The organism is Azospirillum himalayense, assembly GCF_042657465.1.
Classification (GTDB): Bacteria; Pseudomonadota; Alphaproteobacteria; order Azospirillales; family Azospirillaceae; genus Azospirillum; species Azospirillum himalayense.
In genome coordinates, this window is sequence record NZ_JBHSLC010000107.1 from 57,268 (window position 1) to 113,412 (window position 56,145).

General features: G+C 69.0%; 52 protein-coding genes (2 of these 52 cut by a window edge). 31 read left to right on the forward strand and 21 right to left on the reverse strand.

Features of this window, described 5'->3' with window-relative positions; genetic code table 11:
* The 3 genes from ACFPMG_RS28340 to ACFPMG_RS28350 all read right to left on the reverse strand — a co-directional run.
* On the reverse strand, nucleotides 1–240 hold the 5' end (the start) of the coding sequence (locus ACFPMG_RS28340; RefSeq protein ID WP_376998583.1) for a LysR family transcriptional regulator. The gene continues 651 nt to the left of window position 1, outside the view; 240 of the gene's 891 nt are visible here — the first part of the coding sequence; its start codon is at nucleotides 238–240; the stop codon falls past the left edge of the window.
* A 212-nt stretch (nucleotides 241–452) separates the two neighbouring features.
* Entirely contained in the window at nucleotides 453–1,127 is a 675-nt protein-coding gene (locus ACFPMG_RS28345; protein WP_376998531.1) for a hypothetical protein, read from the reverse strand.
* Between the two features lie 147 nt (nucleotides 1,128–1,274).
* Nucleotides 1,275–1,757 (reverse strand): Lrp/AsnC family transcriptional regulator, encoded by a 483-nt coding sequence (locus tag ACFPMG_RS28350; RefSeq protein ID WP_040137032.1) that lies wholly within the window; start codon nucleotides 1,755–1,757, stop codon nucleotides 1,275–1,277.
* Between the two features lie 153 nt (nucleotides 1,758–1,910).
* Here ACFPMG_RS28350 and ACFPMG_RS28355 point away from each other — a divergent pair, with 153 nt between their 5' ends.
* The 4 genes from ACFPMG_RS28355 (at nucleotide 1,911) to ACFPMG_RS28370 (ending at nucleotide 7,330) form a co-directional block, all read left to right on the forward strand.
* On the forward strand, nucleotides 1,911–4,325 hold the full coding sequence (locus tag ACFPMG_RS28355) for a transketolase (RefSeq protein WP_376998532.1): 2,415 nt from the start codon (nucleotides 1,911–1,913) through the stop codon (nucleotides 4,323–4,325).
* 522 nt (nucleotides 4,326–4,847) lie between these two features.
* Nucleotides 4,848–5,552 (forward strand): calcium-binding protein, encoded by a 705-nt coding sequence (locus tag ACFPMG_RS28360; protein WP_376998533.1) that lies wholly within the window; start codon nucleotides 4,848–4,850, stop codon nucleotides 5,550–5,552.
* Between the two features lie 120 nt (nucleotides 5,553–5,672).
* Nucleotides 5,673–6,758 carry a site-2 protease family protein gene (locus ACFPMG_RS28365; RefSeq protein ID WP_376998534.1) on the forward strand — a complete coding sequence of 362 codons (1,086 nt, stop codon included), beginning with the start codon at nucleotides 5,673–5,675 and terminating at the stop codon, nucleotides 6,756–6,758.
* Nucleotides 6,759–6,862: 104 nt separating this feature from the next.
* Nucleotides 6,863–7,330, forward strand: a complete 468-nt coding sequence (locus ACFPMG_RS28370) for a DsrE family protein (RefSeq protein WP_376998535.1) — start codon at nucleotides 6,863–6,865, stop codon at nucleotides 7,328–7,330.
* A 9-nt stretch (nucleotides 7,331–7,339) separates the two neighbouring features.
* Here ACFPMG_RS28370 and ACFPMG_RS28375 read toward each other — a convergent pair whose 3' ends face one another.
* From ACFPMG_RS28375 to ACFPMG_RS28390, 4 genes are all read right to left on the reverse strand, one after another.
* Nucleotides 7,340–8,152: an aminotransferase class IV gene (locus tag ACFPMG_RS28375; RefSeq protein WP_376998536.1), complete on the reverse strand. Its 813-nt coding sequence runs from the start codon at nucleotides 8,150–8,152 to the stop codon at nucleotides 7,340–7,342.
* Nucleotides 8,149–9,510 carry an aminodeoxychorismate synthase component I gene (pabB, locus tag ACFPMG_RS28380; RefSeq protein WP_376998537.1) on the reverse strand — a complete coding sequence of 454 codons (1,362 nt, stop codon included), beginning with the start codon at nucleotides 9,508–9,510 and terminating at the stop codon, nucleotides 8,149–8,151. Before pabB ends, ACFPMG_RS28375 begins: the two co-directional genes overlap by 4 nt.
* Nucleotides 9,511–9,539: 29 nt before the next feature.
* Nucleotides 9,540–10,325 (reverse strand): SDR family oxidoreductase, encoded by a 786-nt coding sequence (locus ACFPMG_RS28385; protein WP_376998538.1) that lies wholly within the window; start codon nucleotides 10,323–10,325, stop codon nucleotides 9,540–9,542.
* A gap of 75 nt (nucleotides 10,326–10,400) precedes the next feature.
* Complete coding sequence (locus ACFPMG_RS28390) at nucleotides 10,401–10,991, reverse strand: hypothetical protein (protein ID WP_376998539.1); 591 nt, start codon at nucleotides 10,989–10,991, stop codon at nucleotides 10,401–10,403.
* Nucleotides 10,992–11,257: 266 nt separating this feature from the next.
* On the opposite strand from ACFPMG_RS28390, the gene trxC reads away from it, so the two are divergent.
* A complete protein-coding gene (trxC, locus tag ACFPMG_RS28395) occupies nucleotides 11,258–11,707 on the forward strand; it encodes a thioredoxin TrxC (protein WP_376998540.1) in 450 nt (149 codons plus the stop codon).
* A 3-nt stretch (nucleotides 11,708–11,710) separates the two neighbouring features.
* On the opposite strand, the gene ACFPMG_RS28400 is transcribed toward trxC, so the two are convergent.
* From ACFPMG_RS28400 to ACFPMG_RS28415, 4 genes are all read right to left on the reverse strand, one after another.
* Nucleotides 11,711–12,322, reverse strand: coding sequence for a response regulator transcription factor (locus ACFPMG_RS28400; protein WP_376998541.1), 612 nt, complete (start codon nucleotides 12,320–12,322; stop codon nucleotides 11,711–11,713).
* A complete protein-coding gene (locus tag ACFPMG_RS28405) occupies nucleotides 12,312–14,165 on the reverse strand; it encodes a sensor histidine kinase (protein ID WP_376998542.1) in 1,854 nt (617 codons plus the stop codon). Before ACFPMG_RS28405 ends, ACFPMG_RS28400 begins: the two co-directional genes overlap by 11 nt.
* A gap of 107 nt (nucleotides 14,166–14,272) precedes the next feature.
* Entirely contained in the window at nucleotides 14,273–15,568 is a 1,296-nt protein-coding gene (locus tag ACFPMG_RS28410) for an NAD(P)/FAD-dependent oxidoreductase (RefSeq protein ID WP_376998543.1), read from the reverse strand.
* Nucleotides 15,569–15,655: 87 nt separating this feature from the next.
* The gene (locus ACFPMG_RS28415) at nucleotides 15,656–15,859 is read right to left on the reverse strand and encodes a YgaP family membrane protein (protein ID WP_376998544.1); all 204 of its coding nucleotides are present in this window, start codon (nucleotides 15,857–15,859) and stop codon (nucleotides 15,656–15,658) included.
* 144 nt (nucleotides 15,860–16,003) lie between these two features.
* Between ACFPMG_RS28415 and ACFPMG_RS28420 the strand changes: the two genes are divergently transcribed.
* Genes ACFPMG_RS28420 through ACFPMG_RS28430 form a run of 3 tightly spaced genes read left to right on the forward strand, consistent with a single transcriptional unit; the run spans nucleotide 16,004 to nucleotide 20,665 of the window.
* Nucleotides 16,004–17,056, forward strand: coding sequence for an efflux RND transporter periplasmic adaptor subunit (locus ACFPMG_RS28420; protein ID WP_376998545.1), 1,053 nt, complete (start codon nucleotides 16,004–16,006; stop codon nucleotides 17,054–17,056).
* A gap of 10 nt (nucleotides 17,057–17,066) precedes the next feature.
* A complete protein-coding gene (locus ACFPMG_RS28425; RefSeq protein ID WP_376998546.1) occupies nucleotides 17,067–20,288 on the forward strand; it encodes an efflux RND transporter permease subunit in 3,222 nt (1,073 codons plus the stop codon).
* Nucleotides 20,289–20,290: 2 nt separating this feature from the next.
* On the forward strand, nucleotides 20,291–20,665 hold the full coding sequence (locus ACFPMG_RS28430) for a rhodanese-like domain-containing protein (RefSeq protein ID WP_376998547.1): 375 nt from the start codon (nucleotides 20,291–20,293) through the stop codon (nucleotides 20,663–20,665).
* A gap of 10 nt (nucleotides 20,666–20,675) precedes the next feature.
* Here ACFPMG_RS28430 and ACFPMG_RS28435 read toward each other — a convergent pair whose 3' ends face one another.
* Nucleotides 20,676–21,038, reverse strand: a complete 363-nt coding sequence (locus ACFPMG_RS28435) for an ArsR/SmtB family transcription factor (protein WP_376998548.1) — start codon at nucleotides 21,036–21,038, stop codon at nucleotides 20,676–20,678.
* Nucleotides 21,039–21,224: 186 nt separating this feature from the next.
* On the opposite strand from ACFPMG_RS28435, the gene ACFPMG_RS28440 reads away from it, so the two are divergent.
* From ACFPMG_RS28440 to ACFPMG_RS28460, 5 genes are all read left to right on the forward strand, one after another.
* Nucleotides 21,225–21,596, forward strand: a complete 372-nt coding sequence (locus tag ACFPMG_RS28440) for a hypothetical protein (protein ID WP_376998549.1) — start codon at nucleotides 21,225–21,227, stop codon at nucleotides 21,594–21,596.
* 92 nt (nucleotides 21,597–21,688) lie between these two features.
* On the forward strand, nucleotides 21,689–22,207 hold the full coding sequence (locus ACFPMG_RS28445; RefSeq protein WP_376998550.1) for a sigma-70 family RNA polymerase sigma factor: 519 nt from the start codon (nucleotides 21,689–21,691) through the stop codon (nucleotides 22,205–22,207).
* A 3-nt stretch (nucleotides 22,208–22,210) separates the two neighbouring features.
* Nucleotides 22,211–23,029, forward strand: a complete 819-nt coding sequence (locus ACFPMG_RS28450; protein WP_376998551.1) for an anti-sigma factor family protein — start codon at nucleotides 22,211–22,213, stop codon at nucleotides 23,027–23,029.
* A 59-nt stretch (nucleotides 23,030–23,088) separates the two neighbouring features.
* Nucleotides 23,089–23,424 (forward strand): hypothetical protein, encoded by a 336-nt coding sequence (locus ACFPMG_RS28455; RefSeq protein WP_145704733.1) that lies wholly within the window; start codon nucleotides 23,089–23,091, stop codon nucleotides 23,422–23,424.
* 140 nt (nucleotides 23,425–23,564) lie between these two features.
* The gene (locus tag ACFPMG_RS28460) at nucleotides 23,565–23,996 is read left to right on the forward strand and encodes a hypothetical protein (RefSeq protein WP_376998552.1); all 432 of its coding nucleotides are present in this window, start codon (nucleotides 23,565–23,567) and stop codon (nucleotides 23,994–23,996) included.
* A gap of 15 nt (nucleotides 23,997–24,011) precedes the next feature.
* On the opposite strand, the gene ACFPMG_RS28465 is transcribed toward ACFPMG_RS28460, so the two are convergent.
* Nucleotides 24,012–24,320, reverse strand: a complete 309-nt coding sequence (locus ACFPMG_RS28465; RefSeq protein ID WP_376998553.1) for a hypothetical protein — start codon at nucleotides 24,318–24,320, stop codon at nucleotides 24,012–24,014.
* 218 nt (nucleotides 24,321–24,538) lie between these two features.
* Between ACFPMG_RS28465 and ACFPMG_RS28470 the strand changes: the two genes are divergently transcribed.
* Complete coding sequence (locus ACFPMG_RS28470) at nucleotides 24,539–25,246, forward strand: extensin-like domain-containing protein (RefSeq protein ID WP_376998554.1); 708 nt, start codon at nucleotides 24,539–24,541, stop codon at nucleotides 25,244–25,246.
* 16 nt (nucleotides 25,247–25,262) lie between these two features.
* Here the strand turns inward: ACFPMG_RS28470 and ACFPMG_RS28475 are convergent, their stop codons facing one another.
* Nucleotides 25,263–26,303, reverse strand: a complete 1,041-nt coding sequence (locus ACFPMG_RS28475; protein ID WP_376998555.1) for an MBL fold metallo-hydrolase — start codon at nucleotides 26,301–26,303, stop codon at nucleotides 25,263–25,265.
* Between the two features lie 208 nt (nucleotides 26,304–26,511).
* On the opposite strand from ACFPMG_RS28475, the gene ACFPMG_RS28480 reads away from it, so the two are divergent.
* Entirely contained in the window at nucleotides 26,512–26,700 is a 189-nt protein-coding gene (locus tag ACFPMG_RS28480; RefSeq protein ID WP_376998556.1) for a hypothetical protein, read from the forward strand.
* A gap of 47 nt (nucleotides 26,701–26,747) precedes the next feature.
* Here the strand turns inward: ACFPMG_RS28480 and putA are convergent, their stop codons facing one another.
* Together putA and proC are read right to left on the reverse strand one after the other, a co-directional pair.
* Entirely contained in the window at nucleotides 26,748–30,488 is a 3,741-nt protein-coding gene (putA, locus tag ACFPMG_RS28485) for a trifunctional transcriptional regulator/proline dehydrogenase/L-glutamate gamma-semialdehyde dehydrogenase (RefSeq protein ID WP_376998557.1), read from the reverse strand.
* 82 nt (nucleotides 30,489–30,570) lie between these two features.
* Complete coding sequence (gene proC, locus ACFPMG_RS28490) at nucleotides 30,571–31,440, reverse strand: pyrroline-5-carboxylate reductase (protein ID WP_376998558.1); 870 nt, start codon at nucleotides 31,438–31,440, stop codon at nucleotides 30,571–30,573.
* 168 nt (nucleotides 31,441–31,608) lie between these two features.
* On the opposite strand from proC, the gene ACFPMG_RS28495 reads away from it, so the two are divergent.
* Nucleotides 31,609–32,070: an Lrp/AsnC ligand binding domain-containing protein gene (locus ACFPMG_RS28495; protein ID WP_014242014.1), complete on the forward strand. Its 462-nt coding sequence runs from the start codon at nucleotides 31,609–31,611 to the stop codon at nucleotides 32,068–32,070.
* Nucleotides 32,071–32,093: 23 nt separating this feature from the next.
* Here ACFPMG_RS28495 and ACFPMG_RS28500 read toward each other — a convergent pair whose 3' ends face one another.
* A complete protein-coding gene (locus ACFPMG_RS28500; RefSeq protein ID WP_014242013.1) occupies nucleotides 32,094–32,240 on the reverse strand; it encodes a hypothetical protein in 147 nt (48 codons plus the stop codon).
* Nucleotides 32,241–32,669: 429 nt separating this feature from the next.
* Between ACFPMG_RS28500 and ACFPMG_RS28505 the strand changes: the two genes are divergently transcribed.
* The 12 genes from ACFPMG_RS28505 to ACFPMG_RS28560 all read left to right on the forward strand — a co-directional run bounded on the left by ACFPMG_RS28505 (nucleotide 32,670) and on the right by ACFPMG_RS28560 (nucleotide 49,691).
* On the forward strand, nucleotides 32,670–34,850 hold the full coding sequence (locus tag ACFPMG_RS28505) for a carbohydrate-binding domain-containing protein (protein WP_376998559.1): 2,181 nt from the start codon (nucleotides 32,670–32,672) through the stop codon (nucleotides 34,848–34,850).
* Nucleotides 34,851–35,707: 857 nt separating this feature from the next.
* Nucleotides 35,708–36,589, forward strand: a complete 882-nt coding sequence (locus ACFPMG_RS28510) for a glycosyltransferase (protein WP_376998560.1) — start codon at nucleotides 35,708–35,710, stop codon at nucleotides 36,587–36,589.
* Between the two features lie 36 nt (nucleotides 36,590–36,625).
* A complete protein-coding gene (locus ACFPMG_RS28515; protein ID WP_376998561.1) occupies nucleotides 36,626–37,666 on the forward strand; it encodes a polysaccharide deacetylase family protein in 1,041 nt (346 codons plus the stop codon).
* Between the two features lie 276 nt (nucleotides 37,667–37,942).
* Complete coding sequence (locus tag ACFPMG_RS28520; protein ID WP_376998562.1) at nucleotides 37,943–38,146, forward strand: hypothetical protein; 204 nt, start codon at nucleotides 37,943–37,945, stop codon at nucleotides 38,144–38,146.
* Nucleotides 38,147–38,165: 19 nt separating this feature from the next.
* Nucleotides 38,166–39,389 (forward strand): right-handed parallel beta-helix repeat-containing protein, encoded by a 1,224-nt coding sequence (locus ACFPMG_RS28525; RefSeq protein WP_376998563.1) that lies wholly within the window; start codon nucleotides 38,166–38,168, stop codon nucleotides 39,387–39,389.
* A 72-nt stretch (nucleotides 39,390–39,461) separates the two neighbouring features.
* Nucleotides 39,462–40,640 (forward strand): GNAT family N-acetyltransferase, encoded by a 1,179-nt coding sequence (locus tag ACFPMG_RS28530; RefSeq protein ID WP_376998564.1) that lies wholly within the window; start codon nucleotides 39,462–39,464, stop codon nucleotides 40,638–40,640.
* A gap of 404 nt (nucleotides 40,641–41,044) precedes the next feature.
* On the forward strand, nucleotides 41,045–42,439 hold the full coding sequence (locus ACFPMG_RS28535; RefSeq protein ID WP_376998565.1) for a nucleotide sugar dehydrogenase: 1,395 nt from the start codon (nucleotides 41,045–41,047) through the stop codon (nucleotides 42,437–42,439).
* Nucleotides 42,440–42,482: 43 nt separating this feature from the next.
* Nucleotides 42,483–44,735, forward strand: coding sequence for a GumC family protein (locus tag ACFPMG_RS28540; protein WP_376998566.1), 2,253 nt, complete (start codon nucleotides 42,483–42,485; stop codon nucleotides 44,733–44,735).
* A gap of 168 nt (nucleotides 44,736–44,903) precedes the next feature.
* Nucleotides 44,904–46,334, forward strand: coding sequence for an O-antigen ligase family protein (locus ACFPMG_RS28545; protein WP_376998567.1), 1,431 nt, complete (start codon nucleotides 44,904–44,906; stop codon nucleotides 46,332–46,334).
* On the forward strand, nucleotides 46,331–47,764 hold the full coding sequence (locus ACFPMG_RS28550) for a lipopolysaccharide biosynthesis protein (protein ID WP_376998568.1): 1,434 nt from the start codon (nucleotides 46,331–46,333) through the stop codon (nucleotides 47,762–47,764). The genes ACFPMG_RS28545 and ACFPMG_RS28550 overlap by 4 nt, the downstream gene beginning before the upstream one ends.
* A 35-nt stretch (nucleotides 47,765–47,799) precedes the next feature.
* Complete coding sequence (locus ACFPMG_RS28555; RefSeq protein WP_376998569.1) at nucleotides 47,800–48,723, forward strand: glycosyltransferase family 2 protein; 924 nt, start codon at nucleotides 47,800–47,802, stop codon at nucleotides 48,721–48,723.
* Entirely contained in the window at nucleotides 48,720–49,691 is a 972-nt protein-coding gene (locus ACFPMG_RS28560) for a glycosyltransferase family 2 protein (protein WP_376998570.1), read from the forward strand. Before ACFPMG_RS28555 ends, ACFPMG_RS28560 begins: the two co-directional genes overlap by 4 nt.
* 109 nt (nucleotides 49,692–49,800) lie before the next feature.
* Here ACFPMG_RS28560 and ACFPMG_RS28565 read toward each other — a convergent pair whose 3' ends face one another.
* A complete protein-coding gene (locus tag ACFPMG_RS28565; RefSeq protein ID WP_376998571.1) occupies nucleotides 49,801–50,691 on the reverse strand; it encodes an AEC family transporter in 891 nt (296 codons plus the stop codon).
* Between the two features lie 2 nt (nucleotides 50,692–50,693).
* Entirely contained in the window at nucleotides 50,694–51,482 is a 789-nt protein-coding gene (gene otnI / locus ACFPMG_RS28570; protein ID WP_376998572.1) for a 2-oxo-tetronate isomerase, read from the reverse strand.
* A 213-nt stretch (nucleotides 51,483–51,695) separates the two neighbouring features.
* Between otnI and ACFPMG_RS28575 the strand changes: the two genes are divergently transcribed.
* Nucleotides 51,696–52,724: an AbrB family transcriptional regulator gene (locus ACFPMG_RS28575; protein ID WP_376998573.1), complete on the forward strand. Its 1,029-nt coding sequence runs from the start codon at nucleotides 51,696–51,698 to the stop codon at nucleotides 52,722–52,724.
* A 9-nt stretch (nucleotides 52,725–52,733) separates the two neighbouring features.
* Here ACFPMG_RS28575 and ACFPMG_RS28580 read toward each other — a convergent pair whose 3' ends face one another.
* Both ACFPMG_RS28580 and ACFPMG_RS28585 read right to left on the reverse strand, forming a co-directional pair.
* Entirely contained in the window at nucleotides 52,734–53,540 is an 807-nt protein-coding gene (locus ACFPMG_RS28580) for a hypothetical protein (protein WP_376998574.1), read from the reverse strand.
* A 64-nt stretch (nucleotides 53,541–53,604) separates the two neighbouring features.
* Entirely contained in the window at nucleotides 53,605–54,213 is a 609-nt protein-coding gene (locus ACFPMG_RS28585; protein ID WP_376998575.1) for a flavodoxin family protein, read from the reverse strand.
* A 159-nt stretch (nucleotides 54,214–54,372) separates the two neighbouring features.
* Here ACFPMG_RS28585 and ACFPMG_RS28590 point away from each other — a divergent pair, with 159 nt between their 5' ends.
* Nucleotides 54,373–55,146, forward strand: a complete 774-nt coding sequence (locus ACFPMG_RS28590) for a M48 family metallopeptidase (protein ID WP_014241992.1) — start codon at nucleotides 54,373–54,375, stop codon at nucleotides 55,144–55,146.
* A gap of 167 nt (nucleotides 55,147–55,313) precedes the next feature.
* Nucleotides 55,314–56,145: the 5' portion of an AAA family ATPase gene (locus ACFPMG_RS28595; RefSeq protein ID WP_094303587.1), read on the forward strand. 203 nt of this gene lie beyond the right edge of the window; the window shows 832 of its 1,035 coding nt (coding positions 1–832); it begins with the start codon at nucleotides 55,314–55,316; its stop codon lies beyond the right edge, outside the window.

Genomic DNA, 56,145 nt, shown 5'->3' on the forward strand with positions numbered 1-56,145 from the left:
CGCCTGGGTCATCGACAGCTTCGCGAAGATGTCGCGCGCCGCGTGATTCAGCAACTCGCCCTGCTCGGTCAGGATCAGGCCGCGGGCGTGCCGGTGGAACAATGGAACCCCAAGGCTGTCCTCCAGCGCGCTGATCTGCCGGCTGACCGCCGATTGGCTGAGGTTGAGGGCCTCGCCCGCGTGGGTGAAGCTGCCGGCCTCGGCCACAGCGTGGAACACCCGCAACTTGTCCCAGTCCATCATCCCGTCCTGCTTCCCGATGCCTTTGCCTGTCGGTCGGGGTCCGTCAGCGGAAGAGATCGCCGCGCGCCCCTGTTCCAACACTCTTTATGGCAAAACGCGGCCCAGGTCTTCCATTGCGAACGTCATCCGCGGTCCGGACGACGGGATGCCGAACGCGTTGGCAGCGGGAATACGGCGGGCAGGCGCCGGTTGTCACAGCGGGGCACCGCTCACATGGACGCGATGTCCCTTTTCGCCGTGTCCGTCAGGAGCTGATCGAAGCTCTCGGACTTGAAGCCCAGAGCGCTGAGCTTGTCCCCCGCCCCGCGTTCCGAGTCGGTCCGCGCCATCTTGTTCAAGGCGAATTCCGCCGTCAGCTTCACGGTGGTCGCGCCTTCGTCCGCTTGCCGCATCAGCGAGCTGCGTTCCCACATCGCGACTCGCAGTTGGTTCTTGAGGGCCACGGCCTGATCCATGCGTGACGCCGAATCTGGAATTTTATCGATGGCGGACATCCGTGCCTCAATGCTTTCCGAAAGCGTTCTGATCTTTTTCTGCCTTTCGGTTTCCTGTCCGACGCCCGCTTCGACGGCGCTCTTCCAGAAGGTCTGGCTGCGCGATTCCTTCAGTTTCCCCGAAAGCGCATCGTTCATTTCGTCGGCCGACATCTGGCCGGACGAAACGAAGAGACCCAATGCGCTTCGGTCGTCAGCCGACAACTTGCCGAACAACGAAAGCGCGTCGCCCTTCAAGGCCGAAGCCAGCGGGCTCAAAGCCACATGGTCGGCCTTCCCGCTGCCGTTGCTGGCCTCGTCCTCCTTGGTCCGGCTCACCGGCGGCTTGGAGGGCATCGTCGGATGTGCCGGCGCTGAAGGGATCGCGCCGCTCAAGGAAATGTTCGACATCCTGCACCCATCAAGCCGCAGCCTTGAAATCGAAGGAAATGATAGGATCACTCATGAAATTGATCAACATCATAGAATATAGTTAGAAACCTAATCAATAGTCTTGGCATGAATGCTTAGATCTCTATGCATTCATGACTGTCCTGGTCACTCCGCCAGATGGCCCAGCGGCAGCGCCGTGCGGTAGCGCACCTGCTTCAATGCGAAGCTGGAGCGGATGTTGGCGACCCCGGAAATCCGTGTCAGATGCTCCTTCAGAAAGCGTTCGTAGCTGGCGAGGTCGGGGACAACCACGCGCAGCAGGTAATCGGCGTCCCCGGTCATCAGATAGCATTCCATCACCTCCGGCAGCGCCATCACGGCGGCCTCGAAGGCGTCGATCCGCTCCTCCACCTGCCGTTCCAGGCTGACGCTGACGAAGACGTTCACCGGCAGATCGACCGCGGCGGGGTCGACCAGGGCGACGTGACGGGTGATGACGCCCGCCTCTTCCAGCGCCTTGACCCGGCGCAGGCAGGGGGACGGCGACAGGCCGACGCGCTCCGCCAGGTCGTTGTTGGGCATCCGCCCGTCCTGCTGGAGCAGGGCCAGGATCTTCCGGTCAATGCGGTCAAGTTTGATTTTTGGCATTTCATGCTGCCATCAGTTGCTTCGCGCAATCTGATGCTAAACCGGTAGCGTTTCCGGCACCACTTTGCAAACTCCTGCCGCGGCACAAATGATAGGCTTCACCGATCATCGACCGCCATTCCATCAAAAATGGAAGATTGAAGGGGAACAGACATGGACGCGACCGTTCCGAACCACGCCGACCTCGCCTGCCTGCGCGAGCTGGAGCGCAAGGTTCTCTGGCTCGCGTCCTGGACGATCCACAACGCCAACCACGTCCGCCCCAACCAGGACGGGCTGAAGATCGGCGGGCATCAGGCGTCCTCGGCCTCGCTGGCGACGATCATGACGGCGCTCTATTTCCAGGCTCTGCGCCCGGAGGACCGGGTGGCGGTGAAGCCGCACGCCAGCCCGATCTTCCACGCCATCCAGTATCTGCTGGGCAACCAGACGCGTGAGAAGCTGGAGAATTTCCGCGGTTTCAAGGGCGCCCAGTCCTACCCGTCGCGGACCAAGGACGTGGACGACGTGGACTTCTCCACCGGCTCGGTCGGGCTGGGGGTGGCGCAGACGCTCTTCGCCTCGCTGGTGCAGGACTATGTGAAGGCCAAGGGCTGGGCGAAGGACCGGCCGGAAGGGCGCATGGTGTCGCTGGTCGGCGACGCTGAGATGGACGAGGGCAACATCTTCGAAGCCCTTCAGGAAGGTTGGAAGCACGGGCTGCGCAACACTTGGTGGATCGTCGACTACAACCGACAGAGCCTCGACGCGGTGATCCGCGAGGGGCTGTGGGAACGGCTGGAGAACATCTTCCGCGCCTTCGGCTGGGACGTGGTGATCCTGAAATACGGCGCCCTGATGCAGGCGGCCTTCCAGGAGGAGGGCGGCCAGCGCCTGCGCGACTGGATCGACCGGTGCCCGAACCAGCTCTATTCCGCGCTGACCTACCAGGGCGGGGCGGCGTGGCGGAAGCGGCTGCTCGACGACCTGGGCGATCAGGGGCCGGTGACCCGGTTGATCGAGCGCCGCAGCGACGAGGAACTGGCCCTTCTGATGGGCAATCTCGGCGGCCACGACCTGCCCTCGCTGCTCGACGCCTTCGCCCAGGCGCGCACGCACGACCGGCCGGTCTGCTTCATCGCCTACACGATCAAGGGAGCCGGGCTGCCGCTGGCCGGGCACAAGGACAACCATTCCGGCCTGATGACCCCGGCGCAGATGGAGGCGTTCCGCGCCGCCAACGCCGTCCGTCCGGGCCACGAGTGGGACCGCTTCGAAGGCTTGAACCTGCCGGCGGCGGAGCTGGACGCCTTCCTGGCGCGCGTGCCCTTCGCGGCCAAGGGGCGCCGCCGCCATGGGGCTGCGGCGGTGCCGGTGCCGGCGGCGCTGATGGCACCGGCGCAGAAGGCGCTGTCCACACAGGCGGCCTTCGGCCTGATCCTGAACGAGCTGGGGCGCGAGCGGACGGAACTGGCGGAGCGCATCGTGACGACCGCGCCGGACGTGACGGTGTCCACCAACCTCGGCGCCTGGGTGAACCGCCGCGGCCTGTTCGCCAAGAGCGCCCTGGCCGACCTGTTCAAGAAGGAGCGCATCCCCTCCACCTACACGTGGGACTTCTCCCCCGACGGTCAGCATTTCGAGCTGGGCATCGCCGAATCCAACCTGTTCATCCTGCTGTCGGCGCTGGGCCTGTCGCATTCCCTGTTCGGGGAGCGGCTGCTGCCCATCGGCACCGTCTACGACCCCTTCGTCATGCGGGCGGCGGACCAGATGAACTACGCCTGCTATCAGGACGCCCGGTTCCTGCTGGTGGCGACGCCGTCCGGCGTGACGCTGGCCCCGGAGGGCGGGGCGCACCAGTCCATCGCAACGCCGCTGGTCGGTATGGCCCAGGATGGGCTGGCCTGCTTCGAACCGGCCTTCGCCGACGAGCTGGCCGTTACCATGCGCTGGGCCTTCGACTACATGCAGCGGGAGGGCGAGGGCGAGGGCGAGCCGGACGAGCGCAACTGGCTGCGCGACGAGACCGGCGGCTCGGTCTATCTGCGCCTGTCCTCGCGCGTGCTGGAGCAGCCGGTCCGGACCATGGACGCGGAACTGGAGAGCGGCGTCGTTCAGGGCGCCTACTGGCTGCGCCGTCCCGGCCCGAACGCCCAGGTGGTGGTCGCCTACAGCGGCGTGGTGGCGCCGGAGGCCATCGAGGCGGTGGGCATGCTCGGCGAGGACCGCCGCGACGTCGGGCTGCTGGCCGTCACCTCCGCCGACCGGCTGCACGCCGGCTGGAGCGCCGCGCAGCGGGCGCGCGAGCGCGGCAAGCCCCACGCGCGCTCCCACGTCGAACGGCTGCTGGAGGGCGTGCCGCCCCATTGCGCGCTGGTGACGGTTCAGGACGGGCATCCGGCGGGGCTGGGCTGGCTCGGCTCGGTCCACGGCCACCGCACGCGGGCGCTGGGGGTCGAGCATTTCGGGCAGACCGGCACCATCGCCGACCTCTACCGCCATCACGGCATCGACGCCCAGGCCATCGTCCGCGCCGCGGAAGCCCTCTCCCCCGGCCGCCCGGTCCGCTATTTGAAGGCGGTGTAGCCTCGGATCGAGCGCCGGCGGCGCCCGTGCCGTGAAAACCGTCGAGCGTAACGCCTGATGCGCCGGGCTTTACGCTCGACGATATGGAAGGCCGCGGCACGAGCCGGAGGCTTGCACGATGACCTGAGCGCTCTTCGCGACCCACCGCGCCGGCGGCCTCGCGGTTGGCCTCGCGGTTGGCCTCGCTGTTGGCTGTGCGATTCCCAGGCGTTCGCTGCGGGATCTCCGCCGCGAACGGATTCGTCCGGTGCGCAATAACAATCCCCAATCATCAGAAACAAAGACGCCAGATAGACGCGTCAAATTGACGCTTTCCATTAGTTAGATAACTAATCGCACCTCATGCAAGACATATCAACGGCTTCCGTCGTTGACGTATAGCTAATTTGCATTCCACCGAATGCATTTGATATCTAACTTATACAGGAGTAATCAGTTTCAAAATTCAGTCAATTGACTTCAATTCACGCCGGTGGCGAAAAATATATGCCGTATACGGCCAATGATTTGGAGAAACTTGCGATGACGACTTGGTACGGAACGTCCGGAAACGATATTTATGACGCTCCTTCGGGCCCGAACATGCTGTTCGGACAAGGGGGGAATGACGACATCCTCGGAAACACCGACGCCGACTATATTGATGGTGGCGACGGCAACGACACGCTGTACGGCAGCTTCGGAAACGACAGCCTGTACGGCGGCAATGGGGCCGACACTCTGTACGGCAACGACAACAACGACCTGCTGAGCGGCGAGGCGGGGAACGATTTCCTCTACGGCGGGAACAACAACGACACGCTGTACGGCGGGGCCGGCAACGATACGCTGTTCGGGGATTACGGGTCAGATGTCGGCCTGGACGTTCTGGCGGGTGGGGCCGGCAACGATGTCCTCTACGGCGGCTACGACAGCGACAACTACCTCTACACCTGCAATTCCGACGGCATCGATCTCATTTCGGATTCGCACGGGGATTACGACCGGCTTCGCATGAACGGCCCCACGGCGCCCAACCAGCTCGAATATTACCGGGCCAGCACCTTCGGCGGCGATTCCAACGACCTTCTGTTCTTCACCAAGGCCGACGCCGCCGATGGCACCATCAGCGAGTACATCATCATCGATGACTTCTGGAACGGCAGCGCCGCCGGCGCCGGCCGGATCGAGTATTTGAACCTCAGCGGCACGGATTACTGGTTCAACGACGTCGTCTGGGGTCTGTAAGGTCCTCGGAGGGCTGGGTCGGCCCCAGCCCTCCTTCCAACAGGCCCATGACGTCGCACGCCGCGCGACACCACATAAGGAGTCTGTCGAACAACGGTCACAGCGCGAGGCGAGGTCGGGATGAGCTGGTCGATCCCCATCGGCACCGTAAAGGGCACGGTGATCCGCATCCACGTCACCTTCTTCCTGTTCCTGTTGTGGATCGGCGCCGCATACCACGCGCAGGGCGGCTGGCCGGCGGCGCTGGAGGGGGTGGTCTTCCTCGCGCTGCTGTTCCTCTGCGTGTTGCTGCACGAGTTCGGCCACGTCTTCGCCGCCCGGCGCTACGGCGTCCGCACGCCGGACATCACCCTGCTGCCCATCGGCGGGGTGGCCCGTCTGGAGCGGTTGCCGGAGAAGCCGTCGCAGGAGCTGGTGGTGGCGCTGGCCGGACCGGCGGTCAATCTTGTGATCGCGGCGCTGCTCTATGCGGCGCTCGGCGGCTTCGTGCCGGCGGAAGCGGCGGAGGTGCGGAACGCCGGGATCGACGTGCTGTCGCGGCTGGCCGTGGTCAACCTGTTCCTGGCGCTGTTCAACCTGATCCCGGCCTTCCCCATGGACGGCGGGCGCGTGCTGCGGGCGGTGCTGGCGAGCCGCATGGGCTATGTCCGCGGCACCCAGGTGGCGGCCTCCGTCGGGCAGGCGGTGGCCATCGGTCTGGGGCTGCTCGGGCTGTTCGGCAACCCGATGCTGCTGTTCATCGCGCTGTTCGTCTATCTGGGCGCCTCGTCGGAGGCCCACGCGGTGCAGATGCGCGAGATCACCCACGGCGTGGTCGTGTCCGACGCCATGGTCACCCGCTTCGAGACGCTGCCGCCCTCCGGCGTGCTGGAGGACGCCGTGCAATGCCTGATCCGCACGACCCAGCACGAGTTTCCCGTGGTGGACGGGGCCGGCACGCTGCGCGGCGTGCTGACCCGCGACGACCTGATCCGCGCCCTGCGCGACCGCGGTCCGGACACGCCGGTGCTGGAGGTGATGCGCCCCGACATTCCGGTGATCCACCGGCACGGCAAGCTGGAGGAAGCGCTGCGGCTGATGCAGGAGAAGAGCCTGCCCGCGGTCGGCGTCGATGACGGGAACGGGCGGCTGGTCGGGCTGGTGACGCCGGAAAATGTGGGGGAGATGATGATGGTCCAGGCCGCCCGGCACGCCCTTCGCCGCTGACCACCTCCCCCTTCCGTTGCGCGGCCTCTCCCTTCGGGAACAAGCGGGGGCCGGGGTCATTGTGCTAGGACAGCGGATGCCCCCACACCGGAAGGGAGGATGACATGGCGATGCGCTCCACGCGCCGGGCGGCGCTGGCTCTGGCCGGGTTCGCCGGGATGACCGCGGCCATGGCGGGGCGGAAGGCCGCGGCGGACCAGCCCGGCGTTCACCGCGTCGCCATCCAGGTCAGCAGCAACGACCCGGCGCTGATGAACATGGCGCTGAACAACGTCAAGAACATTATCGAATACTACAAGAACATCGGCGAACCGGTGGAGGTCGAGCTGGTCACCTTCGGCCCCGGCCTGCACATGCTGCGCGCCGACCGTTCGCCGGTGAAGGATCGGCTGGCGTCGCTGAAAGGCAGCCTGCCGACCCTGACCTACTCCGCCTGCGAGAACACCCGCAACGGCATGATCCGCGTCGAACAGGGCGATGTCCCCATGGTGCCGGAAGCCAAGCTGGTGCCCTCCGGCGTCGTCCGACTGATGCAGCTTCAGGAGGAGGGCTGGTCCTACCTTCGCCCGTAACCGGGCGCCCTACTCCGCCGCGATGTCATTCAGCAGGGCGGCCGTCACCGGCCCCACGGTCCCGGCGCCGATGGCCTGCCCGTCGACGCGCAGCAGGGGGCGTACGCCAAGGCTGTTGGTCAGGAAGGCTTCCCCGCCCCCCAGCAGATCGGCAACGGAAAGCGGCGCCTCACTGGCATCGCCCCGCTCCAGGATCAGGGCGCGGCGGATGCCCGGCAGCGCGCCCTCGGCGACCGGCGGGGTCAGCGGGCGCCCATCGCGAACGATGAACAGATTCGCCACGCTGGACTCGGCCAGACGGCCCGCGCTGTTGAGCAGGAGCGCCTCCCCCGCGCCGCGCGTCGCCGCCTCCTGCCGGGCGAGGATGGAGTCCAGGTAGTTCAGCGACTTCACGCGCGACAGCGGCGAATGCTCGTTGCGCCGGGTGATGCGGGCGATGACCGCCTCCACCGGGCCGGCGGGCGGCGGAGCGGGCCCCAGCGTCATCAGCAGAGTCGGCACGGCGTCCGCTGGCGGCAGCACGCCGCGCGCTCCGGCGCCCCGCGTCAGCGTGATCCGCAACACGCCCGTCGCCCGGCCCTGCGCCGCGATCAGCGCTTTGATGGCGTCGGCCAGCACTGCAGCGCCGTGGGGAAGCGGCAGGCCGAGCAGCGCCGCGCTGTCCGCCAACCGTGTGAGATGCCGGTCGAGATGGCGGGCGGTGCCGCCGGCCACGCGGATCGTCTCGAACAGCCCGTCGCCCAGCGTGAAGCCACGGTCCGCCGGGTCGATGCGGGCCTCGTCCGCCGGCAGCAAGCGCCCGTTCAGCCAGACCACGTTCATCCCTGAGCCTCCCCCAGCGCGCGGAGCTGGGCGCGGATCTTGACCATCATCTCCTCATGCTCGTCCGCCGGGTCGGAATCGGCGACGATGCCGCCGCCGGCCTGGGCGATCACCGTATCCGATGTGATCGACAGGGTGCGGATGACGATGCTGCTGTCCATCGCGCCGTCGAAGCCGAGCCAGGCGACGGAGCCGCAATAGGCGCCGCGCCGCGCCACCTCCAGTTCGTCGATGATCTGCATGGCGCGGATCTTCGGCGCCCCGGTGATCGAGCCGCCGGGCAGCGCCGCCCGCAGCAGGTCCACCGGCCCCAGGCCGGGGCGCAGCCGTGCCGTGACGACCGAGACGAGGTGATGCACGCTGGCGAAGCTCTCCAGCCCGTAGAGCGTCGGCACCCGGACGCTGCCGATCCGCGACACCCGGCCGAGGTCGTTGCGCAGCAGGTCGGTGATCATCAGGTTTTCCGCCCGGTCCTTGACGCTGGCCACCAGCTCCGCGGCGGCGGCGGCGTCCGCGGCGGGATCGGCGTAGCGCGGGCGGGTGCCCTTGATCGGGCGCGTCTCCACCTCCCCCGCGGCGCTGAGACGGATGAAGCGCTCCGGTGAGGCGCTGGCGATGCGCAGGCGCGGGCCGCAGTCGAGATAGGCGGCGAAGGGCGCCGGGCTGATCGCGCGCAGCCGCCGGTACAGCGCGTAGGCGTCCAGCCCGCAGCACCGCTCGGCCAGGAAGCGCTGCGTGAAGTTGGCCTGATAGATGTCGCCGGCCCGGATGTACTCCAGCACCCGCTCCACCCGCGCCAGATAGTCGTCGCGCTCCAGCTCGCTCCGCCAGGGGGCGGCCGGGACGGGGCCGAGGGGGGACGCTCCGCCGCCCTCCAGCCGCGCCGCCAGGGCACGGGCGCGGCCCTCGGCCTCCGGGCGGGCGGCGATCACCCAGGCGCGGCGCTCCGCATGGTCGAAGGCGGCCACCGCGTCATAGAAGCCGAAAGCCATCTCCGGCTGGCCGCCGGGGTTGGCGTGGCGCGAGCGGATGCGCTCCAGCCGCAGCCCCGCCTCGTAGCCGATAAAACCGACCGCCCCGCCGCAGAAGGGTGCCGGTCCCGGTGGGCCTTCGGGCCGGGCATGGCGCGCCAGTTCCGCCGCCAACAGGGCGAAGGGGTCGCCGTCCACCGGCCGGCCGTCGAGATGCGCCCGCCCATCCAGCGACTCCAGCGTGCGGAAGGGCTCCGCCGCGATGTAGCTGTAGCGGCCATGGGCCGGGTGCGCGGCGGCGCTGTCGAGCAGCATCGACCAGGGCTGTCCGGACAGGGCGCGGAAGGCCTCCGCCGGATCGGCGCATGACAAGGGGATCGCCAGCATGGCGGCTCAGCTTCCTGTAAGACCGGCCTTCACATGAGAATGGTGGCGCCGCCGTCCACCACCAACACATGCCCATTGACGTAGGACGCGGCGGGGGAGGCCAGGAAGACCGCGGCCCCGGCGATCTCCTCCGGTCGGCCCCAGCGGCCGATCGGGGTGCGTCCCTCGAAATAGGCGGACAGCGCCGGGTTGCCGGTGATGCCGGCGTTGGTCTCCGTCGCGAAGAAGCCCGGCGCGATGGCGTTGCTGGTCAGGCCCTTGCCGCCATATTCGGCGGCGAGCGCCCGCACCATGCCGGCCAGCCCGGCCTTGGCGGCGGCGTAGACCGCGTCGTTGGCGCGGGCGATCTGCCCGGAGATGGAGGTCACCGTGATCAGCCGCCCGAAGCCCTGGGGCAGCATCAGCCGCGCCGCCTCCCGCGCCAGGATCAGACCGGCGGCCAGATCGACGTTGAGCAGCTCGCTGATCTCCTCATCCGCGAAGTCGGTCAGCGGCTTGCGGTTGCGCTGCCCGACATTCTGGACCAGCATGTCCAGCCGCCCGTGATCCCGGTCGATCCGCGCGAAGGCGTCCCGCACCGCCTCCCGGTCGGCCACGTCGAAGGCCAGCACCGAGGCCCGCCCGCCAGCCGCCGCGATGGCCTCGGCCAACGGCTCCAGCCGCGCGGCGTCGCGCCCGTTCAGCAGCACATGGGCGCCGGACCCGGCCATGGCGCGGGCGATTTCCAGACCCAGCCCGCGCCCGGACCCGGTGACCAGCGCCACCCGTCCTTCCAGCGAGAACTGCGACAGATACGGGAGATGCGGAGCGGTCATGGTCACCGATGCGGAGAGCGTGGACGGTCTTGCAGATTTAGCAGATGCCCCGCCGGATGGCACCCCGTTAGGGCATCAGGCACGGGGAAGGAATTCCACCGTTTCCGCGACGGTCCAGCCGTCCGCCCGCACCAGCCGCCCGATGCGCCCGTACAGCGTGGCGCCAGGGGACACGCGCCCCTCCGCAGCCCAGACGTCGGCGGCCGGCACGGTCAGCAGGCCCAGCACCTCCACCGAGAAGGCGACCCCGTTGCGCGCCAGCAGGCGCCCAAAGGGCTCCGTTCCCTCCTGAAGCTGTTCGGCGAAGGCCGCGGGAAAGCCGTCGAGCGCGATGCGGATGCTCGCCAGCTCAACCGGCAGCGCGTCCGGCCCGACGGTCAGCACGATGTCGCGCAGCAGCGCCGCCCCGCCCGGCTCCGTCCGTTGGCGCAGCACCCGCACGCCCACCGGCTCGCCCCACCGCTCCGACAGGACGGCGGTCATGCCGCGGTCGTGGTCGAGCAGCGCCCGATAAGGCGCCGGGACCGCGGCGGCGGGCAGCGTGGACAGCGCCCGTGCTTCAGCCCCCCATCCCACCGTCAGAGCCCGCGCGCGCGCCAGGACGGAACCGGACTCGTCCACGGACGAACAGCCGGCGGCGGAGGCGGACGAAAAGGAAGGCTTCATTCGAAATCGCGGTTCTGCGGAAGGATGCGGGCGAAAGGACTTGGCCGCTCCCGGCTGGGACGGCGGCCACGGGCCGGCATTCTAGGAACGCGCCCCGCCGACCGCAATGCCGAAGGCGCGCATCCCTGCGTCGTGTCCTCCGTTGCCCCCACACGGAAAAGGGTCGCCGCCCGCAGCCCTGCCCCGCGCCGCCGGCCTCTTGCGCTGGCCACACGCTGCATTAGATCACGCTCATAAAGATGCCCGTCCTGGAGGGAAGCCGCGCCATGTCCGACCTACTGCACGTCGCCTGCCCAAGCTGCGACACCCTGAACCGCATGCCGCGCGGACGCCTGGAGCAGCCCGGCGCCGGCAAATGCGGCCGTTGCGGCAAGCCGCTGTTCCAGGGAAAGCCCATCGCGCTCACCGCCGCCCGCTTCGCCGCCCAGGCGGAGCGCAGCGACCTGCCGCTGCTCATCGACTTCTGGGCGGAGTGGTGCGGGCCGTGCCGGATGATGGCACCGGTCTTCGAGCAGGCCGCCGGCCAGTTGGAACCCCACGTCCGCCTCGCCAAGGTCGACACCGAGACCGCCCCCGATCTCGCCGCCCGCTTCGGCGTGCGCAGCATCCCGACCCTCGTCCTGGTCCACCATGGGCGCGAGGTGGCGCGCACCGCCGGAGCGATGCCGCTGCCAGCCCTGCTCGGCTGGGTGCGGCAGGCGATGGCAGCCGTCTGACCTTTATTCCGCTTCCAGAAGCAGCCGGGTCAGGTCGGAGACGGAGGCGACCTCCAGCTTGTCCATGACGTTGTGGCGGTGCACCTCCACCGTCTTCAGGCTGAGGTTGATCTCCGCCGCGATGACCTTGTTCGGCTTGCCCTGAACCACCAGATCGGCGACCTGCCGCTCCCGCGGGGTCAGGCGGGCCAGCAGGGCGCGGACATGGGCCTTGCGCGCCTGGGCCTCCCACGCCCGCCGGGATTTTTCCAGCGCCTCGTGCACCCGGTCGAGGAGAAGCTGGTCGTTGAAGGGCTTCTCGATGACATCCACCGCCCCGGCGCGGAAGGCGCGGGCGGCCATCGGCACGTCGCCGTGGCCGGTGATGACCACGACGGCCAGGACGGAGCCGGCACGGGCCAGCGTGTCCTGCAGCTCCAGCCCGCTCATTCCCGGCATCCGCACGTCGGTGACGAGGCAGCCGGGCCGGTCGGCGCGGACGGCGCGCAGGAACTCCTCGCCGGAGCCGAAGGACTCCACCGCCACGCCCAGCGAGCCGATCAGCCAGCCCAGCGAATGGCGCATCGCCGGATCGTCGTCCACCACGTAAACGGTGCGGGCCGCGTCAGCCTGCATCGACCTTCTCCTCCGCTGCGGGCAGGACGAAGCGCACGACGGTGCCCCCGCCCGGATGATCGGTGGCCCAGAGATGGCCGCCATGGCTTTCCACGATGGTCCGGCAGATCGACAGGCCGAGCCCCATGCCGCCCGGCTTGGTGGTGAAGAAGGGGTCGAACAGGCGCGCCCGCGCGTCCTCCGACAGGCCGTGCCCACGGTCGGCCACGGCGATTTCCACCCGCCCTTCCAAGTCCAGCCCGGTATGCACGGTGACGCCGCATCCCTCCTCCGTCTCGCCGTCCGCCCCACCATCCATCGCGTCCAGCGCGTTCTTGACGAGGTTCAGGACGACCTGCTCGATCTGCACCCAGTCGGCCAGGACCGGCGGCAGGCCGGGGGTCAGGTCGCGGGTCACCGGGATGTCGGCGCTGCGCGCCCGTCCCTCGCAGAGCTGCAGCGCCGCCTCCACCGCGCCGTTGACGTCGGCCGGTTCCAGCTGGACCGCGCGCTTGCGCACGAAATCGCGGATGCGGGCGATGATCTGCCCGGCGCGGTCGGCCTGGGCGGCGATGGCGCGGGACGCCTCGGCGAACTCGGCAGGGCTGCCCACCCCGGCCTCCAGCCGCCGCGTGCAGCCGCGGGCGTAGTTGGCGATGGCGCCCAGCGGCTGGTTCAGCTCATGCGCGATGTTGCTGGCCATCTCGCCGAGAATGGAGAGGCGGGCGACGTGGTCCATCTCCTTCTGCCGTTCCCGCGCGGTGTCCTCGGCGCGGCGGCGCTCGGCCATCTCGCGGCGCAGCTCGCGGTTGGCGGCGCGCAGCTCGGCGGTGCGCACCTTGATGAGATGCTCCACCCGCAGCGAATGGACCGCCCACCACAGCAGAGCGAGCGCCGCCAGCGCCAGCCAGTGCCAATGCTCGCGCGCGAGGTCGAGCAGGGTGACGTCGCGCAGATGCTCGTAGGGGCCGACGCGCAGGCTGCGGAACAGGCCGTGGACCGGCTGGTAGTCCATCGGCACCGTCCAGCCCTCGTAGCCGCCGGCCAGCGCCGCCGGATGGCCGTCGGGCATCTGGAACAGCGCGACCACCACCGCCTTCGCCAGATCCTCCGGCGTGTTGGCCAGCCGGGCGAGCGGCCAGTCGGGGTAGAGGCCGGTGGACAGGGCGCAGCCGAATCCCGGCTCCGTCCGGGCGCCGACGACCTGGAACCCCGCGCGGTCGAGGCGGCCTTCCTCGGCCAGCTCCTCCAGCACGCAGGCGCGCAGAACGCCGGCGTCCACCTCCCCGTCGCGGACGGCGAAGGCGACGCGGTCCACCGGGAAGCCGGAGAAGCGCAGCTCCTTCAGGTCGGCGTAGGGGTCGACCCCGGCCGTCAGCATCGCCCCCCAGGCGATCTGGAAGCCGCCGAAGGCGTCGGGGTCCACCGCCATCACGGACTTGCCCTTGAGGTCGGCCAAGGACTGGATGTCGTCGCGCGCGGCCCGGACGATCAGGGCCGAACCCACCGCCGCCCCCGACACGCCGGAGCGCGAGGAATGGAGCGTGGCGATGCGGGTGACGCCGTGGCGGGCTTCCAACTCCACGTAGTTGCCGGTGTTGGTCAGGACGAAATCGACCCCGCCGGCGGCCACCGCCGCGTCCATGCCCGGCAGGTCGAGCGGCACCATCTCCGCCCCGCGCTGCGGGAAGCGGTCCGCCAGATAGCGGACGGTCGGTTCCCAGACGGCGTTGGCATGGTCGCCGCCACGGTAGGCCAGCACGCCGACGCGGATCGGCGGTTCCGCCGCCCGGGCCGGGGCCACCGCCAGAATCGTCGCGGCCAGCGCGAGCGTCAGGCGAAGCGGTCGGGGCGTGGGGGGCATGACTTCCTTCGGGCAGGGCCGGTGAACGGGAAAAGGCGCGGGGGGCGTCCGCTTCCCCCTCGCGCCGCATACACCCGTGCCCGGCCACTTTCAATCCGTATGGCTCCTTACCCGTCCAGCGTCGCCGACGCCTCCGGCTGCACGCGCGTCAGGCCCAGCAGTTTCAGCGCGTAGCGTTCATAGACCGGCTCGCCGATGCCCTTGCGCACCTTGCGCAGGAAGTAGCGCTCGAAGCCGACCTTGGCGAGATGGACCCAGCGCCCGTGCGACGACCAGTTGACGTTGCGCGGCGGGATCTGCGGCATGGCGACGAAGGCGACTCCGCTGTCCCCGAAATCGGCGAGGCAGAGCGCGTTCCAGGTCGCCTCCTCCGTCGGCGCCTTGCCGTCCAGGACGGCGCGGATGTTGTGGGCGGCGGCGCTCACCATGGTCTCGATCATGTAGCCGGTCTTCGGAACGCCCACCGGGACCGGGGTCTTCTCCACCGGCGGGATGGCGATGCAGACGCCGACCCCGAAGACGTTGCGGAAGGTGGGGTTGCACTGATGCCGGTCGGTCAGCACGAAGCCGCGCGGGTTCACCAGCCCCTCCACCCCGCGCAGGGGGGCGATGCCGCGGAAGGCGGGAAGCATCATGGTCAGGCGGCTGCCCACCATGTGCCGCGCCTTGTCCTTGCCGTCGGCGTCGACCTCCGTGACGTGGACCGTGTCGGGCTCGAAGCGGTCGACGCGGGCGTTGGCGATCCATTGGATGTGCCGTTCGCGCAGCGCCGATTCCAGAAGCCCCTTGGTGTCGCCCACCCCGCCCAGCCCGAGATGCCCGATGTAGGGCTCCGACGTGACGAAGGTCATCGGCGCCTTGTGGCGGATCCTGCGGCGGCGCAGGTCGGCGTCGGCGATCATCGCGAACTCGTAGGCCGGGCCGAAGCAGGAGGCGCCTTGAACCGCCCCGACGACCAGCGGGCCGGGGTTGCGGCAGAAGGCCTCCCACCGCGTCGCCGCCTCCTCCGCATGGTCGACGTGGCAGATGGAGACGGTGTTGGCCTGCGGCCCGAAGCCCTCGATCTCGTCGAAGGCCAGTTCGGGGCCGGTGGCGATGACAAGCTGGTCGTAGCCGAGGCTGGTCCCGTCGCCGAGGTCGAGCGCGTTGTCCTGCGGCCGCAGCGCGCGGCAGCCGGAATGGTTGAAGGCGATGCCCTTGCGGGCGAAGGGCTCGGCCAGCGCGACCGTGATGTCGCCGCGCTTGCGCCAGCCGACCGCCACCCAGGGGTTGGACGGCACGAACTGGAACCGGTCGCTGTTCGACACGACGGTGATCCGGTCGCCGGGCCGCGCCAGATCCCTCAGCTCATAGGCCATCGGAATGCCGCCGATGCCCGCCCCGAGTATGACGATGTGGGCCATATCCGTTTCCTCTCCATGAAGAACCGGGTCTGTTGGGCTGCCCGGTTGTGTGTCCTGGTCGAACGCTCCCCCTTGCCCGGCCCGCGCCTAGCCGAAGGCCATGCCGGGGCGCAGCCCGATCCGCTTCAGGACGATCGCCAGCGGGCAGAAGCCGGTGAAGGCCGCCTGGAGCAGATTGGCCCCGACGAAGGCGGTCAGCCACAGCCACCCCGGCCCGTGAAGCTGGGACAGGGCGAGGCTCAGCAGGATCACGGTCCCGGCGAAAGCCATGACGATGCGGTCGATGCTCATGAGGCGGTCTCCTCCGTGCTGGCCCGACAGGCCGGTGCGGGATGGCGGTTGCGCGATTTCATTCGTTGACACTAATTTAGCAATGTCTAAAATAAGGAGTCAAGACACCCTGAACCTCGTTCCTCCCGTTCGAAGTGGCCCGCCATGCCCCGTTCCCTTCCCTCACGCCCGCCGGCCCGCAAGGCGCTGCTCGCCGTCGCCCTGCTGGCGGTCCTCCTGCCCGTGTCGGCGACGGCGGGCGAGCCCGGCAGCCTGACCGTGCAGCCGCGCCCGGTGGAGGACCTGAAGGCGGTCTTCGCCACCGTGGAAAGCGTGCGCGAGACGCTGGCCCGCACGCGCATCGGCGGCACCGTGGCCGACCTGAAGGCAACGGAGGGCGACAAGGTGACCGTCGGGCAGGTCATCGCCACCGTGCGCGACCCCAAGCTGCCGCTCCAGCTCGCAGCACTCGACGCGCGCATCCGGGCGTTGACGGCGCAGCAGCATCAGGCGGAGCTGGAGCTGGGCCGCGCCCGCCAGCTCCGCGCCAGCGGCACCGGCACGCAGCAGCGGCTGGACGACGCGCAGGCCGCGCTGGACGTCGCCCGCGCCCAGATCGCCGCCATGGAGGCTGAACGCGCGGTCGTCGCCCAGCAATTGCGGGAGGGGGAGGTGCTGGCCCCCGCCGCCGGACGCATCCTTCAGGTCAAGGTGATCGACGGCGCCGTGGTGATGCCGGGCGAGCCGGTCGCCAGCATCGCCACCGACACCTACATCCTGCGGCTGCGCCTGCCGGAGCGGCACGCCCGCTTCCTGAAGGAAGGCGACCCGGTGCTGGTCGGCCAGCGCGGGCTGGCACCGGTGGCCGTCGCCGATCCCGGCGCCACGGCGCTGACGCGCGGCGCCGTCCGGCAGGTCTACCCCGAGATGGCCGGCGGACAAGTGATCGCCGACGCCACGGTCGGCGGCCTCGGTGACTTCTTCGTCGGCGAGCGGGTGCGCGTCTATGTTGCCACCGGCACGCGCGACGCGGTGGTGATTCCGCCGGACTGGCTGCTGCGCCGCTTCGGAACCGATTTCGTCCGGCTGGCCGACGGAAGGGAGGTCCCGGTCCAGGCGGGTGGCGAGATTCCCACGGTCGGCGACCGGCCCGGCGGGCTGGAGATCCTGTCCGGCCTAAAGCCCGGCGACGTGATCGTCCGCCCGGCGGGCTCGTGAGGGGGACGCCATGAGGCTCGGCCTGTCCGGGGTGCTGACGCGGACCTTCATCCGCTCCCCCCTGACCCCGCTGCTGCTGCTCGCCTCGCTGGCGGTCGGCGCCATCGCCCTGCTGTCGCTGCCGCGCGAGGAGGAGCCGCAGATCAGCGTTCCCATGGTCGACATCCTCGTCCAGGCCGACGGGCTGAAGGCCGGCGACGCCGTGGAGCTGGTCACCCGGCCGCTGGAGGAAATCGTCAAGGGCATCGACGGGGTCGAGCACACCTACAGCCAGACCATGGACGACCGCGTGGTGGTCACCGCGCGCTTCCTCGTCGGCACCCCGTCCGACGACGCCATCCTGCGCGTGCACGAGAAGGTGCGGGCCAGCCTGGACCGCATCCCGCTGGGCATCCCGGAACCGCTGATCGTCGGGCGCGGCATCAACGATGTCGCCATCCTGACGCTGACCCTGTCGCCCCGGGCGGAGGCCGCCGGGCGCTGGACCGTCAACGCCCTGCACGGGGTGGCCGACGACCTGCTGGGCCAGCTCACCCAGATCGAGGATGTGGGACGCAGCGTCATCGTCGGCGGCCAGCCCGACCAGATCCGGGTGGAGCCCGACCCGGAGCGGCTGGCGCTCTACGGCGTCACGCTGAACCAGCTCGTCGACAAGGTGAAGAACGCCAACCGCTCCTTCATCGCCGGGTCGCTGCGCAGCGCGGGCGGCAGCCTGCAGGTGGTCGCCGGCCGGACGCTCCAGGGAACGGCGGACATCGGGCTGCTTCTGGTCACCACCCGCGACGGGCGGCCCGTCTACGTCAAGGACGTGGCCGACGTGGTGGCGGGGGCGCGGCCCGGCGAGAGCAGCGCTTGGCATCTGGTGCCGGACGGCAAGGGCGGGCTGGTCCGCACCCCCGCCGTCACCATTGCCATCGCCAAGCGCGCCGGGGCCAACGCCGTCACCATCGCCGACCGCGTGCTGGCGCGCGTCCAGGCCATCCAGGCGGAGGGGCTGCCGAAGGACCTGACGCTGACCGTCACCCGCAACTACGGCGAGACGGCCGACGAGAAGGTGAACGAGCTGCTGTTCCATCTGGCGCTCGCCACCGTCACCATCGTCGGGCTGATCGTGCTCGCCATCGGCTGGCGCGAGGGGCTGGTGACCCTGGTCGTCATCCCGACGACGATCCTGCTGACCCTGTTCGCGTCCTGGCTGATGGGCTACACCATCAACCGGGTCAGCCTGTTCGCCCTGATCTTCTCCATCGGCATCCTGGTCGACGACGCCATCGTCGTGGTGGAGAACATCGACCGCCACTGGTCGATGCGCGACGAGCGGAGCAAGGTCCAGGCCGCTATCGAAGCGGTGGCGGAGGTCGGCAACCCGACCATCGTCGCCACGCTGACGGTCATCGCCGCGCTTTTGCCGATGATGTTCGTGTCCGGCCTGATGGGGCCCTACATGAGCCCGATCCCGGCCAACGCCTCGGCGGCCATGGTCTTCAGCTTCTTCGTCGCCATGGTGCTGACACCCTGGCTGATGGTGACGCTGCGTCCGGGGGAGTCTCCGGCGGGTGGGCACGGCGAGCAGGACGGCGGGCGGCTGGGGCGCCTCTACCGCGCCGCCGCGCGCCCGATCATGCGCAGCAAGCGCCGCGCCTGGATCTTCCTGCTGGCGGTCGGGGTGGCGACGCTCGCCTCGACGGGGCTGTTCTACACCAAGGACGTGGCGGTGAAGCTGCTGCCCTTCGACAACAAGTCGGAGCTTCAGGTGGTGCTCGACCTGCCGCGCGGCGCGGCGCCGGAGGACACGGAGCGCGCCCTGTTCGCCGCCGCGGGAAAAATCGCCGACCTGCCGGAGCTGGCCAGCGTCCAGGCCTATGCCGGGACCGCGGCCCCCTTTAATTTCAACGGTCTGGTCCGGCACTACTACCTGCGCGACCAGCCCGAGCAGGGCGACCTCCAGGTCAACCTCGCCGCCAAGAGCGAGCGGAGCCGCAGCAGCCACGCGGTCGCGCTCGACATCCGGGCGCGGCTGTCGGGCCTGCCCCTGCCCGCCGGGACCGTCCTGAAGGTGGTCGAGGTGCCGCCCGGCCCGCCCGTGCTGTCCACCCTGCTCATGGAGGTCTACGGCCCCGACGCGGAGACCCGGCGCAAGGCGGCGCTGGCGGTGGAGGACGCCTTCCGCCGCGTGGACTTCATCGTCGACGTGGAGAACAGCATCCGCCCGACCGGCGACCGGCTGCGCTTCGCCCTGGACCGCGAGAGCCTGGAGTTCCACGGCGTCGAGGAGCAGGCCGTCTACGACACGCTGCGGGCGCTGACCGGCGGGGTGCCGGTCGGCTACTCGCACCGCGGGGCGGGGCGCACGCCCATCGAGATCGCCGTGCAAATGCCGCGCTCCGGCCTGTTCCTGTCCGAGCGCCTGCTCGCCACCCCGGTTCCGGGGGCGCGCGGCACGGTGGAGCTGGGCGATCTGGTGACGATAGTGCGGGAACCGGCCTCCCACACGCTGTTCCGCCACAACGGGCGCTTCGCGGAGATGGTCATGGCCGATCTGGCCGGTCGGTTCGAAGCGCCGGTCTACGGCATGCTGGCGGTGCGGGAGCGGCTGAAGGCCATCGATTGGGCCGCTGCCGGGCTGGCCGCGGCGCCGGAGATCCGGCTGCACGGCCAGCCCGACGACCAGCGCCGACCCGTCCTGCTGTGGGATGGCGAGTGGGAGATCACCTACGTCACCTTCCGCGACATGGGGGCGGCCTTTGGGGTGGCGATCCTCGGCATCTATCTGCTGGTCGTCGCCCAGTTCGGCAGCTTCAAGCTGCCGCTGGTCATCCTGGTCCCGGTGCCGCTGACGCTGATCGGCATCGTGCTGGGGCATTGGCTGTTCGGGGCGGCCTTCACCGCCACCTCGATGATCGGCTTCATCGCGCTGGCCGGGATCATCGTGCGCAACTCCATCCTGCTGGTGGATTTCATCCGCCATCTGCGGGAGCGCGGGACGCCGCTGCGCGAGGCGGTGCTGGAGGCCGGGGCCATCCGCTTCAAGCCGATCCTGCTGACCGCCGTCGCCGCGATGATCGGCGCCGCCTTCATTCTGACCGACCCGATCTTCCAGGGTCTGGCGATCGCGCTGCTGTTCGGGCTGTTCAGCTCGACCCTTCTGACGGTGCTGGTGATCCCGGCGATCTACATTGTCCTGCGCGGGGACGCCGCCGACCGTCGTGACCGTTCCAACCTCCGGGGATGACCATGCTCAAGACCCTTCTTTCCCGTCTCGGCCTCAACCGGAACGTCAACGCCATGAGCGACCAGATCAAGACCGTCGACGCCGCCACCGTCATGGGCTGGCTGAAGGACGGCTCGGCGGTGATCGTCGATGTCCGCGAACCGCAAGAGCATCGCGCCGGTCACATCCCCGGCGCCACGCTGGTGCCGCTGTCGCAGTTCGATCCGGCCCGCGTGCCGGACGCGACGGGCAAGCATCTCGTCTTCCATTGCCAGAGCGGGCGACGCTGCGGCCCGGCGTCGGCCAGGATGGCGGAAAGTGGCTATACCGGGGACATCCACCGCTTGAGCGGCGGCATGGCCGCCTGGATGGCCGCGTCCGGCCCGGTCGAGCGCTGAGAGAACGATGTCAGGGCATCGGGTCCACGTCGGCCACGCAGCGCGCGCCGACGCAGAACTGGCGGTACAGCTCCAGCAGGATCGGGCGCACCCGGTCCGACCCGATGCGGTAGTGGATGGAGGTGCCGTCCCGCCGGGTGGCGACCAGCCCCTCGTCCCGCAGCTTGGCGAGGTGCTGCGACAGGTTCGACTGCGACAGGCCGAGCCGCCGCGCGAGGTCGCCCACCGGCATCTCCCCGTCCAGCAGGCTGCACAGGATCATCAGCCGGTGGCGACTGGCGATGGACCTCAGGAAAGCTTCCGCCTCGGCGGCCCGCGCCTCCAGCTCGGCAGGGTCGAGCGGCGGTTCGACGAATGGCTCGGTGGCTGGCATGGGCCTCATTCGCCCCATTACATCAGTTGGCTCTAATTTATAGCCTGCTGTCGGGCGATCAAGCGGATTGTGATCCGCCTTCCTGAACCGCGCTTGAACGTCCTGTTCAGCCCAGACTCAGCCGCGCCTTGCCATGATCCCTCCTGACCGGGCGGACCACCCGCCCTTTGCGATGGAGACAGGATCATGAATCGTTCGACCACCCTCCCACTCCTGCCTGCGGCCTTCGCCGCCCTTCTGCTGTCCGGTTCCGCCGACGCCGGCGAGCGCCACCGCAAGGTCCAGACCGCCTCGCCGCAGCCGGTCGCCGAAGTGCTGCGGACCGGGGGCGGCACCGTCTCCGGGTCGGTCGCCGCGGTGGGCGTCAACTGGATGACCGTTCAGGACGACAGCGGCCGGACGGATGTCAGGGTGCGCGGAGCCCTGCCGGAAGGCATTGCGCAAGGCGCCCCCATCACCGTCACCGGACGTGCCCGCAAGGGCGGGCTGATGGCCAGCGAGATCATCCTTGCCGATGGCTCCCTGCACCAGCCGTCCCGCGACCACGACGACGATTGACCGCGGAAAGCGTCCCGCCCCGGGATTAAAAGGCCCTCCCGAAACGAAAACGGAGCAGGAATTCGGGAAAATCCAGTCCACGGGGTGGAGACGTGACGTTCAGCCTGCGCGATCAACTGTCGAATCAACTGCGCTCCCTGCGCCGCTACGCCCTCGCGCTGGCGCGCAACCGCGACGATGCGGAGGATCTCGTGCAGGAGACGCTGGTGCGCGCCATTTCCGGCTCCCGGACCTTCCGGCCGAACGGCGACCTGCGGTCCTGGCTGTTCGGCATCCTGCACAACGTCCACGTCAACGGGGTGCGGCGGGAGCAGGTGCGGGCGCGCGGCGCCTCGACCATCGAGGCCATGACCCACGGGCAGATGCCGCCCAACCAGCCGGACCATGTCGAGCTGATGCGGACCATCGAGGCCTTCGCCACCCTTCCCGACGAGCAGCGCCGCGTCCTCACCCTCGTCGCCGTGGAGGGGATGAGCTACCAGGAGGCTGCCCGCCAGCTGGACATCCCGCTCGGCACGCTGATGTCGCGCCTGGCCCGCGGGCGGGAGGCGCTGCGGGTGGAGATGGGCCACCGGGATCGCGCCCAGACCGCGCTGCGGGCGGTGAGGTGAGCCATGGGCGGTGATCCCATCAGCCTCAACCAGGACGCCGACCTTCACCTCTACATGGACGGCGAGATGGAGCCGGCCCGCCGCGCCGCCTTCGAGGCGCGGCTCGCCGCCAACCCGGCCCTCGCCGCCAAGCTGGACGAATATCGCCACCAGCAGGAGATGCTGAAGCTGGGCCTGGACATGATGGCCGCCGTGTCGGTGCAGGAAACCGAGACGCTGGCCGGGCGCCTGCGCTGGCGTCTTGACATGGACCGCTTCTCCCGGCGGGTCGCCCCGCTGGCCGCCGCGATGCTGCTGGTCATGGGGGGATGGAGCCTGACCGTGTGGGTGCAGTCGGGCGGAGCCGCCGGACCGCAACTGGCCGGCGAGATCGACGACGTCCCGGCCTTCGCCGACGAGGCGGCGGACGCCCATTCCAAGGCCGTCGCGCTCAACACGCTGCAGCCGTCGCCGCCCCAGACGAACGTCACGCCGGTCCCGGCGCAGACCGCCCAGGTGCCGCTGCCGGAGGGCCGCGGCATGACGGTGGCGCTTCCCGCCATCGGTCCGGAACTGACCCTGATCCGGGCCAGCATCGTGCCATGGAACCATGGCACCGCTCTCCAGTTTCTCTACAGGGAGCCGGACGGCGAGCTGCTGACCCTGTTCGTCGCGTCCGGCGAGCCGGCGCAGGACGGCACCCTGCACACCGTCGTGCAGGACAGCCTGCGGCTCGTCTATTGGCGGGCCGGGCTGGTCGCCTACACCATCACCGGCAACAAGGCCGACGGCGATCTGCTGACCGTGGCCAAGAAGATGGCGGACAGCATCCGCCGATCCTGACACCGCACCGCCCTGAAACCTTATCGGGCGGAGCCCCACCAAGCCTGTGGAGCCCAGCCATGAGCCTGTACACCGATCCGGACGAGCGGAACGGCCATCCGCTGGACATGGTCGAAACCTTCGTCGCCCGCGAGCATTGGGAACCGATCCTGCGGCAGGCCGCCTTCAACGGCATGGTGCTGGGCGCGGTCACCCTGCTGCTGGGGCTGGACGCGCTGCCCGGCCTCGCGATCATCCACATCATCACCTTCGCGTCGGGCATGGCCCAGGGCTTCCTGGCGCTGCGCCTGGAGGAGAGCGGGCAGGACGAGGCCGCCGTCGCCGTGGGCCGCCGCTCCATGGCCGCCTTCACGCTGGCCTCGGTCACGCTGCTCCTGATGCCCTTCGCGGCCTGATCCGCGCAGAAGTCACGCGCGGAACCGGCCGTTCCGTGTCATGGTCCCCGTCCCGCCGGGGACCTTCTCCCCGGGTGGGGATTTCAAGCCAGCGAATGGGACAGCCGATGCGGGGCAGGCAGACACGCTCCGGGAGCCGGATGCAGATCCGTGCGCCCTATCTCGACCCGGTGCGTGTGGGGGAAACCTCGGGAAACCTGCGCTGCCGCTGCTGCGGGCGGCCCGACGGGGTCGTCGTGCGCTGCCTGCCCGACGGGCGCTGGTACGACGGGGCGGACGAGACGTGGCGTGACGGGCGCGGGCGCCGCGTGCCCTGGCCGGAGGCCACCGAATACGCCGCCACAACCGACATCCTGGTCAGCGTCGAGGCGCTGCGCATCACCCGCTCGGCCGTCGAGCGGGTCCGCTTGCTGTGCAACCGCTGTCGCCGGCTGGAGGGCGCCGTCCATGGCCGCGCCTGCGCCCGGATCAGCATCCTGCTGCGCCGGGCCATCGGCGACCTGTTCCTGGGCCGCTACGACGATCCCGCCGTCCTCACGGCGCTGATGGATCTGTACCGCAAAGACGGCTGAGCCAACGGTTGCGAATCAGCCGGCGGTGTCCTCGGCCATTCCGCCGTCGAGCCTCGCCGCCAATTCGCGCCGCGCCAGCAGCTCCGGCGCCACCGACGCCGCGGGAACCGTGGCGGGCAGGCGGCCATAGGCACCGATGCCGAAGGCCCCGGCGTCGCCGACGATCCATTCCTCGGCGGGCGGAGATGGGGGCGGAGGCGTTTCGATCTTCCGGAACAGCGCGGCGGCGGAGGCCAGCGCGGAGGAAGCGGTGAGCGGGATCGTGGAATTCGCGCGTTCGGTCCGGCCCTGCATGGCCAGAACCTCATCATGTGCATCGGACATCGGCCTCTCCCTCACCGCGTGACGAAGGGTAACGCTGGAACTGTGGCATGGAAGTCACGCTCCGTCCAATTGCACGAACGGATGAACCGCCGCTTGGACAACAGTCCGCCCCCACCGCCGGTTCATAAGCAATTAGGGGGAATACATTCCGGGAGGAGCCACGCGACCATCCCGGGTGTTCAGCATACCGGATCGCAACGGGGAGAGACGGCGGACGCATGGCGCGGTTTTTGCTGTGGACGGCGGCCCTGCTGCTTTTGGCCGCCATGGGCGGGGCTGCGATGGTGGGAACGGGCGCGGTGACGATTCCCCCCCGCTACGATCCCTGGGCGCCGCTGGACATCGGGGAGGTGCCGAACCTGCTGACCCGCCTCAAGCTGTCCCGGCTGGACGGAGCACCCCGGCAATGCCACGCCGTCCTGGGCGCCGCGGGCCTGCGCTTCAATCCGGTGCCAGACCGGCAAACCGGCGAGGGCTGCGGCCTGACCGACGCGGTGCAGGTCAGCCGCTCGGCGGTGGCCTTCAACAGCGGCTTCACCGTCACCTGCCCGCTCGCCGCCGCCTGGATGCTGTTCGAGACGCACACGCTCCAGCCCGCAGCGCAGCGGCATTTCGGCCAGCCCGTGACGCGGGTGCGGCATCTGGGAAGCTACGCCTGCCGCAACGTCTACGGCCGGGCAGAGGGGCGCCGCAGCGAGCACGCCACCGCCAACGCCCTCGACATCGCCGGTTTCACGCTGGCCGACGGCACCACCATCGCCCTGCCCGGCGACTGGACGCCGGCGGATGGACCGAAGGGCGCCTTCCTGCGCGAGGTGAGCGACGGCGCCTGCGGGTTCTTCCGCGCGGTGCTGGGCCCCGACTACAACGAGGCCCACCGCGACCACTTCCACCTCGACATGGGGCCGTTCCGGGTCTGCCGGTGAACCGATGTTGCCGAAATCAGACGCTGTGGTAGGCCAGCACGCCGTCGGCGCGCGTCTCGGTGCGCAGTTCGCCGCGCCCGACCATGTGATTGATATGAGCCAGCGCCTCCCCGAAGGCGAAGCTGAGCTGGTGGGAGTCCAGCGCGCGGCGGAACAGCACCGGCACCAGCTCCTTGCAGCTCAGCGGCTTGGCACGGCAAGCCTCGGCGATCTGCGCGCAACGGTCGGCGTGATGGGCCTCCAACGCGCGGGTGCGGTGGTCCAGGCCATAGAAGGGCAGCCGATGGCCGGACAAGACCAGCGAGTCCGCCGCCACCTCCTCGCGGATCGCGGCCAGCGAAGACAGGTAGAGGGCCAGCGGATCGGCCTTGGGCTGCATCGCCGAGACGCTGACGTTGGGGGAGATGCGCGCGATGACCTGATCGGCGGCCAGGAACAGCCGGTCGGCGGCGCAATAGAGCATCGCCTGCTCCGGCGAATGGCCGCCGCCGGTCAGGATGCGCCAGTCGCGCCCGCCCAGCCGCATGGTCTGGCCGGGGATCATCCGCTCGAAGCTGGGGGCCAGCCCGGTCGTGCGGTTCAGGTAGCTGAGGCCGCGGCCGAGCATCTGCTGGATCTCGTCGGGCGACAGGCCGCCGGACTGATAGAACGTCTCCTGCGCTTCCAGCGTCTGGGGATCGCGCCCTTGTTGAAGAAGCTTGGCGAAGAAATACTCGCTCTGCGTCATGTGCAGCGGCGGGGCGAAACGCTCGTGCAGCCAGCCGGCCAGACCGACATGGTCGGGGTGGAAGTGGCTGACCACCAGCCGGACGATCGGCTTGCCGCCCAGCGGGCCGCGCAGCAGCCGATCCCAGCAATCGCGGCTGACGTCGTCGCCCAGCCCGGTGTCGAACAACGCCCAGCCGTCCCCCTCCTCGAAGAGGTAGAGGTTGACGTGGTCCAGCGCGTAGGGCAGCGGCAGGCGCAGCCACAGCACACCCGGCGCCACCTCCCGGACCGCTCCATTGTCCGGTGCTTCGGAAAACGGATGGCGGATGAGTTCGGCGTCGTCTTTCACCCTGATGATCCTCCTGCGCTGCGGTGCCCCCAACCTCTTGGCTACCCGTTGGTTGGTGTCCGGTCAACTATCCGTAAATAGAACATTCCGGCTATTGACACACTTTGCGTCCTGTCTCGTGCTCGCTCCGCCGCGGGAGCATAGGGATTCGCGACGAATGCGCCGCGCGCCGGTTAACGAAAGGGCATTGCCAAAGGAGAATACCTGGATGACCACCGCAACGTTCAGGATCATCCGCCACGCTGACGGGCCGGTTTTCTTTGACGACCGGACGATCACACTCGCGGAGGCGCAGATCATGATCAACGACGCCATCGCACGGGGCGATCTGGAGGTCGGGTCCTTCCTGCGCATCGATGACGAGGAGTTGGTGATCGAACGGGAGATTGCGGGGTAGTCGGCGCACCGCCCACCCCGTCCCGTTCGAAGCCGTCAGCTCCCAGGTTAGCTCATGGCGACGAGGCTGGCGTTGCCGCCGGCCGCCGCGGTGTTGACGCTGATCGACCGCTCGTTCAGCAGCAGGTCGAGGTCGTAGCCCTCGCCCCGCCCCGCCGCCAGTGCCTCGGCCGTCGCCGCCTGCACCAGCAGGATCGGGCCGGGCAGCTCCGCGACGCGCCGGTTGACGGCGGTCACGCGCTCGCGATCGCCCTCCACCAGAACCGCGGCGAGCGGCCCGACATCGCGCCAATCGGCCGTGGTCCGCACCCGCGCGGCCAGCGCCGGGGGCAGGCCGCGCAGCAGCTCGGCCAGCTCCGGCGGGGCGTCCACCGCGGCGCTGTTGCCCGTCGCCAGGACCGCGCCGAGCTGGAGCAGCAGGCCCGTCCGCGTCTGCGGCAGCAGCAGGACGCGGCCCCGCCCATGCAGTTCATAGAGGTTGCGCTCGCCCACCGGGCCGTTCAGCTCCGCGCCACCGCCGATGGCGCTGCGCGCCGCATAGCCGGCGCAACGCGACGCCTGCGCCGTGAAGCCCTTGGCGCGCAGCCACTCGCCGTAGGCCAGCCCCGCCGCGCGCGCCGCGTCCGGCCCGCGGTACTCCAGCCAGCCCTTGGGACGGCGGCTGAGGAGGCGGGAGAGATAGAGCGGGCCGCCCGCCTTGGGGCCGGTGCCGGACAGGCCGTGGCCGCCAAAGGGCTGCACCCCGACCACCGCACCGATGGTGTTGCGGTTGACGTAGACGTTGCCCGCCCCGATCCGTCCAGTCACCCGCTCGATGGTGGCATCGATGCGGGTGTGCAGGCCAAAGGTCAGGCCGTAGCCGGTGGCGTTGATGGCGTCGACCAGCGCGTCCAGATCGTCGCGGTGGAAGCGGACGACGTGGAGGACCGGGCCGAAGACCTCCCGCTCAAGCTCATGGATGCCGCCGATTTCGATCACGGTCGGGGCGATGAAGGTGCCGTCCGCCGTCTCGGCGGGCAGCGGCAGGAACTCCACGTTGCGGCCCTTGGCGCGCATCGCCTCGATGTGGGCGGCGATGGTGGCGCGGGCCTCCTCGCTGATGACCGGGCCCACATCGACGGCCAGCCGGTCCGGGTTGCCGATGCGCAGCTCCCGCATGGCGCCCTTCAGCATGGCGAGCGTGCGGTCGGCCACGTCCTCCTGCAGGCAGAGGATGCGCAGGGCGGAGCAGCGCTGGCCGGCGCTGTCGAAGGCGGACGCGATCACGTCGCCCACCACCTGCTCGGCCAGGGCGGAGCTGTCCACGATCATGGCGTTCTGGCCGCCGGTCTCGGCGATCAGCGGGATTGGCGCGCCGTCCGGCAGCAGGCGCCCGGCGAGCTGGCGCTGGATCAGCCGCGCCACCTCGGTGGAGCCGGTGAACATCACGCCGCGCACCGCCTCGTGCCCGACCAGGGCGGCGCCGACCTCGCCCGCGCCGGGGAGAAGCTGGAGCGCCCCGGCGGGGATGCCCGCCGCGTGCAGGATGCGCACGGCCTCGGCGGCGATCAGCGGGGTTTCCTCGGCCGGCTTCGCCAGCACCGGGTTGCCGGCGGCCAGCGCCGCGGCGATCTGGCCGGAGAAGATGGCGAGCGGGAAGTTCCACGGGCTGATGCAGACCACCGGCCCCAGCGGGCGGTGGGTGGCGTTGTCGAAACGGTCGCGCACCTGCGCCCCGTAATAGCGCAGGAAGTCGATGGCCTCCCGCACCTCGGCGATGGCGTTGGGCAGCGACTTGCCGGCCTCGCGGACGATCAGGCCGAGCAGGGTCGGCATCCGCTCCTGCATGGTGTCGGCGGCGCGGAACAGGCTGGCGGCGCGTTCCTCCGGCGGGGTTGCGGCCCAGGCGGGCGCCGCCGCGACGGCGTGGCCGAAGGCCTCCGCCACCAGGGCCTCGCTCGCCTCGGTCACCGTGCCAACCACGTCGCGGCGGTCGGCGGGGTTGCGCACCGGCTGGGCCTGCCCCGCCCGCTCGCCGTCCGCCAGCAGCGGCGTGGCGGTCCAGGTCATGTCGGCGCTGGCCGACAGGGCGGCGGACAGGCGGGCCAGCTCCGTCTCGTCGGACAGGTCGATGCCGGCGGAATTTGCCCGCTCCGGCGCGTAGAGGTTCCGCGGCAGGGCGATCAGCGCGTGCGGCGCGCCCGTCGGGGCGATGGCCCTGGCGACCGCCACCGGGTCGGCGACCAGCTCGTCGACGGGGACCGCCGGGTCGGCGATGCGGTTGACGAAGGAGCTGTTGGCCCCGTTCTCCAACAGGCGGCGGACCAGATAGGCCAGCAGCGTCTCGTGCGTGCCGACCGGCGCGTAGATGCGGCAGGGCCGCTTCAGCGGGCCGACGACCTCCTTGTAGAGCGGCTCGCCCATGCCGTGCAGGCATTGGAACTCGTACTTGCCGACCTGGAAGTCGCTGCCGGCCATCTCGTAGATGGTGGCGAGGGTCTGGGCGTTGTGGGTGGCGAACTGCGGGAACACCGCGTCGGGAGCGGCCAGCAGCTTGCGGGCGCAGGCGACGTAGGAGACGTCGGTGTAGACCTTGCGCGTGTAGACCGGGAAGTCGGGCAGCCCGTCGAGCTGGGCGCGCTTGATCTCGCTGTCCCAATAGGCGCCCTTGACCAGACGGATCATCAGCCGGTGGCCGCTGCGCCGCGCCAGATCGACCAGGAAATCGATGACGTAGGGGCAGCGCTTGCCGTAGGCCTGGACGACGAAGCCGATGCCGTTCCAGCCCGCCAGATCCGGATCGAAGCACAGCGATTCCATCAGGTCGAGCGACAGCTCCAGCCGGTCGGCCTCCTCGGCGTCGATGTTCAGGCCGATGTCGTAGCCCTTGGCGAGCAGCGCCAGCGCCTTCACGCGCGGCAGCAGCTCGTCCATCACCCGGTCGGCCTGGGCGCGCGAATAGCGCGGGTGGATCGCCGACAGCTTGATGGAGATGCCCGGCCCCTCATAGACGCCGCGCCCCGCCGACGCCTTGCCGATGGCGTGGATGGCGTTCACGTAGTCGGCGTAGTAGCGCGCGGCGTCCTCCGCCGTCAGCGCCGCCTCGCCCAGCATGTCGTAGGAGTAGCGGAAGCCCTCGGCCTCCATCGTGCGGGCGTTGGTCAGCGCCTCCTGGATGGTCTGGCCGGTGACGAACTGCTCGCCCATCATGCGCATGGCGAAATCGACGCCGCGGCGGATCAGCGGCTCGCCGCCGCGCGCGATCAGGCGCGTCAGGGCGGAGGACAGCGCCTGCTCGCCGCCCGCCGAGGTCAGCTTGCCGGTGATCAGCAGGCCCCAGGTGGCGGCGTTGACGAACATCGAGCCGCCCTTGCCGAGATGGGCCTGCCAGTCGCCCCCGGCGATCTTGTCGCGGATCAGCGCGTCGCGCGTGGCGTGGTCGGGGATGCGCAGCAGCGCCTCCGCCAGACACATCAGCGCCATGCCTTCCTGGCTGGACAGGCTGTATTCGTGGATCAGCCCTTCGACGCCACGGCCCCGCGGCTTGGCGCGCAGCGCGGTGATCAGCTTGCGGGCGGTGGCCGCCGCCGCGGTGATGACGCCGGGCGGCAATGACGCCTGCTCGAACAGGAAGGGCAGGCACTCCGGCTCGGGCCGGCGGTAGGCGGCGGTGATCGCAGCGCGCAGCTCGGTCGCCGGGCGGATCGGCGGGGCGAAGTCCGCGAAGGGCGCCGTACCGCCGGGGGCGGCGGACGGGGGGGCGGTCCGGGTGTCGGCCCGGGTGGCGGTCGGGTTGGTCATGCTGTTCATCGGTGTCGTCCGCTCGAATCCGCAGGCCGGGGGCGAGCCGGTCCCTGATGGTGAAAAGGGGTGTGCTTCTCAGGCTCTCGGGTCAGGCTTTCGGGCCGGTTCCGCCCAGTTCGGCGGCACGCTGGGCCGCCGCGCGCAGGGTCGCGTTCAACAGACTCTGGAGGTGGTCATCGGCCATCAGCTTGGAAAGGCCGGCCGCCGTGGTCCCGCCGGGCGAGGTCACGCCGGCGCGAAGCTCGGCCGCCGGCTGGCCGGTGGCGCCCATCAGCGCTCCCGCCCCCTCGACCGTGGCGCGGGCCAGCCGTTCCGACACGTCGGCGGGCAACCCAACTTCCACCCCGGCGCGGGTCAAACACTCCACGAGATAGAAGACATAAGCGGGGCCGGAGCCGGACAGCGCCGTGGCGGCGTCGACCAGCGCCTCGTCGGCCAGCCACTCCAGGCTCCCGACCGCGGTCAGCAGGGAGGCGGCGCGCTCCTTCCGATCGGCCGGGCACCCCGCCTCGGCCACCGCGACGGTGGCGCCGCGCCCGACCGCCGCCGGAAGGTTGGGCATCGCCCGCACCACGCTGCCCGCCGCCGGGAACAGGCGGCGCAGGTCGGCCAGCGTCTTGCCGGCCATGATCGACAGCGCCAGCGTGTGCGGCGCCAGCATCGTCTGCACGCCCGCCGCGGCGCTCTCCACCATCTGCGGCTTGACCGCGACCACGAGGGTATCGACTGGGGCACCTGACGCCGGGTTCAGCCGGACGCCGGTCCGCGCGGCCAGTTCGACAAGATCCGGCGCGGGGCTGGGGTCGGCGACCGCAATGGCCGAGGCCGGCACGCCCTGCGCCAGCCAGCCGCGCAGCATGGCGCCGCCCATCCGTCCGGCGCCCAGCAGAAGGATCGTGCCGCCGCCCGGCGCCGATCCGGCGCCATCCGCGGCAGTGGGGCCAATGTCGAAGGTCACGGTGTCTCTCACCCGATCCAATTCGTCTTTTTAAAACCGCAGCGTCCGCTTTGTTTTGCTTGTTCCACTGCGGCATCCGCAGACTATCGCGGAGTTCGCCGTGCCTCCATGGTTGTTTTTGCCTACATATCGCGATATCAACGGCCAAAGACGGCATGGAGCGCGAAAATGACGGAGCTTGATCGGACCGACCGGCGCATCCTGGCGATTTTGCAGATGGACGGGCGGATTTCCGCCGTGGATCTGGCGGAGCGGGTCGGCCTGTCGCCCACGACCGCCGGCGAGCGGATGCGGCGGTTGCTGAAGGACGGCTATGTGACGGGGTTCACGGCGCGGCTCGATCCGCACCGGCTGGGTTTCGGGCTGATGGTGTTCGTCGAGGTGTTGCTCGACAAGACGACGCCCGACGTGTTCGACCGCTTCGCCCAGGCCATCCGCCACGCGCCGGAGGTTCTGGAGTGTCACATGGTGGCCGGCGGATTTGACTATCTGGTGAAGACGCGGGTGGCCGACATGGCGGCCTACCGGCGGTTCCTGGGGGATGTGCTGCTGTCGCTGCCCGGCGTCCGGGAAACCCGAACCTACGCGGTGATGGAGGAGGTCAAGAACGACGGCCCCCTCCCCCTCTGACTCACTTCATATAAGGGGTCCGGTCAGGACACCCGAACGGGAGCCACCGGACGGCGGGCCGGAAGAATGACCCGCACCGTAGCGTGCAGCGTGGCCATGCCCAGCACCGACAGCGCCGTCAGGAAGCCGGTCAGCAGAAGCGCCAGCACCAGAAAGACCATCGTCTCCATGTCATCTCTCCTTGCAATGCATGGAGGGAGGCTACGCCCGGAGCGGCTCCGGCGGATTGACCCGAGTCAATGGATGGTTTGATTCCGGAAACGCCCTCTTTTTTGTCCGCAGCCCCGCCATCCTTGGCTGCGCACCGCTCCGTTCAATCCCGCCGCCGCGACGGATGGCGAAGGCGTATTTCCCGCCGGTTGCAGCGCCAAGCCGTCGCGCCACCGGGGCGGATCGGCCTCACTGTGACCGGGATGTCACGTATTTGAGATTTATTATCCTAAAATCGTCCCATTTAAGGCCACAGCGAAGTGGCTAGTCTTAAGGGGTAAGCCAAAAGGCGAAAGCGCTAACCGAAAGGATGGGGACGCACCGACCGCGTGCCGGCCCCGCTGGCCACCAATCGCGGTGGCGCCCCCACAAGGAAGAGAGTGCAGACCATGGACGATCTGGGTATCGACCTTCACCACCAGGATCTGACCGACCACACCAACTACGCCGGCGATCTCGGCGCCGACACGGCGCATCTGACCATCAGCGAGACCTCCGTGTCCACCGCCGATGGCTTCGCGACGCCGGCCTCCCTCCTCCAGGCGCAGGCCCTGCAGACCGCGCAGCCGCTGGTCCTGGCCGACGCCGCCGCGACCGCCGACAACGCCACGAAGATCGTCATCAACGCTGCCGGCAACGTGGCGGGCGGCGTCGCCCCGCACTTCAAGGTGATGGTGGACGGCAAGGTGATCGGCGAGGGTTCCGCCGGCACCGACGCCAAGGACTTCACCTTCAACGCCAACGTCACGGCGGATCAGGCCCACAAGATCCAGATCCAGTACGACAACGATGGTTTCGTGAACGGCCAGGACCGCAACCTGATCGTCAACAAGATCACCATCAACGGCCATGCGCTCGACGCGACCGACCCGTCGGTGACCTATGACAAGGGCGCACTGGACGGCAAGGACGTGGTCAAGGGCCAGTCCGGCATGTGGTGGGACGGCACGCTGGTGGTCGCCGCGCCGAAGGACTTCTTCCCCGCCGCGACCGCCGAGGCGGTGACGGGCGCCACGAAGATCGTCGTCAACGCCGCCGGCAACGTGGCGGGCGGCGTCGCCCCGCACTTCAAGGTGATGGTCGACGGCAAGGTGATCGGCGAGGGCTCCGCCGGCACCACCGCCAAGGACTTCACCTTCAACGCCAACATCGCCGCCGGTCAGGCCCACAAGGTCCAGATCCAGTACGACAACGACGGCTTCGTGAACGGCCAGGACCGCAACCTGATCGTCAACAAGATCACCATCAACGGCAACGCGGTCAACCCGACCGACGCCTCCGTCACCTACGACAAGGGTGCGCTGGACGGCAAGGACGTGGTCAAGGGCCAGTCCGGCATGTGGTGGGACGGCACGCTCGTCGTCGCCGCTCCGAAGGAGTTCTTCCCCTCCTCGACCACGACGCCCACCACGCCGACGACGCCCACCACCCCCACGACTCCGACCACCCCAACCACGCCCACCACGCCGACGGCCCCGCCCGCTCCGACGAATCCGGGCGGCACGTCGGATTATCCGGCGACCCCGGCCTCGCAGGTCTTCTACATCGACGCGACGCATGGCAACGACAGCAACTCCGGCCATGACCCGAACCAAGCCTGGAAGTCGCTGGCCAAGGTGAACTCGACCAACTTCGCCGCCGGCTCGCTGGTCCTGTTCGAGCGCGGCGAGACCTGGACCGACAGCCTGCTGGTCTCGACCTCCGGCACCTCCGACAAGCCGATCATCTACGGCGCCTACGGCACCGGCGCCGATCCGATCATCAAGGCCAAGAGCGGTGCCAGCTACGCCGTCAGCCTGAACAACAAGGACAACATCACGTTCGACAACCTGACGATGACGGGTTCGAACGACACCGGCCTGCTGCTCAACGGCGGCGCCATGAACGTGAAGGTCACCAACTCCCAGATCATCGACAACCGCGGTTCGGGCGTGGTGATCAGCGGGACCTCCAACAACCTGCGCATCGATCATTCCACGATCGACGGCAACGGCGGCTACGGCCTCGTCCACTACTCCGCCGACAACGCCAACCAGTACTTCACCAACAACATCATCAGCGACAACGGCTGGCGGACCGATGCGGTGTATTCGGGCTGGAACGGCCGCATCCTGAGCGGCGAGATCGCCGGCAACACGATCTTCAACAACGGCAGCGGCGGCGGCGACGGCCGGTCGCACGGGCTGTACCACGACCACAGCCAGGCCAACAGCACGCTGAAGATCCACGACAACGTGATCTACTCGAACCCGCGCGGCGCCGGCATCCTCGCCAAGTCGAGCACCGAGATCTACAACAACACGATCTACGGCAACTCGAACGTCGGCATCTCGATCGGCCAGAACCAGACCACCAACGTCACCTACAAGATCTACGGCAACGAGATCTTCAACAACAACGGTGGCATCATGGAGCACCTGAAGGGCAGTGGGTCGATCACGCTGAGCCTGTACGACAACACCTTCTACAACAACAACGGCCGTGCGGCGATCAACATCGCCGACAGCATCAAGCAGACGGTGACCAACAACACCATCTCCTCGGCCTCCAAGGCCAACCCGGTCGTCTGACGATCGGCGGCTCCGACCCTTCGGCAATGTCCGCGCCCGGCCAGTCTCTGGCCGGGCGTCGGCGTGTCCGGGCGGCGTGTCCGGGCGGCGCTTCCACCTTCCGCTCACGACACAAAACGGCAATAATCGAAAGCACAGGATACCCGGCGACGGCGCATCGGCCCCCAGTTCTTGTGCATCGCACAATAGGAGGCACCCCCTTCCAGTGATGGCGGCCTCGCCAACCCACTGTTCGCCGGTTTTTCATGACGGTCAGCCGTTATTTCTGCTCAGTGCGCGCGGCATCCCCCACTTTCTCCCCAATCGACCAAAGTGGCAGACGGCTTTCCCTTTAGGACGCTGCGAAGGGGATATTTATCTTGCACTTTATGTAGGTTTACCCGCCATCCGCCCTTTGATAGCGTCCACAGACCTATTCTGTGCCTATGCGTGCATCGGCACCGGCCGACACGACGGCCAGGGGTGCCCTAGTCCGGGATGCGGACCGGAGGGACACCCTCGCAGAATCGACGAGGAAAGGGACGAGACAGGGCAACAAGGGCACTGAAAACGACGACAAGGACGGGACGGCAGGCGCCGCAAAGACGCCGCACCGACGGCCACCGGGGAAGGAACGCCGAAACCGCCTCCGCGCGCGTGCCGCGGAAGCCGGGCTCAGGGCGGCACGCACTCGCCTCCATTCCCAGGGCCGCGGTGTCCGTGGTCATGGCCATCGGGCGTCGCCCTTCGCGGGCGGCGCACGATGGCCGGACCGCCGCACACCGTCCGCGTCGCCACGACAAGAGGGGTGGAGACCAGGTATGAATCACGTGAGCGGACCGAGGGACGGTCGGGACACTCAATCGATCAGCGTGCTTATGGCCACCTATGCCGGCGAGAAGGCGGACAACCTTCAGGCCGCGCTGGAGAGCGTCTATACGCAGACGCTTCTCCCGCGCGAATGCGTGCTGGTGGTCGATGGACGGATCGGGGAGGAGCAGGAAAAGGTCATCGCCCGCTATCAGGCGTCCAACGCCTGCCGGCTTGTGGTGGTGCGGCGGCGCAACCAGGGGGGCTTGGCCCGCGCGCTGAACGACGGCCTGCAATATTGCACGGGCTATCTGGTGGCCCGCATGGACAGCGACGACATCTGCCTGCCCCACCGCTTCGAGACGCAGGCGCGCGCCTTCGCCGAGCAGGGGTCGCTGGACGCGTCTTTCTCCTGGCACGCGGAGTTCGAACAGGACCCCGGCGCCATCACCTGCGTGAAGCGCAGCCCGGAGACGCACGAAGAGATCAGCCAGGGCATGAAGTGGCACTGCGTCCTGTCGCACCCCACCATGATGGTGCGGCGGCGGGCGCTGACCGCCATCGGTGGCTATCGCTCCTGCTTCGGCAACCTGGAGGACTACGACCTGTATGTCCGCCTGCTTCAGGCCGGGGCGCGCATGGAGACGGTGCAGGAGGCGCTTCTCCTCTTCCGCACCAGCATGGCCCAGCGCGTCCGCCGCGGCGGGTTGCGCTACGCCGTCAACGAATGGGCCTTCCGCGTCTGGTGCTGGCGGTCGGGCTTTTTGACCAACTCGGAGTTCCTGGCAACGGCCTCTCTTCAGATCGGCTTCCGGCTGACGCCGCCGGGCCTGAAGAGGATGCTGTACCGCTTGGTCCGCACGCCGACCGAGGCGCAGGCCATGGCCCGGATCCACACCGCCATGATGCCGCCCAAGCGCCTCGCCCCCGACGGCGCGGACGCCCTCTGACCCACGGCCCTCTGCCCCTTCCTCAGGAGGACATGAATGAGCGTTGCCGACGTGATTTCCGGTGGCGGGCTGGGCCGGCGGCTCCGGTGGATGGACGCGCTGCGCAACCCGCTGGGGACCGCCTGCCATCACGCCTACGGCAGCCCGGTGCTGGCCGTCGTCTACCATGCCGTCTGCGACACGGTGCCGGACCACCTGAAGCACATCTACCGGCCCCGCACGCCCAAGGAGTTCACGGAGGACCTTGATTTCCTCCTGAAGCACTTCGAGCCGACGGACCTGCCCACGGTCACCGGGTCGGCGATGGGCGGGCCGGAGATCCGCCGTCCGTCGCTGCTCGTCACCTTCGACGACGGCATGCGCGAGGTGGCGGAGGTCGCGATGCCCATCCTGCGCCGCAAGGGCATCCGTCCGGCGCTGTATCTGAACCTGAACTTCCTCGACAACAGGACGCTCTTCTACCGGCACAAGGCGAGCCTTCTGGCGGAGCGGCTGAGCCGGCTGGCGGAGACCGATCCCCGCCGCGCCGTCTGCGCCTCCACCCTGGCACGGGCGGGCGCCGCCGCCGCCGATCCCGCCGCGGCCGTCATGACGGTGAGCTGGCACCAGCGCGACGTGCTGGACGAGATCGCCACCGTCTTGGAGTTCGACACGGCCGGCTTCCTGGCGGACGAGAAGCCCTATCTGACCCGCGACGAGATCGCCGACCTGATGGCGGAGGGGGTGTCGATCGGCGCCCACGGCTTCGACCATCCCAACCACCGCCTGCTGACGCCGGAGCAGCGGAAGCGGGAGGTGACGGGCAGCGTCGCCGGCATTCGGGAACTGTTCGGCCCCGGCTGTGGCTCCTTCGCCTTCCCCTATTCGGACGAGGGCCTGCACGACTCGCTGTTCGGGGAACTGTACGGGGACGGGGTCGACGTCACCTTCGGCACCTCCTGGCCGCGCCGCGGCGGTCCGCAGCGGCGAATTCAGCGGATCTGCTTCGAGAACGGTCCGGCACCGGCGAAGCAGCAGTTGGTCAAGCGCCTGCTGCGCGGCGGTGCCGGCAACCTGAAGCGCGCTCTGGCCGGTTAAGCGGTCCGGCGTATGAAAGACTCCCTCTCCCGCCATGGGGAAGGGAGTTCTTGCCGTTGTCATATGCATTGCGGATGAGTTCGATACGGCAATTCCAAAGAGAAACCCTATTCCTCCCTTCGGAATGCCCCCTTATCGCGCTGTTATCGCTTAAGCGTGATCCCTTTTCCTTTCCCTTTATTTGTCCGCGACGCAACACAAAATACCGCAATAGGGACACGCTGCGGTATTAGTCGCCTGTTCCCCCGCTTATCGGCCCCCCGCGAGGAGATCGCCATGATCGAGCAAGCCACGCCGGCCAGCCCGAACCTGCTGGGTGCGGTTGCGGACGCCCTTCCGGCGGACGCCGCGCCGACGGCGACGGAGCGCGTCGCTGCCCCGATGCTCGATCTCCACCGGGCCGGCTGGGCCTTGCTGTGCACGGGATGCGCGCTGGCGGCCTGGGGCCTGGCCTACGCGCTGTTCCGCATCGCCGTGTAAGACCGCGCGAGCCGGAGCCATGGATTACCTGCCCCCACCTCCCCCCGCCATCGAGCGCCCCGCCCAGCCGCCGCTGCTCGTCAACACGCGCCGGAGCGCCGCCCAGAACGCCACCCAGAACGCCGAGGACGCGCCGGTCTTCTACGTCGATGCCACGAACGGCGACGACCGCCGGTCGGGCCGCGGCCCGAAGGAGGCGTGGAAGTCGCTGGAGAAGGTGAACGCCACGGCTTTCCCGCCGGGAAGCCGCGTGTTGTTCGAGCGCGGGGAGAGCTGGCGCGGCAGCCTGCTGGCCTCCTCCTCCGGCACGACCGACCGGCCGATCACCTACGGCGCCTATGGCAAGGGCGACGCGCCGGTGATCGACGCGCGGGGTTCCTCGGTCGCGGTCAACCTGAACGGACGGACGGACGTCGCCTTCGACGGGCTGACGATCACCGGTGCGGCCGACACCGGCCTGCTGCTCGGCCCGCGGGCGCGCAACGTGTCGGTGACGAACGTGACGGTTGCGGGCAACGGCGGCTCCGGAATCGTCGTTCAGGGGACTTCCGACGGGCTGCGGATCGACGGGTCGGCCATCATCGGCAACGGCGCCTACGGGATCGTGCATTACGCCGCGGACAACACCGATCAGGTCATCACGCGCAACACCATCGCCGACAACGGCTGGCGCAAGGACGGCGGCGTCTATTCCGGTTGGAACGGGCGCATCCGGACCGGCGAGATCGCCCACAACCGGGTCTTCAACAACGGCGTCAACGGCGGCGAGGGCCGCTCCCACGGCCTCTACCACGACCAGGGGCAGGCCGGCAGCGCGCTGAAGATCCACGACAACCTGATCCACGACAACCCGCGCGGCGCCGGCATCCTGGCGAAGTCCAGCACCGAGATCTTCCGCAACGTCATCTTCCGCAACGCCGACGCGGGCCTCTCGCTCGGCCAGAACCGCGGGATCGACGTGACCTACCGGGTCTACGACAACGAGTTCTACGACAACAACGGCGGCGTCCTGCAGCACCAGAAGGGCAACGGCTCGATCACGCTGGAACTGCGCGGCAACGTCTTTCACCGCAACGGCAAGCGGGCCGCCATCATCATCGCCGACAGCATCGACAAGTCCGTCACCGGCAACCGGATCAGCAACGACGCCAAAACCGAAAGCCGGGCCGGAACGACCGCGATCCAACAGCCAGGAGGAACCGTGCAGGAAGCATCCGGAATGCGGCCGGAATCCGTGCGCTGACCTTGATTCCGACGTCTGCGGGCGAGCCGCGGGCCGGGCAAGGGAACGGCGCGTTCGAACAAGGGGGGGCATGTGAGCACCAGCAGCAGCACCGTCGGTCAGTCGATCACCGACCGGCTGAAGAAAACCGTTTTCCGCTTCGACACCTCCGACACGGGGGAACTGCGCGGCTTCCAGCGCAAGATGTTCGGGGAACGGGTCTGGCAGGTGGACGAGGCCTACAACCGCTGGCTCTTCGACGAGGTGCCCGACCGGGACGCGGACGGGCCGCAGGTCTGGGTGTGCAAGCGGCAGGGGCAGATCGTCGGCCAGCAATGCGGGATTCCCTTCCGCCTGAAGGCGCGGGAGCGGGAAATCCCGGCCTCCTGGGCCAACAGCCTGATGGTCCTGCCGGAATGGCGGATGCGCGGCGCTTTCACGCCCCTGGCGGAAGCGCAGCTCGACAGCCGCCCGCTGGCGATGGCCATCCACATTTCCGATTCCGCCTACAAGGCCTACAGCAAGGCCGGCTGGATCGACATCGGCGCCCTGCCCGCCTACGTCTTCCCGCTGGACACGCGGCGCTGCCTGGAGGCGTCCTCGCTTCAGGGCCGCATGCGGACCATCGGGGCGATCGCCGGCCCGGCCCTGCACGGGGCGCGGATCGGCGGTCATCTGCTGAGCCGGGCGACCGGCGCGCGGTTCGAGGAAATCGGGCGGTTCGACGAGCGGGCCGACGCCATCTGGCGGCGCGCCTCCCCGCATTACCCGCTGATCGCGTTGCGCGACCTGACGCATCTGCGCTGGCGCTACGACGCGATCCCCTGCGCCTCGGACTACCGCCGCTTCATCCTGACGCGCGGGGGCGAGCCGCTGGGCTACGTCGTCCTGCGCCGCGAGACCTGGCGCAAGGAGCCCTGCCTCGCCGTCGTGGATTACCTGTGCGAGCCGAAGTGGCTGTGGGTCCTGCTGAGCCACACGCTGCGCATCGCCGCCACGGAGCGGGCGACCGCCCTGATCTGCCGGACGCTGAACACGCGGGCGGAGCGGACCTTCCTCGCCATGGGCATGATGAAGGTGCCCGACCGCGTGGGCTTCCCGGTGCGGGTGATGGCGCATCCCGGACCGGATTCCGGCATCGACCGGGAGGAGTTCGCCGACCGCGGCAACTGGCTGCTGACCATGGGCGACGGCGACGCCAGCTTCCTGATGCACAACACGCTGCCCGAGACCGCCGGGCTACAACCGGAGGGAGTCGCCGTCCAGGGATGACCGCGGTGCGAAGGAGCCGTCCGGCCGCTGACGCGCCGGTCCGGCTCCTTTTGTCTATTCTGCCCGTGGTTACTCAAAAGGGGTTAATAAAGCACCTTTCGGGATGGTCATCCCGAAAGTCTCACAAGAAAGATAACCCGGTCAACTGACGGTGGTTCGGCCTTTTACGACGTTTACGGCTGCCCCTTTTTCTATCACGATTGCTGGGTGCTTAGACAAAGCAGCCTAATGTATTCGGTGAGAGGAAACGCCGATCGATCAGTCTTATGAACAGCAAAAGCCAAGGCCCGATTTCAGATCCGGACCTTGGCTTCGGTTTTGTGTCGGTAAATTTGATCTCTGCAATACAGCGCGAACAACAGTGAAACCTCTACGAACAAGAGAGTCGGAAAAGGAGACGTCTTATGTCGAGCAATGAGTTTGCCGACCTGTTGGTAAGCGGGGGTTCGGTCGGCACGTCCGGCATTCCGGAAGCCCTGGCGGCGCTGGAGTCGAAGATCGCGGCGGGCACCGCCAGCGTCGGCGTCATCGGCCTGGGTTACGTCGGCCTGCCTCTGGCGCGGCTGTTCGCGCGGGCCGGCTTCTCGGTGACGGGCTTCGACATCGATCCGGAAAAGGTCGCCAGCCTGAACGGCGGCACGTCCTACATCGGCACCGTGTCGACCGACGAGGTCCGCGGGATGCTGGAGGAGGGCCGCTTCACGGCGACGGCGAACTTCCAGTCGCTGGCCGACATGGACGCCATCGTGATCTGCGTGCCGACGCCGCTGACTCGCAACCGCGAGCCGGACATGAGCTGCATCGAGGTCACCACCCGGCAAATCGCCCAGGTGCTGCGCCCCGGCCAGCTGATCGTCCTCGAATCGACCACCTACCCCGGCACGACGCGCGAGGTGGTGCGCCCGATCCTGGAGAAGACCGGCCTCGTCAGCGGCACGGACTTCCTGCTGGCCTTCTCGCCGGAGCGCGAGGATCCCGGCAACGAGACCTTCACCACCGCCCGCATCCCGAAGATCGTCGGCGGCGAGGATCCCAACGCGCTGCGCATCGCCTGCTCGATGTACGGCCGCGCGCTGGAGCGCGTGATCCCGGTCTCGTCGTTGGAAGCGGCCGAGGCGGTGAAGCTGACCGAGAACATCTTCCGCTGCGTCAACATCGCGCTCGTAAACGAGCTGAAGGTCGTCTACGACGCGATGGGCATCGACGTGTGGGAAGTGATCGAGGGCGCCAAGACCAAGCCCTTCGGCTACATGCCCTTCTACCCCGGCCCCGGCCTGGGCGGTCACTGCATCCCGATCGACCCCTTCTACCTGACCTGGAAGGCCCGCGAGTTCGACGTCGCCACCCGCTTCATCGAACTGGCCGGCGAGATCAACACCCGCATGCCGCATTACGTGGTGGAGCGGCTGTCGCAGGCCATGGACTCCAAGCTCGGCCGCGCGCTGCGCGGGTCGCGCATCCTCGTTCTGGGCGTCGCCTACAAGAAGAACATCGAGGACATGCGCGAAAGTCCGGCCCTGAAGATCATCGATCTTCTCCAGGACCGTGGCTGCGAGGTCTTCTACTACGACCCGCATGTGCCGGAGCTTCCGGAGACGCGCCGTCTGGCCCGCATGGCCGGCAGGCCGTCGGTCGCGCTGGAGGAGATCCGGGATGGCGCCTTCGACGCCGCGATCCTGTGCACCGACCACGACTCCTTCGATCTGAAGGCCTTCCTGGACGGGCTGCCGCTGATCGTCGACACCCGCAACGCCTTCGGCAAGGCGGGCATCGTCGACGAGAAGATCGTGAAGGGCTGACCGCCGGCCTGGACCCTAACCGACCGATCCTCAGGAGAATGGGATGGCCGCGTACACTCATGTAGACGGAGCCCTGGGGTCCGAAGCCAGCACCCGGGAGGTCGCGCTCCGCGACCTCCTCCAGGTGCTGCGCCGGCGCCGGAGCACGATCATCGCCAGCGTCCTGTGCTGCACTGCGCTGGCCACCACCGGTGCCCTGCTCTATGAGCCGCGGTTCACCAGCCAGGCCGTGCTCATCATCGACCCGCGCACGACGGAGGTCACGGACATCAACGCCGTGATCTCCAACCTGCCGCGCGAGGCGGCGGCGATCCGGACCGAAATCGACATGATCACCTCCAGCGCCACCGCCGCCAAGGTGGTGGACCGGCTGGGGCTGGTCCATGACCCGGAGTTCAACGGCGCCATCGAACGGCCTTCGGCCATCGACCGGGCCATCGCCGGGATCAACGACACCGTCGGCTACGACCTGTCGCCGCTGCGCCAGCAGATCACCGGCTATCTGAACTCCGTCGGCATCGGCGTGAAGGAGCCGACGACTGCGGAGAAGGAGCGCGCCGCGGTCATCGCCGACGTGCGCCGCGGCCTGTCGGCGACCAGCGACGCGCAGTCCTACACCATCGTCGTTTCCTTCAAGGCGAAGGAGGCCGACAAGGCGGCGCGCATCGCCAACGCCTTCGTCGACGAGTATCTGCTCGACCAGCTCCAGACCAAGCAGGAGGTCACCCAGCAGGCCAACAAGTGGCTGGAGGACCGCATCAACGAGCTGCGCGCCCAGGTCGAGGTGTCGGACAAGGCGGTGCAGGATTACCGCGCGCAGCAGGGCCTCGTGCTCGGTAGCGCCGGCGGCGAGACCTTCCTGTCGCAGCAGCTGGCCGAGTTGAACCGCGCCCTGGTCGTTGCCCAGACGGAGCGCGGCCGGGCGGAGGCGCGGGCGCAGAACGCCCGGATCGTCGCGCGCAGCCCGACCGAGGGCAACGCGGCGGAAATCCTGGGCTCGCCGCTGATCCAGCGGCTGGGCGAGGAGGAATCGGCCATCGCGCGGCGGCTCGCCGAATACCGCACCCGCTACGGGGACCAGCATCCGGCCGTGCAGGCCTACGTCAACCAGTTGACGAACCTGCGCCAGAAGATGCGCGAGGAAGCCACCAAGATCATGGCGGTCATCAACAACGAGGTCGAGATCGCCCGCGCCCGCGAGCGCGAGCTCGAGGCCGCGTTGAAGAAGCTGACCGCCGAGACCGCGGGCGAGCTGGGCGCCAACGTCCGCCTGGCCCAGTTGCAGCGCGAGGCCGACGCCAACCGCCGCGTCTATGAAGGGCTGCTCCAGCGTCTCGTCGAAACGCGCGAGCAGGACGACCTTCAGCAGCGCGACGCCCGCGTCGTGTCCAAGGCGGAGCCGCCGCTGGAGCCGTCCACACCGGGCAAGAAGCTGTTCGTCGGCGGCGGTCTGGCCGTGGGCCTGCTGATCGGCATGTTCCTGGCCTTCCTGCGCGACCATCTGAATAAGACCTTCCGCAACACCCAGCATGTGGAAGAGACGATCGGCGTGCCGGCCATCGGGCTGGTGCCGTCCCTGCCGCATCACAAGAACGCCAAGCCGGAAGACTACGTCCTCGACCGTCCGCGGTCGGAGTACAGCGAGGCGGTCCGCGCCATCGGCGTGTCGCTCTATGCCCGCGGCGCCCTGAACACCGGCTCCGTGGTGATGGTCACCTCCGCCGTTCCCGGCGAGGGCAAGACCACCGTCTGCCTGACCCTGGCGCGCATGCTGGCGGCGTCCGGCCGGCGGGTCCTGCTTCTGGAGTGCGACCTGCGCTGCCCGCGCATCGGGAACGTGCTGGGCGACAACGCCCCGGGCGACCTGAGCGACCTGATCGTCGGCAAGGCGGAGTGGAACGACGTCGTCCAGGTGGATGGCCGCAGCGGACTGCACTACGTCGTCGGCCGCCCGCATTGCGACCACCCGCAGGAGCTTCTGGGCTCGGAGAAGCTGGCGAGCATCATCAAGTTCGCTTCGCTCGAATACGACTGCGTCATCCTCGACACCCCGCCGATGGCGGTCGTGGCGGACGCGGGCGTGCTGACCCGGTCGGCGACGGAATGCCTGTTCGTGGTGCGTTGGGAGCAGACGCCGCGCGCCGTCGTCCAGCGGGCCATCGACCGGCTGACCGAGCTGGGCCGCGACGTGACCAGCGTCGTGCTGAGCCGGGTGGACCTGAAGAAGCTGGCCCGCACCGACGCGTCGGAAGAGGCCTACGGCATGAACGAGGCGCGCCGCTACTACACGCGCTGATGGGCAAATCCCCTCTCCCCTCTGGGGAGAGGGTTAGGGTGAGGGGGATGTGCGTGTCGGACCGTCCGGCAAAAGCGCAACCCCCTCACCCTCCCCACCGCTGATGCGGTGGGTCCCCTCCCTCTCCCCGGAGGGGAGAGGGTTTAAAGGGTTCATCGGGGGAACAGGATGAGTGCAACGCCATTTCCGCGAAACCGAGCCGCTCTGGCGGCGGCGCCCGCTGCGGACGCGCCGCCCGCCCGGCCACGGACGCCGCTCCTGCGCAGCGCGGCCGATCTCACGCCCAGCCTGTTCGATCAGGTGGTGTGCGCCATCGGCCTGATCCTGCTGTGGGACGCGCTGCTGTCGGTGATGATGTCCGCGCCCTCGCAGCGCTTCATCCTGCGCGCAGGCGGCGCGCCGGAATCCTCCGGCGACACCATCAAGCAGCTCATCTTCGCCGGCCTCTACGCCACGGCCCTGCTGCGGATTGTCATGCTCCACGGCGTGCGGGCCTTCCGCTATCTCAGCATTCCCATGGCGCTCATGGTGGTGCTGGCCATCGCGTCCAGCCAATGGTCGCATGACCCGTCGCTGACCATCCGGCGCAGCGTGGCCCTGGTCGGCACGACCATCTTCGGCCTCTATGTCGGCCTGTCCTACGGCGAGGTCGCCCTGGCCCGGCTGATCCACCGCGCGGTCTTCGTCCTGGCGGTGCTGAGCGCGCTGCTGGCGGTCGGCCTGCCGAGCTACGGCCTGATGCCGGCGGAGCAGGGATCGCAGTGGCGCGGCGTCTTCTCCCACAAGAACGGCCTGGGCGACGCCATGGCCTTCGGCCTGACCGCCGGGCTGTTCGTCCTGCGCTCCCGCCCGGTGACCGACACCATGGCGCTGGTCTGGCGGCTGGGCACCTTCGCCATCATGGCCGGCTGTCTCGCCATGTCCGGCTCCGCCACGGCGCTGATCGTCGCCACGGCCGGCATGACGCTGGTCATGCTGGTCACCCACCGGCAGGACGCGGGGTCGCTGGCGCTGGAGCTGTACGGCGGCACCATGGTCATCATGCTGGCCGCCATCTTCGCGCTGCTGAACCTGGAAAGCATCACCGCGCTGCTCGGCCGCGACATCACGCTGACCGGGCGCACGCTGATCTGGGACTTCGCGATCCGGATGATCGAGCAGCAGCCGGTGCTGGGCTACGGCTTCAGCGCCTTCTGGTCGGGGCTGGACGCGCCGGGCGCGCTGTTCTGGCGCACCTCGGGCCGCTTCGACATCCACGCCCACAACGGCTTCATCCAGACGACGCTGGACGTGGGCCTGCTCGGCCTCGGCCTCTTCCTGGTGGCCTATGCGATCTACCTGTCGCGGATCGCCCGGATCGTCCCGGTCGACCGCAGCGGGGCGGCGCGCTGGCACATCGTCTTCGCCATGATGCTCCTGCTCGGCAACGTCGCGGAAAGCAGCCTGCTGATCCAGAACGGCCTGCTGTGGTTCCTCTTCACCGCCTTCCAGACGCGGCTGGCCAAGACGGTCCATGCCCACGCCCTGACGCCGCGGCCGGCGGCGGGACGGCGGCCCAAGCTGCGGAACGGCATCCCGGTTGCGGAGTCGCGGTCATGATGTCGAGCGGCTTCGCCTTCTTCGCGACCCGGATCGCCGTCGGCATCCTGGGCTTCGCCGCGGTCGCGGTCTTCTCGCGCATCGTCACGCCGGAGGCCTACGGCCATTACGCGCTGGTGATGGCGGCGGCGGCGGCGATTAACGCCTGCGGCTTCTCCTGGATGGGCCTGTTCGTCCTGCGCAAGTGCGGCGGCGACGCGGCGGAGCGGGACGCCTGGCTCTCCACCGTGGTCACCGCCTTCCTGGTGGTTGCCTGCGGGGTGCTCGCCATCCTGGGCGCGGTGGTCGCCTTCTACCCCGGCATGAACGGCATCGACTATGTGCTGTATCTGCCGGTCATCGCGATCCTGATCTCCTGGTTCGACCTGTCGATCCAGATGTCGCGGGCGCGGCTGAAGGGCTCGGTCTTCGCGGCCAAGTCCTTCGCCAAGGCGCTGTTCGGGCTGGCGCTCGGCTCCGCCTTCGTGCTGATCGGCTGGAAGGAGGAGGGGCTGCTGCTCGGCACCAGCATCGGCTTCCTGCTGGTCACGGCGATCTGGCTGCGCTCCGACCTCAAGGGCATCGCGCTGCGCTGGCCGACGCGGGAGAGGGTCGGCCTGCTGCTGACCTTCGGCGGCCCGCTGATGCTGAGCCTGATGGTCGGCTGGGCGCTCGATTTCGCCGACCGCTTCCTGATCTACTGGTTCATCGGCGAGGCGGCGGCCGGCGCCTACGCCATGGCCTTCGACCTCGCCAAGCAGCCGATCATGCTGGTGGCGTCGGCGGCCTCGCTGGTCACGCTGCCGATGGCGTCGCGCGCCTTCGACAGCGCCGGCCCACGGGCCGCGCGCCCGATCATGGCGCAGAACCTGACGATCCTGCTGCTGGTCTGCCTGCCGCTGGTTCTGATGGAGGTGATCTCCGCCCAGGGCATCGTCGGGCTCCTGCTCGGCGAGGCGTACCGCGAGACCGGTGCGGCGATCATGCCGCTCGTCGCCCTGTCGGTCTTCATCAGCATCCTGCGCATCTATCACTTCGACCTGTCGCTGCACCTGACCAAGAAGACCGGCTACATCCTGAAGCTGACCATGCTGACGGCGGTGCTGAACGTCGGCGCCAACCTGTTCCTGATCCCGCGCTTCGGGGTGATCGGGGCGGCCTACGGCTCGCTGGCGGCCCAGCTCGGCTGGGTGGTGGCCGCGGTCATCCTGATGCCGCGGGCCGGTGTGCTGGCGGTGCCGGTGAAGGATCTTCTGAAGGTGACCACCGCCGCCCTGCTCTTCGCCGCCGGGCTGAAGGTCGCGGCGATGGAAAGCGACCTGCTGCTCGTCCAGCTCGCCCCGGCGGGCAGCCTCTATCTGCTGGCCCTGGCCGTGCTCAACCCCGCCAACCTGATGGGTCAGGTGCGGGTCGCGCTGGCCCGGCTGAAACGCACCCGATCCCCGGCATGAACACCATGAACAGGCGTGAGGAAGGAACAGGCACCATGTCGAAAAAGCTGGTGGTTTGCGTGTGCACCTACCGCAGGCCGAAGGATCTACACCGCACGCTGCTGTCGCTGGAGGGGCTGACCTTCAACCCCGACGCCCCGCTGGACGTCGAAGTGCTGGTGGTGGACAACGACCCGGCGCGCTCCGCCGAACCGCTGTGCCGCGAGATGGCGCAGGACTGGCGCTTCCCCATCCGCTACGCGGCGGAGCCGGTGCCGGGCATTCCCGCCGCCCGCAACCGCTGCCTGGACGAGACCACGGACGCCGACCTGATCGCCTTCATCGACGACGACGAGGTGGCGAGCCCCGGCTGGCTGGATTGGCTGGTGACGGCCATGGAGCGCACCGGCGCCGCCGTGGTCGCCGGCCCGGTCCTGCCGATCTACGAGAAGCGCCCGCCGGACTGGCTGACCAAGGGCCGCTTCCACGACCTGCAACGCATGCCCACGGGCAGCGAGCCGGCCTATTGTGCCACCGGCAACGTGCTGTTCCGCCGCGCCATCCTGAAGGGCGGCGTGCGCTTCGACCCGGAGCTGAGCCTGTCCGGCGGCAGCGACGTGCTGTTCTTCGAGCAGATCCGCCGCCAGGGCCACCGCATCGTCTGGTGCGACGAGGCGACCATCGAGGAGCATGTGCCGGCCAGCCGCATGACCGCGCGCTGGATCCTGCGCCGCGCCTTCCGGCTCGGCACCTGCGTGTCGCTGACCGAGGCCAAGCTGAACGGCCAGCGCCGCACGCTGGTGAAGCGCTCCACGCTGGGCCTCGCGCACATCGCGCTGAACCTCGCCGCCCTGCCGCTGGTGCCGATGGTGATGGCCTTCGACACAAGCTGGCCGATCCGCCGGCTCCAGAAGATCTGCGTCGGCAGCGGCTATCTCTACGGCCTGATGGGCTTCCAATATCTGGAGTACAAGCGATGAAGGACGCGGACATGAAGGGCGGCGCGACGGAAGCCCCGCCCATCACCGTCAGCGCGGTCATCCCGACGCGCAACCGCCCGCATCTCGTGCTGAAGGCCGTGGAGAGCGTGCGCGCCCAGACGATCAAGGATCTGGAGATCGTCGTCGTCGTCGACGGGCCGGACCCCGCCACCGTCGCCGCGCTGGAGGCGGTGGAGGACCACCGCCTGCGCATCGTGCAGAACCCGGCGTCGCTCGGCCCCGCGGGGGCGCGCAACGCTGGCGTGCAAGCGGCGCTCGGCGAGTGGATCGCCTTCCTGGATGACGACGATTCCTGGGCGCCGGAGAAGCTCGAACGGCAGCTCGCCGCCGCCAAGACGTCGGGCGCCAAGCTGCCGGTCGTCTCCTGCAGCACCAGCGTCAGCATCGGCGAGCGCCGCTACGTCTGGCCGCAGCGCCGGCCGGAGCCGGGCGAGCCGATCAGCGATTACCTGATCGACCGCCGCAGCCCGCTGTCCCGCCCCGGTTATCTCGCCACCCCGACGATCATGGTGCCGCGCTCTCTGGCGCTCGCCGTGCCGATGCCGGACTACCGGCATTTCGAGGACTGGGGCTGGCTGTTCCGCGCGCTGGATCAACCCGGCGCGGAGCTGGTCTTCGTGGATGAGCCGCTGTGCTTCGTGGAGATCGACGAGGGCCGCGCTTCGCTGCATTCGGTGGACGACTGGCGGCAGGCCTTCGAGTGGGCACGGACCCACCGTCCGCTGATGACCGGCAACGCCTACGCCGCCTTCCTGATGACCAAGGTCGTCGGCATGGCCCGCCGCGAGGGCGACTGGAACGCCGTCCGCCGCCTGCTGGCCGAGGCGACCCGGGCGGGCGACCCGAAGATGCGGCATTACCTGATGTTCTTCGGAACCTGCGTGGTGCCGCCGTCCTTCCACCGCCGGGTGCGCGCGGCGACCCATTCGGACGCCGCGACGGCGTGAGGCCCCCACCCTAACCCTCCCCCGCTAACGCAGGGGAGGGGACTGTTTCTCCCTCCCCTGCGAAGCGGGGGAGGGCCGGGGTGGGGGCAAGACTCTGGTTCCCCTCCCCTCACATCACTGCGGCCAGCAGCAGCGGCAGTGTCAGGAACGACAGCGCCGTGGAGCCCAGCACCATCCCGGCAACCTCCTGCGGCGCGTTGTTGTAGCGCAGCGCCCAGAGGTAGTTGAACACCGCCACCGGCATGGTGCTTTCCAGCAGCACGACGCCGCGCATCGTGCCCTCCAGGCCCAGCAGCTCCACCACCGCCAGCCCGGCGGCGAAGCCGAGCAGCAGGCGCAGCGCCGACATGGCCAAAGACCGCAGCATGCCCTGCATCCGCAAGCCCGCCAGCGCCACCCCCAGCGAGAACAGCATCAGCGGCACCGCGCAGTTGCCGAGCAGAGTCGTCGTGTTGGTCACCCATTGCGGCGGTTGGAAGCCAGTCATCAGGACCAGCACGGCCAGCGCCACCGCGTAGATCACCGGGGTGCGCAGCACCTGCTTGGCGTCCGTGCGCCCCGCCGCCAGGGCCGGGCCGATGGTGAACTGAAGGACGGCCAGCGTCGCGAAGAACAGCACCGCCAGCCCCATGCCGGTTTCCCCGAAGGCGAACAGGCAGACGGGAATGCCCATGTTGCCGCCGTTAGGGAAGCTGAGCGCCGGCAGATAGACGCGCAGAGGCAAACGGCTGGCGAGCAGGATCGGCGTCGCCATCAGCCCGGCCAGCGCCATGCTGCCGACCGAGGCCGCCGCCATGGTCAGCAGGTCGTCCCCTCCCAAGGTCAGACGGGCCAGCGAGGAGAAGACCAGGCAGGGGGTGGAGACGTTGATGGCGAAGGTGGTGATGAAGGCGCTGTCGTAGGGAAGCTTGGCGCGGCTCCAGCCGAAGCCGAGGGCGGCGATCAGGAACACCGGCACGACGACGGCAGCGATGCTGGACAGGGGGGCGAGCAGATCCATGGTCAGCGCGCAGCCTGCTTGCTTGCGGCGTGGAACCAGCCCAGCCCATCCTCCGCCCGGGCGCGGGGCCGGTACTCGCAGCCGATGAAGCCGCGGTAGCCGGTGTCGGCCAGAACCTCGAACAGGTAGGGATAGTTGACCTCGCCGCGGTCGGGCTCCTGGCGGTCGGGCACGCCGGCGATCTGCACATGGGCGGTGAGGTCGGCGTTGGCCCGGATGCGGGTGGCGAGGTCGCCCTCGCTGATCTGGCAATGGTAGAGATCGAGTTGGAGCTTCAGGTTCGGCGCCCCCACCGCCGTGATCACGCGACGGGCCAGCCCGGTGCTGTTCATCAGATAGCCCGGCATGTCGCGGTTGTTGATCGGCTCCACCAGCAGCGTCAACCCGGCCTCCGCACAGGCCGCCGCGGCATGGCGGAGGTTGTCCGTGTAGAGCGCCAGAGCTGCATCGTGCCCCTGCCCCTCCGGCGGGATGCCGGCCATGCAGTGCAGCAGCCGGTTGCCCAGCACCTTGGCGTAGGCGATGGCGGTCGCCACGCCCTCGCGGAACTCCACCTCGCGACCGGGCAGGCTGGCAATGCCGCGCTCCCCCGCCGCCCAGTCACCGGGCGGCAGGTTGAACAGCGCCTGGGTCAGCCCGTGGGCGTCCAGCGCCGCCTTGATCCGCTCCGCCGGAACGTCATAGGGGAACAGGAATTCCACCGCGTCGAAGCCGGCCGCCGCCGCGGCGCCGAACCGCTCCAGGAAGGGCCGCTCGGTGAACATCATGGACAGGTTGGCGGCGAACCTCATGGCGTCCGTCCCGTGGATCTCGTGGGCATGGTCCCCTCCCCTATCGTCTGGGCCGCCGTGGCGGCTGGTTGTTCCGACAATGCAGCAGGCGGACGGTCCGGACAATCGCCGGCCCATGCCGCACACGCTTGTCAGGTGACCGCCCATACCGGTTGCACGATATTGCGGGTGACACGCACAGTGCACGGCCCTTGCCGCAGCCGGACCCGACGGATGATGAAGCGACTCGCCACCACCGCCCTGACCCTCCTTCTGGCCGCTTTGGGAGGCGGGCTGTTCGCCATCGCGGGGTTGCCCGCGGCGTGGTTGATGGGGGCAATGACCGCGGTGGCCGGCGGGGCGCTCGGCGGGTTGAAACTGCGCCTGCCCTCTCCGCTCGGCACCGCCGCCTTCATCCTGCTGGGCATCTCCATGGGCGCCGGGGTGACGCCCGACACGCTGCACCAGATGGCCTCCTGGCCGCTCAGCATGGCGCTGCTCGCCGGTTCGGTGATGGCCTGCCTGTACGCCTGCTCGGCGTGGCTGGAGCGGGTGCACCGCTGGGACCCGGCGACCGCGCGCTACGCCGCCGTTCCCGGCGCGCTGGGCGCGGTGCTGGTGCTGGCGGCGGAGAGCCGGGCCGACCTGCCGCGGGTGGCGCTGGCGCAGAGCCTGCGGCTGTTCGTCCTGGTCGCCGCCATGCCTTGGCTTCTGGAACTGGTGTCGTCCACGCCGGGCCTGCCGCCCCGCCCTGCCCTATCCGACGCGGCGGACGCCCTGCCCGAACTGGCGTTGCTGATCGGGGCCAGCGCCCTGGCCGGGCTGCTGTTCCAGAAGCTGCGCGTGCCCGGCGGCGTGCTGCTCGGCGCCATGCTGGGAAGCGCGCTGCTGCACGGCAGCGGCCTTGTCGACCACCGCCTGCCGAACTGGCTGCTGAACGCGGGGTTCGTGGTGACGGGGGCGCTGATCGGGTCGCGCTTCGCCGGGGTCACGCTGGCCTCCCTGCGGGCGGCGCTACGCCCGTCGCTGGAAAGCGTGGCGCTGGCGCTCGTCCTGTCCTCAATCTTCGCTTGGGCGGGAGGCTGGCTGCTCGGGCTGCCCTTCGGCCAGCTCTGGCTTGCCTACGCGCCGGGCGGGGTCGAGGCGATGACCATCGTGGCCTTCGTGCTCGGCCTCGACACCGCCTTCGTCGGCACGCATCACGTCGTGCGCTTCGCCGGGCTGGGCTTTCTGGCCCGCTGGTGGCAACCCCGCCGCGGCTGAGCGGACGCCTTACAGCCCGTCGAAGAGAAGCTGCGCCGGCGGCTCGGCCTTGCGCTTTTTCTTCTTCTCCTTTGGCGCCTTCTCCGCCGCCGCCTTCTCCTCAGTCGGCTTTTCCTGGGCCGTCGAATCCTGGGCGTCCGGGTTCAGGGCCATCTCAACCCGTTCCAGAGGAGCCGGTTCGGGCGCGGGCGCTTGCGGGGTCGCCGCGACCGGCTCAGGGGCGTGCGTCGGTTCTTCCGCAGCCGGAGCTTCGACGGGCGTCGCGTCCTCCGCCGCGGCCTCCTGGACCGACTCCACGGCCGCGCCTTCGGCCGGCTTGTCCGCCTTTTTCTTCTTCGGGCGGGCCGGGCGCGGATCGATGCCCATCCCATCCTTGGCGCGGGCTTTGGCCTTGTCGCGGGCGACGGCCTCCGGCGCATTCGGGTCGTCGTTCAGCCACTTGCCGCGCTTGATGACCTCGTTCACGCGCCCCTGGTTGACGCTGAGCTGGAACGCAATCTCCTGCTGCGTCATGTCGGTGGTGCGGTGAAGCTCCAGAATCTGCGCGGCAAGTTCCGGGGTCATCTTCTTGCCGACGACGCGCCGCGCCGGGCGGATCGACCGCTGGGCCTTATCGCGTTCGCGCAGCTTGCCCAGGATCTCCAGGGCCTCCGTGTTGCCCGCCGTCTTCAAGGCTTCTTCGAATTCCTTGAGCGTCGCCACCCGTTCCTCCTGCCACCATCCACCCGCGGCGACACCATCGCATCGCCGGCCTACAAGACCGACTATACATGGAATCGCGCGGGCGGTTGAGAAGCCTCTTTCCCGGATATCCACGGAATGGCACGGGCGGGAGGAGGAGGCGATGCGACGCTATTAGACGTCTAATCACCAGTCGCCGTCATTCGCCGGGATACTGTTTCTCCTTCAGAAAGCGCGCGAGGTGGGCGGCGTTGCGCGCGGCCATGGCGCAGGTGGAGGCCACCTTATCCGGCACCCCGTCCAAATCTTGAAAGTCGGTCTTCTGCATCGCTTCCCCCACCCAGTAGCAAACGGCGTTGGCGGCGAGCGTGAAGCCGACGTCGTTCAAGGCCTGGAACAGCTCCGCCGAGACATGGTGGGCGCCGTCCTCGTTGCCGACGACGGCGACGAGCGCGACCTTGCCGTAGGACACCATGCGGCCCTGCTCGTCCGTCTCGCCCAGAAAGGCGTCCATGCGCTCCAGCACCCGTTTGCACACGCTGGACGGCTGGCCCATCCAGATCGGCGTGCCAAGGATGAGGATGTCCGCCCCCAGCACTTGGCGGCGCAGGTCCGGCCAAGCGTCACCCGGCCCCTCGTCCGAGGTGACGCCGGGCTTCACGTCATGATCGGCGACGCGGACCGGCGCCCCCACCGCAACCCCCTGGGCCGCCAGATCCTTCTGGAGCAGGCCGATCATTGCGTCGGTTGAGGAGGGCTTTCCCGACGGCTTCAGGGTGCAGTTCAGCGCGAAGGCTTTGATCGGCATGCTGTGCTCCCGGTTCGTTCCACATCGGCGGTGATCGGAGGCAACATCCCGCCCTTCGAAACGTTGCGGCCCTCATAACACCGCCACCGAATTGCCCCGGCACAGCCCATCCGCCATCGGATAGGATGCGGCGGATAGAACCACAACGGAGGAACAGACATGCCGACCATGACCGTCCGACCCCTGTGCCTTGCCGCGGCGCTGGCCGGGTCCCTGGCGCTGGCCGGATGCGCCGGAAACTCGACGGGGCTCGGGCTGAACCTCGTCTCGCAGGAACAGCTTGTCGAACTCGGCCAGCAGGACTGGCAGCGCCTGATCCAGTCGACCCCGGCCACCGCCAACGCCAGCTACCAGCGCCGCGCCGAGCAGATCTCGGCCCGCCTGCTGCGCGCCGCCTCGCTCGACCCTGCGGGTTGGGAAGTCCGCGTGTTCCAGGGCAAGGAAGCCAACGCCTTCGCCCTGCCCGGCCAGAAGATCGGCGTCTATGAGGGGCTGTTCCAATACGCCAAGACCGACGCACAGCTCGCCGCGGTCATCGGTCACGAGATCGCCCACAATCTGGAAGGCCACGCCGCCGAGCGGGTGAGCACCCAGATGGCCACCGACGCCGGCACCAGCATCCTGGGGGCCGTGGCCGGGGCGAGCGGGGTCGGCGGCAGCGAGATGATCGCCGCAGCGCTGGGCACCGGCGCGCAGTACGGCCTGCTGCTGCCCTATTCCCGCAACCAGGAGCTGGCGGCCGACCGCGCCGGCCTGCTGATGATGGCCCGCGCCGGCTACGACCCGCAGGCGGCCATTGAGCTGTGGCAGAACATGAAGCAGGCCGGGGCCGAGCAGCCCACCTTCATGTCCACCCACCCCGGCACGGCGGACCGCATCGCCGCGCTGCAAAAGCTGATGCCCGAGGCGAAGGCGGCCTACAAGCCGAGCTGAGCGGACCGGCGGGGGCGCGCATCGTGCCTCCGCCGAACGCTTTTCCCGCGAGAAAATTTTCTCGCCGAATGTTGACTCCCCTTCCCTGCCCCGGAGTCAACATTCCGGCTTGACCGGACTCCGGCGCCGCGCAAAAGTGGCCTCGGGGCAAGGCAGGGGAATGAACCATGCGCGGCGAGGACATCAAGGCGTTCCGGGAAGGCCGGACGCTGAACCAGCCGGATTTCGCGGCTTGGCTGAACGAAAAACTCGGTCGGAAATACGACAAGGCGAAGATCTCGCGCTGGGAAAACGGCAGCGAGAAGATCCCCGCCCCAGTCATTTCCCTGCTGTTGCAGGAGAAGATCGGAACGGTGACGCAGCATGGCCCGGCGCTGATCTGTGCGGCAGCCAACCGCAAGGGCGGTGTGGGCAAGACCGCCTTCACCGTCAACACCGCCACCCTGCTCGCCCGGCATTTCAAGGTCCTGCTGATCGACGCGGACCCGCAGGCCAACGCCACCATTCATCTCGGCATCAACTCCATCGAGCGCGAGCGCGAGGAGAAAACCCTCTATTACGCGCTGAAGGCGTCCGTGGAGGCGCTGAAATCGCGTGGGAAAGGTTTCGACCTCGGCGACTACATCGTCACCACCGACAGCGGGCTGGACGTGATCCCCAGCGGCATGCGGCTGGGCGACGCGGAGGCGGAGCTGCAAAGCCAGTCCTCGGGAGACTGCGCGCTCCGTGAATGCCTGGATGGCGGGGCGCGGCAGAGCTACGATTTCATCTTCGTCGACACCCCGCCGCATTTCGGCATGCTGGCGCGCAACGCGCTGACCGCCGCCAACACCGTCGCCATTCCCTGCCAAACCGAGATGCTGAGCGTCGCCGGCGTGGAGTTCCTGCTGGAGAACCTGGACATGATCCGCCGCCGGGCCAACCCGGGGGTCAGCGTTCTCGGCATCCTGCCGACTATGTTCAACGCGCGGCTGACCCAGGACCAGGCGTCGCTCGACG

Coding starts and splice junctions, on each gene's coding strand:
- ACFPMG_RS28345 (WP_376998531.1), bottom strand. CDS start 1,127: ATGTCGAACATTTCCTTGAGCGGCGCGATCCCTTCAGCGCCGGCACAT.
- ACFPMG_RS28350 (WP_040137032.1), bottom strand. CDS start 1,757: ATGCCAAAAATCAAACTTGACCGCATTGACCGGAAGATCCTGGCCCTG.
- ACFPMG_RS28355 (WP_376998532.1), top strand. CDS start 1,911: ATGGACGCGACCGTTCCGAACCACGCCGACCTCGCCTGCCTGCGCGAG.
- ACFPMG_RS28360 (WP_376998533.1), top strand. CDS start 4,848: ATGACGACTTGGTACGGAACGTCCGGAAACGATATTTATGACGCTCCT.
- ACFPMG_RS28365 (WP_376998534.1), top strand. CDS start 5,673: ATGAGCTGGTCGATCCCCATCGGCACCGTAAAGGGCACGGTGATCCGC.
- ACFPMG_RS28370 (WP_376998535.1), top strand. CDS start 6,863: ATGGCGATGCGCTCCACGCGCCGGGCGGCGCTGGCTCTGGCCGGGTTC.
- ACFPMG_RS28375 (WP_376998536.1), bottom strand. CDS start 8,152: ATGAACGTGGTCTGGCTGAACGGGCGCTTGCTGCCGGCGGACGAGGCC.
- pabB (WP_376998537.1), bottom strand. CDS start 9,510: ATGCTGGCGATCCCCTTGTCATGCGCCGATCCGGCGGAGGCCTTCCGC.
- ACFPMG_RS28385 (WP_376998538.1), bottom strand. CDS start 10,325: ATGACCGCTCCGCATCTCCCGTATCTGTCGCAGTTCTCGCTGGAAGGA.
- ACFPMG_RS28390 (WP_376998539.1), bottom strand. CDS start 10,991: ATGAAGCCTTCCTTTTCGTCCGCCTCCGCCGCCGGCTGTTCGTCCGTG.
- trxC (WP_376998540.1), top strand. CDS start 11,258: ATGTCCGACCTACTGCACGTCGCCTGCCCAAGCTGCGACACCCTGAAC.
- ACFPMG_RS28400 (WP_376998541.1), bottom strand. CDS start 12,322: ATGCAGGCTGACGCGGCCCGCACCGTTTACGTGGTGGACGACGATCCG.
- ACFPMG_RS28405 (WP_376998542.1), bottom strand. CDS start 14,165: ATGCCCCCCACGCCCCGACCGCTTCGCCTGACGCTCGCGCTGGCCGCG.
- ACFPMG_RS28410 (WP_376998543.1), bottom strand. CDS start 15,568: ATGGCCCACATCGTCATACTCGGGGCGGGCATCGGCGGCATTCCGATG.
- ACFPMG_RS28415 (WP_376998544.1), bottom strand. CDS start 15,859: ATGAGCATCGACCGCATCGTCATGGCTTTCGCCGGGACCGTGATCCTG.
- ACFPMG_RS28420 (WP_376998545.1), top strand. CDS start 16,004: ATGCCCCGTTCCCTTCCCTCACGCCCGCCGGCCCGCAAGGCGCTGCTC.
- ACFPMG_RS28425 (WP_376998546.1), top strand. CDS start 17,067: ATGAGGCTCGGCCTGTCCGGGGTGCTGACGCGGACCTTCATCCGCTCC.
- ACFPMG_RS28430 (WP_376998547.1), top strand. CDS start 20,291: ATGCTCAAGACCCTTCTTTCCCGTCTCGGCCTCAACCGGAACGTCAAC.
- ACFPMG_RS28435 (WP_376998548.1), bottom strand. CDS start 21,038: ATGCCAGCCACCGAGCCATTCGTCGAACCGCCGCTCGACCCTGCCGAG.
- ACFPMG_RS28440 (WP_376998549.1), top strand. CDS start 21,225: ATGAATCGTTCGACCACCCTCCCACTCCTGCCTGCGGCCTTCGCCGCC.
- ACFPMG_RS28450 (WP_376998551.1), top strand. CDS start 22,211: ATGGGCGGTGATCCCATCAGCCTCAACCAGGACGCCGACCTTCACCTC.
- ACFPMG_RS28455 (WP_145704733.1), top strand. CDS start 23,089: ATGAGCCTGTACACCGATCCGGACGAGCGGAACGGCCATCCGCTGGAC.
- ACFPMG_RS28460 (WP_376998552.1), top strand. CDS start 23,565: ATGCAGATCCGTGCGCCCTATCTCGACCCGGTGCGTGTGGGGGAAACC.
- ACFPMG_RS28465 (WP_376998553.1), bottom strand. CDS start 24,320: ATGTCCGATGCACATGATGAGGTTCTGGCCATGCAGGGCCGGACCGAA.
- ACFPMG_RS28470 (WP_376998554.1), top strand. CDS start 24,539: ATGGCGCGGTTTTTGCTGTGGACGGCGGCCCTGCTGCTTTTGGCCGCC.
- ACFPMG_RS28480 (WP_376998556.1), top strand. CDS start 26,512: ATGACCACCGCAACGTTCAGGATCATCCGCCACGCTGACGGGCCGGTT.
- putA (WP_376998557.1), bottom strand. CDS start 30,488: ATGAACAGCATGACCAACCCGACCGCCACCCGGGCCGACACCCGGACC.
- ACFPMG_RS28495 (WP_014242014.1), top strand. CDS start 31,609: ATGACGGAGCTTGATCGGACCGACCGGCGCATCCTGGCGATTTTGCAG.
- ACFPMG_RS28500 (WP_014242013.1), bottom strand. CDS start 32,240: ATGGAGACGATGGTCTTTCTGGTGCTGGCGCTTCTGCTGACCGGCTTC.
- ACFPMG_RS28505 (WP_376998559.1), top strand. CDS start 32,670: ATGGACGATCTGGGTATCGACCTTCACCACCAGGATCTGACCGACCAC.
- ACFPMG_RS28510 (WP_376998560.1), top strand. CDS start 35,708: ATGGCCACCTATGCCGGCGAGAAGGCGGACAACCTTCAGGCCGCGCTG.
- ACFPMG_RS28515 (WP_376998561.1), top strand. CDS start 36,626: ATGAGCGTTGCCGACGTGATTTCCGGTGGCGGGCTGGGCCGGCGGCTC.
- ACFPMG_RS28520 (WP_376998562.1), top strand. CDS start 37,943: ATGATCGAGCAAGCCACGCCGGCCAGCCCGAACCTGCTGGGTGCGGTT.
- ACFPMG_RS28525 (WP_376998563.1), top strand. CDS start 38,166: ATGGATTACCTGCCCCCACCTCCCCCCGCCATCGAGCGCCCCGCCCAG.
- ACFPMG_RS28535 (WP_376998565.1), top strand. CDS start 41,045: ATGTCGAGCAATGAGTTTGCCGACCTGTTGGTAAGCGGGGGTTCGGTC.
- ACFPMG_RS28540 (WP_376998566.1), top strand. CDS start 42,483: ATGGCCGCGTACACTCATGTAGACGGAGCCCTGGGGTCCGAAGCCAGC.
- ACFPMG_RS28545 (WP_376998567.1), top strand. CDS start 44,904: ATGAGTGCAACGCCATTTCCGCGAAACCGAGCCGCTCTGGCGGCGGCG.
- ACFPMG_RS28550 (WP_376998568.1), top strand. CDS start 46,331: ATGATGTCGAGCGGCTTCGCCTTCTTCGCGACCCGGATCGCCGTCGGC.
- ACFPMG_RS28555 (WP_376998569.1), top strand. CDS start 47,800: ATGTCGAAAAAGCTGGTGGTTTGCGTGTGCACCTACCGCAGGCCGAAG.
- ACFPMG_RS28560 (WP_376998570.1), top strand. CDS start 48,720: ATGAAGGACGCGGACATGAAGGGCGGCGCGACGGAAGCCCCGCCCATC.
- ACFPMG_RS28565 (WP_376998571.1), bottom strand. CDS start 50,691: ATGGATCTGCTCGCCCCCCTGTCCAGCATCGCTGCCGTCGTCGTGCCG.
- otnI (WP_376998572.1), bottom strand. CDS start 51,482: ATGAGGTTCGCCGCCAACCTGTCCATGATGTTCACCGAGCGGCCCTTC.
- ACFPMG_RS28575 (WP_376998573.1), top strand. CDS start 51,696: ATGATGAAGCGACTCGCCACCACCGCCCTGACCCTCCTTCTGGCCGCT.
- ACFPMG_RS28585 (WP_376998575.1), bottom strand. CDS start 54,213: ATGCCGATCAAAGCCTTCGCGCTGAACTGCACCCTGAAGCCGTCGGGA.
- ACFPMG_RS28590 (WP_014241992.1), top strand. CDS start 54,373: ATGCCGACCATGACCGTCCGACCCCTGTGCCTTGCCGCGGCGCTGGCC.